A 40485-nucleotide genomic window follows, 5' to 3' on the forward strand; every position below is an offset into this window, starting at 1 on the left:
CAACGCGTGAGCGGCCGCGAGTCCCGAGATTCCGCCGCCGATCACCGCGACGTCGAGATTCTCAAAGGGAGCGCTCATGCGAGCGCTCGCTCCGCCAAATTGGCGAGACAGGTGATGTAGGCGGGATGGCACTTGACCGCGCACGCCCGCATGAATTCCTGGATGCCCGTCTCCTTCGCGACCGCCGCGTACTGTATGTCGATCTCGTTGAGCGTCTCGACGTGCTCGGTGACGAAGGCGACCGGCACGATGCAGATCGCGCGTGCTCCCTCTCCGGCGAGCCGCTCGATCAGTTTTTCCGTGGCGGGTTCGAGCCATTTCTCCGGGCCGAGCCGGCTCTGGAACGAAAGGTGCGTTGGACCCGGGTGCGCGAGCCGCGCGCACGCCGCGGCGACGGTCTTCCTCACCTGATCCAGGTACGGATCGCCGCGCTCGATGTAGCGCATCGGCAAGCCGTGCGCCGAGAAGATCAGATGGATGCGTTCGGGCGGTGCCGCGAAATCTTTGAGGCAGCGGCGCGTGACGTCGACCAGGGCGGTCAGGTAGCCGGGGTCCTCGCAATACTGGTCAACGACGCGCAAGTCTGGTTCGAATCTCATCGCGCGCATCACGCGGCGCAGCTCGTTGAGGCTGGAGCGCGTGGTCGAGTACGAATACTGCGGGTACAGCGGTACGAAGGCGAGCGTGGTGACGCCGTCTGCACGCGCGGCGCGCAGCGCGTCTTCCGAGTACGGGCGCCAGTTGCGCATGGCGAGGTAGACCGGCATCTGATGTCCGCGCCGGCGCAGCTCGTCGCGCAGCGCCTGCGCTTGCAGCTCGCTCTGCGCGCGCAGCGGCGAGCCTCCGCCGATCGAAGCGTAGAGCCGGCGTGAGTACGGAGCGCGCAGGGTCGAGATCAGCCACGCGGTCGGCTTGATGAGCGGCGGCGGCACGGGGATGTTGTCGGGGATGAGATCGATAAAGAAATTGTAGAGGAAGGGGCGCACGTCGTCGAGCGTCTCGGGGCCGCCGAGCTGGGCGAGCACGACGCCTGATACGTCAGGCATTCGCTTTGGGAGCGTCGACGAACGCCGCGGCACATTCGAGCGGCGTCTGCGGCAAGATCCCGTGACCCAGATTGAGGATATGGCCGATCGGGCCCGCAGCCTCCATCGTCGCAAAGGCGGCCTCCGCGGTCCGCACCGGGTTGCTCAACAGCACGGTCGGGTCGACATTGCCTTGCAACGTGACGCCGCTGCCGACTCTTGCGCGCGCGTCGCCGAGAGCGAGACGCCAGTCGATGCTGAGCACGTCCGCTCTCGTGCGTGCCATCGATTCGAGCACGCCAGCGCATCCGTTGACGTAGAGGATGGCCGGCACGCCGCACGCCCGGATGCGCTCGATGACACGGGCTTGGTACGGCTGTGCGAACTCGTCGAAGGCGCACGGCTCGAGCTCACCGGCCCACGTGTCGAAGACCTGCACGGCCTGAGCGCCGGCGGCCACCTGAGCCGCCGCGTATTCGGCGACCGTAGCGGCGAGTTTGTCGAGCAGCGCGTGGAAGGTGGCTGGTTGCGAGTACATCAGCGCTTTGGTCGCGGCGAAGTTCTTCGAACCTCCGCCTTCTATTATATACGAGGCCAACGTGAACGGCGCGCCGGTGAATCCGACGAGGGCGGCGCGGTCGAGAAGGGCGCGCTTGCACAGCCGCAGCGTCTCCATCACGAACGGCGTGGCCACGAGCGGATCGGGTACCCGCAACGCGTCCACGTCGGCGCGCGTGCGCACGCGCCGCTCGAGCTGCGGTCCGCCATCGCCGAACGTCACCGGCACGCCCATCGCCTCGACGGGGATGAGGATGTCGCAGAACACGATGCACGCGTCCATGCCGAAACGGTCGATCGGCTGCAGCGACACCTGCGCGGCGAGCTCGGGGGTCTTGCACAGCGTGAGGAAGTCCAGTTTTTCGCGCACGGCACGATATTCAGGCAGATAGCGGCCCGCCTGGCGCATCATCCACACGGGGGTGCGATCGACGGGCTTGCTCGCGCAAGCCGCGAGGAAACGTTCAGGTGCGTTCATCTGGCGGGGCCTTCGACGGTGGCGAGGGGAACGCCCGCGCTCGAGAGCGCGGGACTACATCTTGTGTGCGCGTTCAAAGAACGCTGTTACATGCGCGTTCGAAGAACGCGCTACTACACTACTTGTTCGACCTTGATGCCAGCGGCTTCACGCAGCGTGGCCGCGAGGTCGACGCGCTCCCATGGCAGATCGAGCTCCGGGCGACCGAAGTGGCCGTAGCACGACACCTGACTGTAGATCGGCCGGCGCAAGTCGAAGCGTTCGATGATGGCGCCAGGACGCAGGTCGATGTGCTCTTGCACCAGTTCGCCCAGGCGCCACTCGTCGATGACGCACGTGCCGAACGTGTCGACGTAGACCGAAACGGGCTTGGCCACGCCGATCGCGTACGCGACTTGGATCTCGCAACGATCCGCCAGGCCTGAGGCGACCACGTTCTTGGCGGCCCAGCGCGCGGCGTAGGCCGCCGAACGGTCGACCTTGGTCGGATCCTTGCCGGAAAACGCGCCGCCGCCGTGCCGCGCCATGCCGCCATACGTGTCGGCGATGATCTTGCGGCCTGTCAACCCTGCATCGCTGAGCGGCCCGCCGATGACGAAGCGGCCCGTGGGATTCACCAGAATCTTCGTGTTCGCGTCGAGCAGCCGGCCGTCGATAGCCGGATTGATGACCTGGCTGATGATGTTCTCCCGGATGGTCTCCAGCGGGTAGCCCTCCGCGTGCTGCGCCGAGACGACGATCGTGTCGATCCGAACGGGTTTGAAGCCGTCGTACTCAACGGTGACCTGCGTCTTGCCGTCCGGCCCGAGAAAATCCACGACGCCCTGTTTGCGGACCGCCGCCAGCCGCTGGGTCAGCCGATGCGCGAGCACGATCGGCATCGGCATCAGCTCTTCGGTCTCGGTGCACGCGAAGCCGAACATCATGCCTTGGTCGCCGGCGCCGATGGACTCGGCGGCCGATCTGCCCGATGCCGCTCCGCCTTTGACTTCAAGCGCCTGGTCCACGCCCAGTGCGATATCTGCAGACTGCTCGTCGATCGAGATCGATAAGCCGCACGTGTCGCCATCGAAGCCAAACCGCGGGCCGGCGTAGCCGATGTCGCGGATGGTCTTGCGCGCGATGCGCGGGATGTCGATGTAGCACGATGTGGTGATCTCGCCCGCCACGTGCACTTGGCCCGTGAGCACGAGCGTCTCGCACGCGACGCGCCCGTATGGGTCTTGCGCGAGGATCGCATCGAGCACCGCGTCCGAAATCGAATCCGCGACTTTGTCGGGATGGCCCTCGGTGACGCTTTCGGAGGTGAACAGTCTCGTATGATGTGCGGCCATATGAAGCGTTACGTTCCTTCGTTCCAAGAAGCGAGATAGCGCTGCTGCTGCGCGGTGAGCGTATCGATGCCCACGCCGAGCGCGGCGAGCTTGAGGCGCGCGACTTCTGCATCGATCTCTTGCGGGACCGAGATGACCGTTGGCGGCAGCGTGCCGCGCCGGCGCACGAGATACTCAGCCGAAAGCGCCTGATTGGCGAATGACATGTCCATGACCGCGGCCGGATGACCCTCCGCCGCCGCCAGGTTGATGAGCCGGCCTTCGCCCAGCAGGCAGATCGTGCGGCCGTCGCCGATATGGTACTCGTCCACGAACTCGCGCGGCTTGGTCTTCTCGCCTTCCGCGAGCCGTTCGAGCGCCTCGATGTCGATCTCGACGTTGAAGTGGCCGCTGTTGGCGACCAACGCGCCGTTCTTCATCGCCCGAAAATGCTCTTCGCGTAATACGCCCGTATTGCCGGTGACGGTGATGAAGATGTCGCCGCGCGACGCCGCCTCGCCCATCGGCATGACCGCGTAGCCTTCCATCGCCGCCTCAAGCGCTTTGGTCGGATCGATCTCGGTGACGACGACCTGCGCGCCCATGCCGCGAGCGCGCGCCGCGATGCCGCGTCCGCACCAGCCGAAGCCGGCGATGACGATCACTTTGCCGGCGAGCAAGGTATTCGTGGCGCGCACGATGCCGTCGAGGGTGGACTGACCCGTGCCGTAGCGGTTATCGAAAAGATGTTTGGTGAGCGCGTCGTTGACCGCGATGATCGGGAACTTGAGGACGCCGTCTTTCTCCATGCTATGAAGACGGATGACGCCGGTGGTCGTCTCTTCGGTGCCGCCGATCACGCCCGCCAACTTGCCCGGATGTTTGGTCACGAGCGTGGTGACGAGATCGCAGCCATCGTCCATGGTGAACTGCGGATCGGTGGCGATGGCCGCCTCGATGTGGCTGTAATAGCGGGCGTTGTCCTCGCCTTTGACCGCGAACACACGCATCCCATGATCGACCGCGAGCGTGGCCGCGACGTCGTCTTGGGTCGACAGCGGATTGCTCGCGCACAGCGCGATCTCGGCGCCGCCGGCTTGGAGCGCCAACATGAGGTTGGCGGTCTCAGTGGTGACGTGCAGACACGCGCCGAAGCGCACGCCTTTGAACGGCTTCTCTTCGGCAAAACGCTTGCCGATGGCCGCGAGCACGGGCATGCTCTCCGCCGACCATGCGACGCGCCGCCGGCCTTCCGCGGCGAGCCCAGGGTCTTTGATGTCGCTCGCGCCAGCGGCCGTCTTGAGCTGCGTCGTAGACAAGCTTGATGGACCTCCAGAGAGGGGGGAAGATAAGGCGGCGTCATTTTGGGTTCACGGAGCGGAAATCCTCGCCCGAGGGCTCGGCCCGAGGCGGATTGAATGGGCGCTTGTGACGCTTTCGACACTTGGCATCGATGCATACGCGCGTGCCCTCGCCTCGGCTGCTCCCACTCCCGGTGGCGGTAGCGCGAGCGCCGTCATCGGCGTGCTCGCTGCGAGCCTTGCGGGCATGGTCGCGCGCTTGACCGGCGACTCGGCCAAGTATGCTGCGCTCGCTCCTCGTATGAAGGCGATCGCAGATGAAGCTGCTCGACTGTCAGATGCATATCTCACGGCGATCCATGACGACGTCAGCGCGTTTGATCGCGTCAGCGCCGCCTACAAACTCCCGAAATCCACCGATGCCGAACGTGCCGCGCGCAGCGATGAGATCCAAAACGCGCTGGTGGGCGCCACCGACGCGCCGATGCACGTCGTCGAGCTCGGCCTGCAGACGTCGCGCCTCGCGATGGAATTGGTGGATGCCGGCAACCCGAACGCGATCAGCGATGCGGGCTGCGCGGCGCTGTTCGCGCAGGCCGCCGCGCGCGGCGCCGCATTGAATATCCGCATCAACGTCAAAGGACTCAAAGACGCCGCCCTGGCGGCGTCATATCAGCGCCGGCTCGACGATCTGCTCGCCCAGATCGGCATCCTCACCGAGGTCGCGGTGGTCAAGGCCGAACGCGCCACAGAGCGAACACCGTAGCCATATGCCCGCACGAACGCTCGAAGGCCGCCCAATCGCCGAGCGCATCCGCAACGACGTCGCCAATCGAGCGGCGGCGCTGCGCGATGCCGCGATCGTACCGCATTGCAAATGCTTCGTCGGCGAAGGCGATGCCGAGGGTGCGTATTACGCGAACAGCCTGCTCAAGGTCGGCGCAAAGATCGGCGTCGAGGTCAGCATCGACACTATGACGTTGCGCGAGGGTACGCGCGGCTTTGTCGCCGCGATCGAGCGCGCCGCCGCCGATCCAAAGATACACGGCATGATCGTGCAGCGCCCGCTGCCTCCGGCGCTCGACTTGTACGAGATCAACCGCTTGATCCCCGCGGAGAAAGACGTCGACGCTGCAAATCCGCTGTCGCTCGGCCTGCTCGCGCAAGGCGTGCCGCATTTCGTGCCGGCGACGGCCGCTGCGGTGATCGAGCTGCTACGAGAGCCGGATCTGCCGGCGATCGCCGGAGCGCGCGCGGTCGTCATCGGGCGATCTGCGGTGGTAGGGCGTCCGGTGGCCTACATGCTGACCTCGGCGGACGCAACCGTCACGTTGTGCCATTCGCGCACGCGCGACCTCGAAGCCATCTGCCGCAGCGCCGAGATACTTGTGGCCGCGATCGGCAAGCCGCGTTTCGTCGGCGCGAGCATGCTCAAGCGCGGTGCGGCCGTCGTCGATGTCGGCACGAATCTCATCGAGGGCCACGTCGTGGGCGACGTCGATTTCGACGCGGTCGCCCAGATCGCTGGGGCGGTCACGCCGGTGCCGGGCGGCGTGGGCGTGGTGACGACCTCCATCCTTTTGCGCAACGTCGTGGCGGCGGCGGAGCATGGCACGATCTAGCGGTCGAATGAATTCGACCGCTCCATGGACCGAGGGGCCGGCGCGGTGAGCGCTCGCGCCGCCGGCCCAACGACGCCGCCCACGCCCGAGCAGGTCGCGTTCCTCGAGGACGCGATGGCCAAGTTCGGGCGTCAAACGTACAACTACGCCTACCGCTTGACCGGCAATGAGGCCGACGCACGCGATCTCACGCAAGAGGCGTTCATCCGGGTCTTCCGCGCCTGGCAGTCGTTTCGGCCCGGCACGTCATTTCTGGCGTGGATCTACCGGATCGTCACCAATCTCTACCGCGACGAGCTGCGCCGGCGCAAAGGCGTCTTCGCGCAACCGCTGCCCGACGACAACCAACCGCACGAACAGGTCGCGCCGCATCACGATCCCATCCAATCCATGCACGAGCGCCAGCTCTCAGCGGGTATGGAGCGCGCGCTCAAAGCGCTCACCCCGGAGCAGCGCAGCGTCATCCTGCTCGCCGACGTCGAGGAGTATTCGTACCAGGAGATCGCGGACGTGATCGGCTGCTCGATCGGCACCGTCCGCTCGCGCCTGCACCGGGCACGGGCCCAGCTGCGCCGCCTGCTCGAGCGCGAGCACGCCTCGCGAGGGCTTCAGGCATGATCCCGGTCCGTCCGGCGGTACGCGCCCGCCGTGTTTCACCTCGCGGGAACGCATCGGCCCGTACGTGCGTTCCTCTAACAGAGGGAGTCTGCGCCGACGCGCGACGCCCGCTATTGCCACGCACCAGCCACGACGTGAGGACCTCGACCCGATGAACTGCTCCGATTGCCGACAACTGCTCACCGACTACGCGCATCACGAGCTCGATGACGCGCAGGATGCGCTCGTCTACGAGCACCTGCAGTCGTGCGTCGAATGCCGCGCGGCGTGGCAGGCCGAGCTCGACCTGACCGATTCGATCCGCTACGCGTATTCGGAAGAGCACGAACTGCCCATGTCGGTCGTGGCTGCCGTGCGCCAGTCGGTGCGCGGGCGTTCGGCGCCGACGTTCCTTGACCGCGTGCGCGCGGCGCTTCGGCCCGCCGTCTTGGCTCCCGCCGCAGCCGTCGTGCTCATCGCGGCCGGCGTGCTGCGCTACGGCCCGCTGCTGCACCCGGCGTCATCCGGGCTGTCTTCTTCCTATTTCGTGCGTCAGCACGTCGCGCAGACGCTGGATTCGCCGTCAAGCGACCGCAGCTGGTCCGCATACGTGCTGACCTCTGAGAACGCCAAGAGCTCGCAGGCCGGTGCGCCCTAGTCTCGCGCTGCTCGCGCTTTGGGCAGCCGCTGTCATATTCGCCGGCGGCGCTTCGCAAGCGCGAGCCGCTGCAGCCGACGGGTACACGCTGCTGCAGAACGCCGTCACGGCCGACGATCACGTATCGTTCTCCGGCACCGTGACGACGGTCGTCTACGGCGGCAATTCCACCAGCGCCACCGTCGTGCGCATCGAGCACAAGGCGCCTAACGACTGGCGACTGTGGTACGTCGCGCCCGCGGATGCCTATGGCCGGCTCATCATCAGCAACGAGTCGGTCGCCTACGAATACGAGCCGACCACCGGCAAGGTGTTCTCAAACGACTGGGCGTCGCTGGCGCCGTTCGCGACCTCCTTGGACATCGGGCGCATCAAGCGCAACTATACGGTCCAGGCGGGCGATCACGCGAACATCGCCGGGCGCACGGCGAGCACGCTCTCGCTGATCTCCAGTCACTCGCACACGCTCGCATTGCGCGTATGGATCGACAGCGCCACCGGGATCATCTTGCGGCGCGAGAGCTATCACGGGGACGGCACGATCGCGGCCAAGACCGAGTTCGACGCCATCCGCTTCGTCAAAGATCTGCCCGACGATCTGTTCAAGATGACGGTGCCGGCCGGCATGACGCTCACGCCCGGCGCCGACTACGGAGCCTCGACCTCGGCGATGGACTCGCTGACGAGCGGCCTGTCGTTCAAGCCTGTCGGGCCCCGCGAGCTGCCGGATGGGTTCACATTCGAAAAGGGCTCGACGACCACGCGCGGCGGCGTGCAGACGGTGCAGTTCGTCTATTCAGACGGACTACGGAGCCTCTCGCTGTTCGAGAATCCGACGGGCCGGTATCCGTCGTTCGACGATCCGACCCCCAAGTCGGTGACGGTCGGCAAACAGGACGGCAAGTACACGTCGCTTAGCGGTCAGACGTTGCTGAGCTGGAACGCCGGCGGTCTGAACTTCATCATGGTCGGCGATCTGCCGGCGCGCGAACTGGCGCACATCGGCGCCTCGCTGTAGCTCAGCGCCTGACCCAACCGAGCACGTCCTCGATCATCGCCCGCAGATCTTGATCGTGCGGCATGCGGCCTTCGGGCACGTGCACGCGGTTCGCATCCGCACCGAACGAGCGCGCGAGCGTGCGGCCGCTGGCATGCAGGTTGGGCAGCGAATAGCCGCCTTCGAGCACGAACGCCAGTCCGGCGCCGTGATCGGCCGCGGTCTCGCCGAGCAGCGCGCACAGCGCTCCGACTGCCTCGATGCCCACCGGCAGCCCGGCGATCGGGTCGCCCTCGAGAAAGTCAAACCCCGTCGAGACGACGATCGTCTTGGGCCTGATCCTGGCGGCGAGCGGCGGCAGCAGCATCGACCATACGCCGATGAAATCGTGCGTCTGCGTGCTCAGATCCAGCGGGATGTCGATCACGAAACCGTTATCGGTGCGGCGCGACTCGGAGAACGCGCCCGTTCCCGGGTACGCGGGATAGGCGTGCGTCGAGATGAAGCCGAGCGGCGCGCCGCCGTCGCCGAGGGCGCGCTCCGCCCACGCCTGGGTGCCGTTGCCGTGATGATAGTCGAAGTCGACGACGAGCGTGGCGCCCGCGCGCAGCCGAGCGGCCTGCGCGGCGATCGCGACGTTGTTCAGCAGGCAAAAACCCATGCCGCGCGCCGGTTCGGCGTGGTGCCCGGGCGGGCGGACAAGGGCGAACATCGGCCGGTCCGGACGTGCGCGGCTGGCCGCATCCACCGCGGCGCCGGCGGCGAGCAGCGCGATGTGATACGAGTCGTGGCCGACCATCGCGTCGCCGGTCGGCAGCTCCGAGACGAAATAGTCCGGCGTCGCTTCGCAGACGCGTTCGACGAGCGCGACGTAGGCGGGGTCATGCACGCGCGCCAGCGCGCCGGGATCGACGATCGTCGGCAGCTGGTACGAGTCGGGCGGACAGCCGCCTTCGGTGAGGCCGTCGATGAGCGCGCGAAGGCGCGCCGGACGTTCCGGATGATCCTCGCCGGTGAGATGCTCCGCGAACTGGCTGTCGTAGATGACGTCGAGCACGGTCGAATAAATTCGACCGCTACAGCGCCGACTCCGGCGAACCGGTCGAATAAATTCGACCGCTACAGCTATTGGGAGAGCTGTTTGATGTAGGTGTGCGCCTTGGCGGCGATATCGCCCGTGGGCTGGATCGCCAGGACGTTCTTATACGCCGCGATCGCGTCCGGCTTGTCGCCGAGCATGCGGTTCGCGTCGCCGAGGAAGAACCAGACCTGCGCGTCCGGGTGCTTCGGGTCTTGGTGCGTGGCGATGGCGGCAAACGCGTCGCGCGCCGAACGGTAGTCCTTGAGCGTGTAGAGCACCACGGCCAAGTTGAACAGCGCGGTCGCCGAGTGCGTGATCTCGAACGTCTTCTGGAAATCATCGCGCGCCTGGATCCACTTGCCCATCGAGCCATACGCCTCGCCGGCGAAGAACAGCGCGTCGGGATTGTTCGGATCCTTGGCGAGGATCTTGTCGAACTGGTCGAGCGCCTTTTGCGGGTTCTTGAGATTCGAGAGCTGCAGGCGGCCGTATTCGAACAGGATGCGCGGATCATCGGGCGCGATCGCCAGCGCCTGTTCGTACTCCGCAGCGGACTGCGCGTAATGCTTCTGGGTCTGGTCGTACTCGGCTTGCAGGACGTACGGCTCGGTCGCCTTGGGGTGATCTTTCTCAGCCGTCGCGAACGATGCGCGCGCCTGGTCGAGCATGTTCTTCGAGAGATACATCTCGGCCAGATCGTCTTCGGGCTCGACCGCGGTCGGGTTCAGCTTGATGAGCTGCGTCAGGATCGCTGCCGCGCCGGCGATGTCGTTCTTCAGCCCCAAGGCCTCGGCTTTGGAATGCAACGCGTCGACGTTCTTCGGGTCGGTCTGGAGCACGATATCGAACTGCGCGATGGCAAGATCTGGATCGGGTTTCTTGTCGGCCAGATAGGATCGCCCGAGCACGAGGTGCTCGTGCGGATCTTTGGGGTCGATCGCCATGGCCTTCATGACGTTGACGCGGCCGGCGTCGTAGTCGCCCTTGTCGAGCTGCACCGTACCGAGCGCGAGATAGCCGAACGCCTCATTCGGATGCAAGGCCACGGCGCGGTTGGCGACCCTCATCGCGTCATCGATCCGGCCGACCGAGAGATACGCGTCCGTGAGACTGGAGAGAACGGCCTCGTTGCCGGGATCGGCGAGCTCCGCCTTCTCGAACGCGGTCACGGCGTCGGCCATGTCGTTGAGCTGGCGGTTCGCCACACCGATGAAGAACCAGAGCTGCGCGTCGTTGGCTCCTAAGCGCGCTGCGTCCTCAAGCTGATCGCGGCCGTCCCTCGGCTGGCCTTGGTCGATGAGCAGCACGCCCAGCTCCTCGTGGGCGTCTTTGTCGTTCGGATTGTCCTTGATCGTCTGCTGCAGCGTCTTGATGCGATCGAGCGGGTTTTCGGTCGGCGACGCCGAGGGCACCGGGCTCGAAGCCGCCGGCTTGCCCTTGGCCAGCGCGCTCGGCGCTTGCGAAAAGGCGGCGATGCTGCACGCGAGCAGGCACAGGATGATGAAGATACGGCGCAATGCGACTCCTATGGTATCAACGCTAGGCGTTGGCGCGGCGTTCCTTGACCAGCTTGGTCAGTTCAGGAACGATCTGGAACAGATCGCCGACCACCCCGAGGTCGGAAAATTCGAAGATCGGCGCGTTGGGGTCTTTGTTGATCGCGACGATGGTGCCCGCCGACCGCATGCCGACCTTGTGCTGGATCGCGCCCGAGATCCCCACCGCGATGTAGAGCTGAGGCGAGACGGTCTTGCCGGTCTGGCCGACCTGGTGCGAATGCGCGATCCACCCCGCGTCCACGGCCGCGCGCGACGCGCCGACCGCTCCGCCCAGCGCATCCGCAAGCGCTTCGATGATGTCGAAGTGTTCGGGACCGCCCAGTCCTCGGCCCCCTGAGACGACGATGCTCGCCTCTTCGACGCCGAGCTTGCCAGCCTCTTGCGAGACCTTCTCCTCGACTTTCGCCGCGTACGTCTTCCCAGCCGGGCTGGCAAACTGTTTGACCTCACCCTTGCCGGCTTCTTGCCGCGCGATGAAGCTGTTCGCACGGCAGGTGATGACGCCATACTCCGAGTTCTTGAAGCCGATCGTCGCGATGACCGACCCGCCGAACTTCGGCGACTGGACGCTCACCGCGCCGGCCTTCACCGCGATGTCGGTCGCGTCGGTGATGACCCCGGCGGACAGTCGCACGCCGATGCGCGCGGCGATGTCTTTGCCGAGATTGGTCAGCGGGAACAGCGCCAGCGTGGGGCCGAGCTCGCGCAGCAGCGCCTCGACCGCGTCCACGGCCGGATCGCTGAGGAAGCTGTCGAGCTGATTATCCTCGCCGACGTAGATCGCGTCGATGGGCGTGGATTTGAGCAGTTCCGCGGCCTTGCCGGCGCCCGCACCGAGGACGACGGCCGCCGACGGCACGCCGAGCTCTTTGGCGACGTCGGCGCCGCGCGTGCACATCTCAAGGCCGATGCGCCGGATGGCGCCATCTTCATGTTCGACGAATACGAGCACGGCTTTCATCGGCGTTCAGATGACTTTCTTCGCGATGAGGAAATCGAGGATCTGCTTGGCGCCCTCTTTTGGATCCGAGGCGGTGATGACGGCGCCCTTTTGGCGCGCTCCGACGGGCGCGAACGCTTCGACCGCCGTCTTCGAGCCGGCGTCGCCGAGCTTGCTCGTTTCGGCGCCGATGTCGGCAAGGGTCGGGGTCTTGAGCTCCTTTTTCTTGGCGCCCATGATGCCTTTGAGGGTCGGGTAGCGCGGCTCGTTGATCGATTTGGTCACCGAAACGAGCGCGGGCAGCGGCGCGCGCACGCGCAAGTAGCCGCTCTCGGTCTCGCGCTGGGCTTCGACCGAGCCGCCGGCGATGGTCAGTTTCTTCACGTAGGTGAGACACGGAACGCCGAGGTGCTCGGCCACGGCGGCGGGCACGACGCTGCAGATCGCGTCGGTGCTCTGCGTGCCCGATAGCACGAGGTCGAAGCCGATGTTCTTGATCGCGAGCGCGAGGGCGTAGGAGGTGGCCATGGTGTCGCTGCCGCCGATGACATCGTCGGAGAGCAGCACCGCGTTGTCGGCGCCCATGCCGAGCGCTTTGCGCACGACGTCGGCACCGCTGGGCGGCGCCATGGTGAGGATGGTGACGGTGGTGTCGCCGCCTTGCGCTTCCTTTATCCTCAAGGCTTCTTCGATCGCGTATTCGTCGAACGGGTTGAGCACGTTCTCGATGGAACTGCGGTTCAACCGTTTGGTGGTAGGATCGAACGTCTTCTCGGCGTTCGTATCGGGCACTTGTTTGACGGTGACGACGATCTTCAAAGTCGAGGCGGCTCCAGAACGAAGGCGACCTCGCGGCCGCCCGATGGGGAATCTCTCTGTTTTCTCGGTCCGGCTGTCCCGAACCCTGCCGGCGGACGGTGTCCGACGGCGTCATGAAGAACGCGCGCTGCATGATCACGCATACGTTTCCCAAGCCCGCCCCCAGCGTCGTCGGGCTCGCCTGGGACGGATCGTCGCTGTGGGCCGGCGACTGGGAGTCGCGCACGCTCATGCGATTGGGCGCCGATGCGGTCGCCGTCGAGACGTTTCCCGCGCCCGGCCGCATGGTCGGCTTGCTGTATCTCGATGGCTCGATCACCGCAGTGGTGAGCGATCCGGACACCGATGACCGGACGATCCGTACCTTCTCGATCGCACGGCGGAGCTGGGACGAGCGCGTGCTGCGCTGTCCGGGCGATACCGGATCTCAGCTCGCATGGGACGGGCAGCATCTGTGGCTTGGCCAGCGCTACGAGCATCGCGTCATGCAGCTGTCCGCGGACGGCCAGGCCGACCGGATCATCGAGCTGCCGTGCGAAGTGGTGGGCCTGCACTGGATGGGCCCGACCTTGTGGCTGAATCTGCGCATGCGAAAAGGCATGTCCGACATCGGACGGCTTGACGCCGGCGCCGACGACCCGGAGCTGGTCGAGCAGTACGATAAGGGCTATGTCTCGCTCGCATACGACGGCGGCGGCTTTTGGATGAGCGACCTGCGCGGCACGACCATCGCGCGGGCGGTGCCGCCTGGGATCTAACGCTGCAGGCCGCTCAGGAAATTCTTGATGGCCGCGTTGAGCGCGTCCGGCTGATCCAGCATCACGAAGTCCTTCGAGTTGGCGATCGTCTGCACGGTGACGGTCTTTGCGCCGTCGTACTGCGAGGCGTAATAGTTACGTATCGTCGCCGTGAGCTGGTCGGGCGTGAGCGCGCGGAGCTGCTCGTTCATGTATGGCGCTTGGCTTGAGACCGGCGCGATGACCATCACCGGCACGGTGATCCTGGCAAGCCCCGGACGCAGGTCCTCGAGCGACATCTCGCTGGTCGCACCGGCGAGCGTGGCGCGGTCGCTGCGCAGCGAGTGCTGGGCGATATTGTCTGCCTGGGCGGGGTCGTTGACCATCGATGCTGCGGTCGAACGCGTCTGATCGTCGTACAACCAATCGGGCGCTGATTGTATGCCTTCGGCGAGGTCCGCGATGCCCTGCGCGCGCTGTTGCGCGGTCTGCCCGGCCGCGAGCGGCGGGAAGTAGGGCGTCTCGTCCACGATGACCGCGCCCCCGAAGACATCGGAGTGCTCTTCGACCAGCCGCAGCGCGAGATGACCGCCTATGCTGTGGCCGACGAGCACCGGCGCTTTGAGATTCTCCTTGCGCACGAGCTGCACGATCGCGTTGTCCGCTTGCGGGATGTAGGGACCTGCCGCCGGCTGCGTGCCGTCAAATCCGTCGAGGGTGGCGGCGTACACGGTGTGATCGACGGCGAACGCCGAGATCGTGCTCTGCCACTCCCACGCGCCCATGGATAGACCCGGTATGAGAATCAGCGCGGGACCTGGATCGGCGGCTGGCCCGTATTTGTCGAAGCGCATGTTGCCTATGGCGAAGCTGCTGCTCGGTGAGGCGGTCGCCGGCTGCGCGGGCGCGCGATCCGCGGCTACGAGCAGCAACAACGCGCCGCAGAGCGCCGAAATGAACGGCTTCACGTGGTTGCCGGTGTGAGCGCAGGTCTCGATGGCGCCATCTCTTTGCTGACGAGTTCTATCATCTTATACCCGAAAAACGCCAGACCGGCGATGCAGGCGAGTTGCGCGAGCGTGAGCCCCGCGAGCATGACCGGTCCCTCGCGGAAGAACTCGATGCCGAAACGGGTGGTGCACAGCAGCATCCCCTGCAGATAGAACAACGCATTCTCGGGGAGCGGTTTCTCGTGCAGCTGCCAGAGCACGATGAAGACGCCGGTCGCGGCGAGCGCAAGGTACGCTTGCGTGGGGTGGCGATATGCCCCGTGCTCATAGACCGCCCACGGCAGATGCGACGCGATCTTGCCGTAACAGCATTGGCCGAAGAAGCAGCCCCAGCGGCCGATCGCTTCGCCGGCGGCCAGCGCCATCGCGAAGAGATCGCCGGTGGGGCGCACGATGCCGAGATAGCGCTTCAGGAGCACGACGGCCAGGTAGCCGCAAACGACGCCGCCGAGCAGCGTCTTGCCGGGCGATCCTGTGACGATGAGCTGCGTGAGATTGGCGCCCGCCAAGCCGCCGACCAAGCCCGCGCTCATGAGCATCCAGATGCCGGAGGTGGCGATGCCGCGGCGGCGCGCCATGTAGCCGAACGCCGCCAGGCCGGCCAGGTAGCCGAGCGCGTAGCAGGTCGCTGACAAGATCATCGCGCCGCTCCTTCCTTAGTGATAGTTATGCCATAGCCCGCTGCAGATCGCCAGGGCGCCAAGCGCCACGACGAGAGGCAGGACGACCGCGCAGCCGACGAGCCCCAGCATGATCCCCAGCCACGTGCGGTTTTTCTTGGCGATATGACCCTGTCTCTCCGGCGAGACGTTCAGCGCGCCGCAATGCTGGCACACGGGAGCGTTCGGCGGCACGCTGTGACCGCAATTGGGGCAGGGCGACCCGCTTGGCGTGACGTCAGGCACGGAAGAACAACCAGTACACTTGGAAGGCTGCGATGCCAGCCATCGCGATGACGATCCAGGGCGGCTTCACGAAGCAGCGCCATTCGCGCACGCCCGACGCCCCGGCGTACAGATAGAGGATCGTCGCGATGCCCGCGGTCGCCAGCAGCGTGTATCTGCCGAACAGCAGCGCTAAGAACGCCGCTTTGCAGAACGTGAAAGCCCAGCCCTCGACCATCTCGCCGCGTCGGACGCGTGGATCGAGTTCGGGCGCGTCAAGAGCCATGATAGTGCGCTACCTCCGCGCGCGTCGTCGCTCCTTCGAGCGCTTTCGCGCGGACCTTGGGAAAAAGGCGGGCGGCGCAGAACGGCATGCGCACCGGATCGTTGCCCGCGCTGCCGACGTGGACGCAGCATTGCTCCAGCCGTTCGGCGATGAGCGTATCCGCGTCCATGAAGTGCTTGATGGTCACTCGTTTGACGCGCGTGCCGACGAAATCATGCGACGACTCTTTGCGGAACGCCGCGGCGATGAGGCCGGCGACGCCGCCGAAATCGCACGCCGAGCACAGCGTTGACAGGTGCACGACCAGCTCGGGGCGCGACAGCGTCATGGATTCGGACATGATGCCGGCGAGGGCGTCGCGCACGACCGCCAACGTGTCCGCAAACGCGATCGTATTGCCGACCAAGCCGAGGTTCTGGCGCAGCACGTCGTGGCCGACCAGCCGTGCGAGGCTCTGATAGGCTTCGTCTTTGCCCTTGAGCAGGTAGCCGATCGAGCAGCAGTCCGGATGGCTGCACGGCAGCGCGATGAGATCGTCGGCACGCACGCGCGCGCACTGCTCGTCGATACGCCGCAAGACGCCGGTGGCGGTCACCCGGTCCATGCTGTCGAAGCGCGGCGCCCGGCCCGAACCGAACACCGGCTGGAACATCACACCGCCGACGAACGGCGTGTCGAGCACGGTGTCCATGACCTCGCCGATCAGATCCTGGTTCTGCCGGGTCACCACCATGACCAGCGTGGTGAAGACTTTTGCGGCGGAGAGGCGTTCGAGGGTGCGCCGTTTGATCTCGCGCAGATCCTGGCCGCGCAGATACAGCTGCGTGTCGGCGCGCTGGCCGTCGTACTGGAGGTAGATCTCGATCCGTCCGCGATGCTGCGCGAGAAACGACGTCAGCTCGCCGTCAGCAGCCAGGCGGATGCCGTTGGTGTTGAGCAGCACCCGGGTGACCGGCAGCGCAGCGATAGCGCGCAGGATCTCGATGATCTGCGGATGCACCGTCGGCTCGCCGCCGCTGATCATCACGACGTCAAGCCGCCCGCCTTCGCGATCGATAGCCGTCCGCACCGCGCGCATGATGCTCTCGAGAGGCATGTACTGCGTCTGTTCGGGTCCAGAGCCCGCGTAACACGCCGGGCATGAGAGATTGCACTGCGACGTGACGTCGAGCAAGAAGATGCAGGTGTGCTGCAGATGCGCGGGTCCGAGGCCGTGCTCGTAGCCGGTCGGCACCGGGAAGATCTCGCGCGTGTCGGGGTTGATGATCTTGGTGGGGACGCGCCACTGCTGCAGATACTGCCACAGCTCGAAGTCTTCTTCGTACAGCGACCAGACCTCGCCGTGACCGCGCCGGCAGTAACGGCGCAGGTAGACCTTGCCGTCGCGCGCGACCAGGTGGCCGTCTGCGATGTCGGCGGGCCATTGCGGGTCGAACGCCGGATCGTCGGCGAAACAGCGCGGACAGACCGCGCGCACGCTCTTGAGAACGGTGTGGTCGTTAACCGCCAGCGCCATGGACAACGGTTAGCGGCTGCGCGCGTCGTAGCCTGTCGAACAGGGTCGACGCGGCACGCCTTGAATGCAGGCCGCGATGAAGATCGCGGTCATCGGCGCCGGCATCAACGGATTGTCGTCCGCGTGGGCGCTCACGCGCGACGGGCACGACGTCACCGTGTACGAGCAAGGCCCGATCCCAAATCCGCTCGGATCGTCCGTGGATCAGAACCGGCTCATCCGTTTCCCATACGGCGCGAGCATGGGCTACACGCGCATGGTCTTCGCCGCATACGAAGCCTGGGAGCTTTTGTGGGCGGATCTGGGCGAGACGCTGTACGCGCGCACCGGCACTCTTGCCATCGCGCGCGACGAGTCGAGCTGGACCGATCTTTCCGCTGCCACGCTGGCGCGTATCGGCGTCGAGGCGCGTCGCCTTTCACCGGCGGATATCGAGCGCGTCTTTCCCATGCTGCGCACGGACGGCATGCGGTACGCGCTGCACTTGGAATCCGGCGGCGAGCTGTTCGCGTCGCGCATCATCGAGGCGCTGGCGCGTCATCTGCGCGCGCGCGGCGTCGAACTCGTCGAGCACACGCCGGTGGAGTCGGTCGATGTGGAGCAGCCTCACGCGGTCATGCGCGACGGGTCTGTGGTCTCGTGCGATGCGCTGGTGATCGCCGCGGGACCGTGGGTGAGCCGGCTGCTACCCTCGATGGCGTCGCGCGTCACGCCGTCGCGGCAGGTCGTCGCGTACGTCGAGCCGCCTGCGCAGTATGCCGGGCATTGGCGGCACGGACCGATGCTCATGGACCTTGACGGCGCGGGCTTCTACCTCGTGCCGCCCTACGGCGGCACCGACCTCAAGATCGGCGATCATCGCTTCAGTTTGGCCGGCCAGCCAGATGCGGACCGCGAGCCGGCGCTGCCTGAAGCGCAGGCGGTCTTCGAGCAGGCGCGCCGCGCGCTGCGAGATTTCGATCAATACCGGATCAAGGGGATGCGCACGTGCTTCTACACGGTGCAGCCGCAAGAGCGTTTCTTGGTCGAGCGGTTGGATCGGTCGTGGCTGGTCAGCGCGTGCTCGGGCCACGGCTTCAAGTTCGGAGCGCTCAACGGTCTGGCGGTCGCGGACGGCATCGCGGGCCGGCGGACCGCGGACGCGATCGCCTCGTACGCCGCCGGCGACGCGGTGGCTTCCGGGTAGCATCGGATGAGCGAATGGCAGTGGCTCGAGCTTGCGGCCGGCATTTTTGTCGTCGGCCTGATGCTGTACGACGTGTTCGCCTCGGTCGTCGTGCCTCGCATGGTCTCGCCGACGCTGCGTCTCTCGGTGGGGATGGTCAGGTTGACGTGGCGGCTCTGGAAATGGTATGCGCTGGGGATCAAAGATCCGGACAAGCGCGAAGATTCCTTGGGGCGTTATGCGCCTGCCGTCCTGGTCCTCTTGCTCATCGTCTGGCTGATCGGCCTGCTGCTCGGATACGGCCTCGTGTTCTACGCGCTGCGCGCGCACACGCAGCCCCCGATCCACTCGTATTTCGACGCCGTGTATTTCGCGGGCGCGTCGATGCTGACGATCGGCTATGGTGACATCGTCGCCACCGGCGATATGACGCGTCTATTCTCACTGGCCGCCGGCGCAACGGGTTTGGCGCTGTTCGCACTCATCATCTCCTTCATCTTCTCCATCTTCGGCGCATTCCAGCGGCGCGAGCTGTTCATCGTCATGATGGGCAGCCGTGCAGGCGCCCCGGCCTCCGGCGTCACCTTCCTCGAGAGCGCCGGGAAATACAAGCTATACGACGATCTTGTGACGAGCATGCGGGAGGCCGAAGCGTGGGCCGCCTCGGTGCTCGAGTCGCATCTCGCATATCCGACGCTCACGTACTTCCGCTCCAGCCACGACGACGAGTCGTGGGTGGGCACGCTGGGGGCGATGCTCGACGCCGCCACATTGCTCATGACGATCGCGGACAGCCCATACCTCGGCCAAGCGAAGCTGTTGCATAACATCTGCGTGCATCTGGTGCGGGACCTGAGCCGCTACTTCCGTCTTGAAGGTGACGATGTGATCGGCATCGATCGCCGCGAGTTCGACCAGGCGTGCGCTCAGCTGTCGGCTGCCGGCTGGTCCATCCACGCTGACGACGAGGCCTGGCGGCGATTTGCGGCATTGCGGATGCAATACGCGGGTCCGCTCAATGCGATGGCGGCGTTTTGGGCCATTCCGCCGGCTCGCTGGATCGGCGACCGTTCCGAGATCAGCGCGCGCAGCATGCACGCGGCTGTCACGCGATAGGGCGCCGGAGCGCCGCCCCTGAAAGAGCGTGCGGGGCAACCTTGCTGCTGTGCGGAGAAACCCGACCCGATGCGATTTCAGATCCTCGCCACCCTCGGCGCACTCGCGCTTGGCGCACTCGTCTTCACGCAACCCGCGCCGGCGCGCGCCGACATCACCTGGACCATCGATCCCGGCCACTCGCTCGCCGAATTCTCAGTCGTACACTTGGGCGTGACGCACGTGCGCGGCTCGATCCTGATCCAGCAGGGCAGCATCGTTTCCGCTTCCGGAGATGGGCAGCCCACGGCGATCAGCGCCACGCTGGACGCGTCGAGCATCGACACCCGGAATCAGGATCGCGACGCCGATCTGAAAAGTTCGAATTGGCTCGATGTGACGAAGTACCCGACGTTGAGCTTCAAGAGCACGAATATCGTGCCGGGCGCGAACGGCGCATTCGCTGCGACCGGGGATCTGACGCTTCACGGGGTGACGAGACCGGTCACGCTGCAGGGGCACGTCGACGGTACGACCACGGATGGCCGCGGACATCAGCGCGTGGCCTATTCGGCGAGCACGACGATCAAACGTCAGGACTTCGGGCTGAATTGGGCGCAGCAGACGCCCGGCGGCACGTTCGTGGCGGGTGATGACGTGGACATCTCGATCACGATCGAAGCGGTCAACCGTTGAGAGCGATGCGCATAGCTCTGGTGATCGGCGCCGCGATAGCGCTGGCGATACCCGCGCTCGCGGCGACGAATAACGGGACGATGCAGTCCCATGCCGTCGCGGCGCCGCTGCCGTCGGCTCTGCCGACCATCCCGCCGCCGATGGCCGCGAAGTACGTCGGACTGATCACGCATCTGCGCCCTTCGGCGGCGTCGTGGGCGAGCCAAGAGGCGCAACGCATCGCCGGGCAGCCGGTGAACCTCCAGCAGCTCGAGAGCGCTATAAGCGCGCATTTCGCCCCGTCGATCGGAGGCACGGGCATTCCGCCCGGTATGGACATCGAAGCGCTGGCGTTCATCGTTCTGATGCAGGCCACTCAGGATCAAGACAAAGACCTGCAGTCGATCATGGACGGCGTCCAAGAGATCAACAAACAAAAGGCGGCGCTGCGCAGTCAGATGCAAGCGCTGAATCAGCTCGAAGCCAACAACGCGAAATCCTCGCCCGGCCCGAGCCCGTCGCCGTCATCGGGCGCGCTCAAGAGCCGGCTCGACAGCCTCAACGAGCTGAGCGAAACGCAGTCGCTCCAGTTGCAGATGACTATGGACCGGCGCTCGAAGCTGATCGATACGCTGTCAAACGTCATGAAGTCGATCGCAAATACGAGCGACGCGGTCGTCCAGAATCTGAAGTGAGAGCGGGCCGTCGAGGGTTTCAAGGCCGCCGGAGCTAACGGAATGGCGACCATCGTGGGATGATGGTGGAATCGGAAGACACAACGGACTTCCAATTGGAGCCGTAGGATGGGAAACCGCCTGCGGGATGCGCTCAAAGTCGGTGGACTCTTCGCCGGAGTGAACGGCATGACGACGCCGAGCCAAGCCCCGCGTACGGGGAAGGTGTAGAGACTGGACGGGCGCGGCCTACGTCGTGAGCGTCACGATATGGTCAAGGCACAGTCCGGACCACGAACGCGATGCGGTGGCGAAAGCCATGGTGGTGCGAAAATCCGTTGCCCGAAAGGGCGTCCGGGTTCGAGTCCCGGTCATCCCATTCTGATCGTTTCGAGAAGAAAACCTACCAAGAGATCGCTCTCGCTGACCGTGAACTCTTGCACGCCGGCGCGCGAGACTATCTCGTCGATGATCGCCAAGCCCGCCGGAAAGATCTCGGCCCGCGACTCGGGCAGGCCGTGGAGACGTTTGCGCTGCTCGAGCGGCAGCGACGAGGTCAAGCGCAGCAGATCCTCGAGGTCCGCTCGACGCACCGCGCCGACGTGGACGGCCGACGTAGGGTCATACGCGTAGAGCATGCGTGCCGTCGTGTCGGCCGTGCCGCCGACGAAGACGAGGTTTCCTACGGACTGGGCCGGGGCTGCGTGGAGCTCCATGCGCACCGCCGTCCGGCAGGCGTTGAGCTCTTCGGCGCGCGGCGGATCGTGCTTGAAAAAGCGCTCGGTCATGCGCACGGCGCCCAGCGGCAAGGAGACGAGCGTGACGCGATCGGCTGGTTGCGCGCGCGATGCGAACTCCGTGCTGCGGCCGCCGATATCGATGACCGTCACGGCGCCGGCCGGCGTGCGCCCGGCGCGATCGAGCGCCCACAGCGCACCATCGAATGAAGCGCGGGCTTCTTCTTCTCCGCTGAGAACGCGCATCTCAACACCGGTTATCTGACGCACGCGCGCGATGAAGTCGCTCGCATTCTTCGCTTCACGCAGCGCAGCGGTGCCGATGGCGAGGAGCCGATCCGCCTGCTTGCCGAGCTGCGCGAACTCCTCGATGGCGGCGAGCGAGCGTTCCATCGCTGGAGGCGAAAGAACGCCCGACGCGCTGACGCCTTCGCCGAGGCGCGTGATGCGGATATCGTGATGTTCGACGTGAGGTTGGTCGGCGTCGATGCGGGCGATCAGCAACCGGCACGAGTTGCTCCCGGCCGAGATGACGGCTGCACGCATCGGGCTTAGCGCTTTTTCTTCGGGCGGGGAGGTTTCTTCGGCGACTCGCGATACTGGCGCCGTGCGCGCACCTCGAACGGCAGCAGTCGATCGGCGCGCGCCTGTTTGGCCTCGTGAGCACGGCTGGCGATGGCGCCGTTCGGATCCCAGTCTTCGGTCTGGCGAAGGTACTCGATGATCTTGTCGTCGAGGTCGCGGGCCGGACTCGAGTCGCGCTCAGGCGCTACGTCCGGGGAGGCGGGCGCCGGCGATGCATCATCCGGCATGAGGCGCAGTATCAGCCAGCCATCCTGCTCGGAGACGGCAAACTCGAATTGCGGCCGCCGGCGCTGTGCGAGGGTGCGGCGTACGTCTTTGTGGCCGGGATCCGATGAGGGCAGGCTGGCGATTCGTCCGTCTTCGAGGCGCACGGTGCAGCCATAACGGCCACACGCGACAACGGTACCTTTCACGCGCGAAGGGTCATTTGGGAGCGGGTGTCGCCACCTGTATGAAGACCTCGTGCGGCTTGGTGAGACCGAGCTGCTCATGGATCAACGGCACGAGGAACTCCGGATCGCGCGAGAGGATCACGTCCTTGCGCAGCTTGACCGATTCGGCGGTCAGCTGCCGGTTCTGGTCCTCGACCGCGTCGATCTGCTTGTGCAGCTGATAGTTCTGGGCGCCGACGCGCCAGGCCTGAACCGAGAACGAGACGGCCACCAGCAGCACCGCCGCCAGCGCGACCATCCTGCCCGCGGCCGACATGACGCGCAGCATGCCGCGCTCGCGCTGCTTGCGCGCGCCGCGGCCGAGCGGCGGTGCCGCCAACCGGCTGATCTTGTGGCCGAGGCTACCGCGCCGCACGGTCTTGCACCATCTCTTCGTGCGCGCCGATCTTGCGATACTTCTCGTAGCGCCGGTCCGCGAGCGTATCCCCGCTCAAACTCATCAGTTTGGCCAAGGCGCGTTTGTCGGCTTCCAGCACGGCATCGATCGTCTTGGCGGGGTCGCGGTGTGCGCCGCCCATCGGCTCAGGCACGATCTCGTCGATGATGCCGAATTCGAAGAGGTCCTCCGAGGTGAGGCGCAATCGCGACGCCGCCTCTTCGGCTTTGGTCGAGTCGCGCCACAAGATCGACGATGCCGCTTCAGGCGAGGCGACCGAGTAGACGGCGTGCTGCAGCATCGCGACATGGTCGCCGACGCCGATGGCCAACGCTCCGCCGCTGCCGCCCTCGCCGACGATGTTGACGACGATCGGCGTGTGCAGCCCGGCCATCAACTTGATGTTGGTGGCGATGGCTTCTGACTGCCCGCGCTCTTCAGCGCCGATGCCGGGATATGCGCCCGGCGTGTCGATGAACGTGAGCAGCGGCTTCTTGAACTTCTCCGCCAAACGCATGATCCGCGCGGCCTTGCGATAGCCTTCCGGATGCGCCATGCCGAAATTGCGATAGAGGTTCTCTTTGGTATCTCGGCCCTTCTGCTGGCCGAGGACGAACACGGGTATGCCGCCCAAGAACGCGTAGCCGGCCACGAGCGCCGGATCGTCGCGGAACATGCGGTCGCCGTGCAGTTCGACGAAGCCGTCGAGCTTGGCGATGTAGTCCAATGCGAGCGGACGGCGCGGATGGCGCGCTAGGTGCACGCGCTGCCACGGCGTGAGGTTGCCGAAGATCTCCGCCTCGAGCGTCCTGGCCTTTTCTTCAAGCGCGCGGATCTCACTGGAGAAGTCGACGCGCTGGGTCTCGTTGAGCTTCTTCAACCCTTCGATCTTGGCCTCAAGCTCGAGCAGCGGCTTTTCGAGCTCGACGATGACGTTCACGCGGGTATCGGTCGAATAAATTCGACCGCTCCATTGGGTTTGGCGGCGGGGGTCGTCAAGAAGCGCAGCGCGCTTGCGAGCGCCGCTTTCATGTCCGCGCGGCGCACGACCATGTCGACCTGCCCATGCTCGAGCAGGAACTCGGCCTCTTGGAATCCTTCGGGCAGTTTTTGACGGATGGTCTGGTCGATCACGCGCCGGCCGGCGAAGCCGATCGCCGCACCGCTCTCGGCGATGATGATGTCGCCCTGGAAGCCGAACGACGCCGACACGCCGCCGGTGGTCGGGTCGGTGAGGATCGAGATAAGGGGCAGGCCGAGCGCGCCGAACCGTTCGACGGCTGCACTCGCCTTGGCGAGCTGCATGAGGCCGATCATGCCTTCTTCCATGCGCGCGCCGCCCGATGCGGTCACGATGACGCACGGCACGCGCCGGCGCGCGCACTCTTCGATAAGGAGCGTCACCTTCTCGCCGACGACTCCGCCCATGGTGCCGCCGCGAAAATGGAAATCCATCACGCCCAGACCGATGGGGATGCGTTCGACGGTGCAAAAACCGACGAGCACCGCTTCGAGCAGGCCGGACTTCGCGCGATCGTTCTGCGTCTTCTGCGGATACGAGATGCGGTCAGACCATTGCAGCGGATCGCCGGTGACCAGGTTCTCGCCGATCTCGTCGAAATCGCCGTCGGCGAGAAGCGCGATGCGGTCGAGCGCAGACAGCCTGAAGTTATGCCCGCACTTGGGGCACACGTGCAGCCGCGCGTCGAGATCCTTGATGAAGATGCGCTCGCCGCACGACGGACAGATCTCCCAGAGCTTGTCGTCGGCGGGTTGCGGCCGCGCCGTGCGTCTGCGCAGCCAGTTGGGCGTCGGGCTCACGTGCGGCCCCCGAAATAGACTTTCGATAACTGCTTCAGGTAGTTGACGATCTCCCCACTATTGAGTTTGCTCGTCCCTGCAGTTCGATCGGTGAAAACATATGGTATTTCCTTGACGCCGGAATACTTCCCTTTGAGTATGACTTCGAGCCCGATCTTGAAGCCGATGGGATCGAGCTTCACGCCGTCGATCACCGGACGTTTGAAGAAGAAAAATCCGGAGGTGATATCTCTCACCGGCGTCAACGGACGCGCGAGCGCGATCGCGACGCGCGACGTGATCTTGCGCCGCCAAGGCCAATTCGTGATGCCGCCGCCGGCGACGTAGCGGCTGCCGATCGCCAGCTCGCACCGCCCGCTTTGGACCGCTCCGATGAGTGCGGGAACGATCGCCGGATCGTGGCTGAAGTCGGCGTCCATCACGCCGATGATGGGCGAGGTGCACGTGGCCCAGCCGTCGATCACCGCCGAAGAGAGTCCGAGCTTGCCCGCGCGATGGATGCAACGCACCGGGTACTTCGCGGCGAGCGAATCCACCAATGCTCCGGTGCCGTCCGGCGAGTTGTCGTCCACGATGACGATCTCGCCGTTGATGCCGGCGTCCGCGAATTCTTGAGTCAGCGCGACGATCAGTTTCTCGATGCCGAGCGCCTCATTATATGTGGGGATGACGACGGAGACGTCGTAGGACGCGGTCATTGCAAGCGCGTTCTGGCCGTCGAAAATAGGCACCTGGCGATCGCGCCTACCACCAGCCGGCGCCGGCGGCCAGTGCTGCGAGCATCGCGGCAGCGGCCGTCTCCGTGCGCAAGATCGTGGGGCCAAGGGATACGAGCGCGCAGCCGGCGGCGCGCGCAGCCTCGACCTCGGCCGCGGTGAGGCCGCCCTCGGGTCCGATCGCGATCGCGATGTCGCGTGCACCGGCGATGCCCCGCAGCGCCTCGGCGAACGAGCCGGCCGGCGCGTTCTCATACGCGACCAACGGCCTCGCATCGCCCCGAAAGGCCTGCAGAGCGTCGGCCCATCCCATGGGTTCCGCGATGACCGGCACGTGGAGCCGGCGCGCCTGCTGTGCTGCCGAGCGCGCGATTCGCCGCCAGCGATCGAGCCTGTGCCGGCTCGCATCCGCGTAGCTGCGTTCGCAGTGCACGGGCACGATGCGTCGCGCGCCCAACTCGACCGTCTTCTCGACCACGTCGTCGAACTTCGCACCCTTGACGAGCGCCTGCAGCACGCTGACGCCGACGGGCAGTTCGCCGAGCGATTCATCGCGGGATTTTGCGACGTGCGCTCGGACCGCACCGGCTTCGCCCTCGATCAGTGTCGCGTCCCACGCTTTGCCGCCATGCAGGACGATAAGCGCATCGCCGCCGTGCATGCGCAGCACGTGCGTGGCGTGATGCGCGTCGTCAGCATGCAGCTCGACTTCGAGGCCGGGCCTGCACGCAGTGTCGACGAAAAAGCGCGGTGCGCTCACGGCTTCACGTGCAGATAGGCGAGCCACTGCCCGCGGCGCCGTTCCGTGACGAAGTCGAGCCCCGCGTGCGCGTATGCGGCGAGTGTCGCAAGCCGGCCGCGCGCCGTGATGCCCGAGCTCACCAACGCGCCCCCGCGCGCGAGCTTCGACGCGAAGCTCCGGGCGAACGCTTGCAACGTTTCAGCCGTGATGTTGGCGACGATGATATCGGCTTTGGGGAACTCTTGGGGCACCCGATCTGCACGCGCCAGCGCGGCCGCGCGCGCGGCGTTGGCGGCGAAGTTGGCGCGCGCCGCACGCAGCGCGGTCGCGTCGTCGTCGAACGCGTACGTCTTGGCGCCGCGCTTGGCGGCGGCCAGGGCAAGGATCCCCGAACCGCAGCCCGCGTCGATCACGACGTCTCCTTCCTTTAGATACTCGAGCAGCAGGCCGGCGGCGAGCTGCGTCGTCGCGTGGCGTCCGGTGCCGAAGGCCATGCCAGGGTCGAGGCGCAGCGTGTCGGCGCCGTGCGGCGGTTCGTAGCCGCGGTGCCACGAGGGCACGACGTACATCCCAGAAGTCAGACGCAACGGTTTGAAATGCTCTTTCCAGGCGTTGGCCCAATCGCGTTCCACCACGTTCGCGTGACGCATGGCCGCCGGGCCCATCAGCCCCGCACGGCGGCGCGACGCGATCCCATCGTGCAAGCGCTTGCGCATGGCGGTCAGGTCTGTACTGCGAGGCACGTATATACTGGCCGCGACGCGGCTGCTTCCCTCGCGTTGCTCGAACGCGACGTGGGCGCCCGAAACGGCGCCGAGCAACGCACTCGCGCGTTCTGCATCGATCGCCGCAACGTCGAGGGTGAGGCGCCGCCAACCGCGCCGCTCCATCACTCGTTTCCGAGCGCTCGTCTGACCTTCTTGAAGAGATTGGGCTCGGGGATCTCCTCGCCGCCGGCTTTCGCGTAGGCCTCAAGCAATTCGCGCTGCTTGCGTGTCAGCCGCTGCGGGATGGCGACGTTGATGTCGACGATGAGGTCGCCCCGGCCGCTCCCGCGCATGCGCGGCAGGCCCCGACCCGGAATCCGAAACCGCGTGCCGCCCTGGGTTCCTGCGGGCAGGTCGAGCGCAGCGGCGCCGTCCAGACCCTCGATCTCCAGCTTCGCGCCCAACGCGGCTTGGGTGAACGAGACATCGGTCACGCAGTGGAGGTCGGCGCCGTCGCGTTCGAACGTCTCATCCGGCTCCATGGCCAGATAGACGTAGAGGTCTCCGCTGGGAGCGCCGCGCTCACCCGCTTCGCCGAGGCCGGCGAAGCGTATGCGCGTGCCCTCCTCGACGCCGGGTGGCACCTTCACGCTGAGCTTCTTCTTCACTTCGCGGCGGCCGCGGCCGTGACACGAGCGGCATGGGTCGGTGATGATACCGCCGCTGCCGTCGCAGCGCGGGCAGGGTCCGGTCGTGACGAACTGGCCCAGCATGGTATTGCGCATCGAGCGCACCTGGCCGCTGCCGCGGCACTGCGGACACGTCGCGGGGGCCGACTTGTCGGCCGAACCGCTGCCCTCACAGGCCTCGCAGCGCCCGAGGTGCGAGAACGAGATCTCGCGCGTGGTGCCGGTCAGCACGTCGGCGAGCTTCACGCTCAAGTCATAGCGCAGGTCGGCTCCGCGCTGCGGCTGCACGCGACCGCGCCCGCCGCCGGCGCCGAAGAAAGTCTCGAAGAGATCGCCGAACGGGAAGTCGCCGAAGTTGGGCGCTCCCTGAGCGCCTGCCGCGCCGGCTGCGTGCCCGAAGCGGTCGTACTGAGCGCGGCGCTGCGCGTCCGAGAGCACGGCATAGGCCTCGTTGATCTCTTTGAAGTGCGATTCGGCGGCGGCCTTGTCGGGCGTGGTGGCCACATCGGGATGGTGCCGGCGCGCCAGATTGCGATAGGCACGCTTGATCTCCGCTTCCGAGGCGGAGCGAGAGACGCCGAGCACCTCGTAATAATCGCGTTTGGGCGGCACGGTCAGGCGGGCTCTTCGTTTTGGAAGAGCGCGTTGAGGCTCTGCGCGACGTGGCCGACCAGCGCGAGCAGGCGCGCGTAATGCATGCGCCGCGGACCAAGGACGCCGAGCGCGCCGGCGTTGCGGTCGCCGACCTTATATGGGATAGTCACGACGCTGCACTCGTTCATGTCGGCGCTGCCGAGCTCGTGACCGATGCTCACCGTCGCGCCCTGATGCGCCAACGACTCTTGAAGCCAGCGATACAACGTCTGCTGCTCTTCGAGCAGCTCCAAGATGGCGCGCAGCTTGCGGAAATCCCGGAACTCCTGCTGGTCGAGCAGATTGTTCGCGCCGCCTGCGTACAGCCGGCGCTCGAGCTCGACGTCGCCGTGCACCGCGAACATGCCGGCCAGCGAACGCAGCAGATCGTGGGGCAGCAGCGTGTCGTGGGCGAGCTCGGACAGCGCCGTCGCCGTGATGTCGCTCAGGCGGCGACCGGCGAGATTGGCGTTGAAGTTGTTGCAGGCGCGCGTGAGCTGGTCGGGATCGACGTCGACCGCGACTTCAATGGTCGCCTGCGCGGCGATGCCGAGGTTGGTGACGAGCACGACGTGGACGTGGCGCGCGTTGACCCAGATGAGCTGGAGATGCCGGAACGTCTGGCTATCGAGGCGCGGCGCGATCGCGAATGCGATGCTGCGTGTCAGATTTGAGAGCACGTGCGACGCGTGGTCGACGACGCTATCGAGCTGCGTGCGCGCTCGATGGATCTCGGTGTTGATCTGCTCGCGCTCCTCGGCGCTGAGCACTTCGGGCTGGATAAGACGGTCAACGTAATAGCGGTAGCCCAAATCCGAGGGCACGCGCCCTGCCGAGGTGTGGGGCTGATCGAGATACCCTTCGCCTTCGAGCGCAGCCATCTCGGCGCGCACGGTCGCCGGACTCACGCCCAGATTGTACTTCTGCGTCAGGGTGGCCGACCCGACCGGCTCGCCGGTCGCGATATACTCATACACGACCGTGCCGAGGATCGACGTCTTGCGGCGATCCAGTTCCGGCTGGTCGGATGGGGCCTGATTCTTGTCGTCTTCTTTGGGCATCTTCATTAGCAGTCAGCACAGGAGAGTGCTAATCCGATGTACGGCGTTCGGGGAGAGCGTCCCTCTAGTGGAACGGGTCTCACGGCCGCCTCATACCCTTCTCACGCCGTTTTCCGGCGCCGCCGAGGGCGTGTGGGCGACAATACGCTCATGAAACCGGTCGCCGCAATCGCAACCTTGCTAGCGCTGGCCCTTCTCCCAGGCTTGCGCACTGCAAGCGCTGATACGGCGACCGATTCATCCGCCGCGATCCAAGTCGGCGGCGTCGAGCGCGAATACCTTATCCACATCCCCGCCTCGTATCATGGCGCGCACCCCACGTCCTTGGTCTTGGTCTTCCATGGCGGCGGCGGAGCGGCAGCTGGGATGGAGCGCATCTCAGGCATGAACGAGGTCGCCGATCGCCACGGGTTCATCGCCGCATACCCGCAGGGCATCGATCGACAGTGGAAAGATGGTCGAAACGTGCCCGCGCGCGGCTCGTCCGGCGCGATGCTCACGCAAACGGATGATGTGACCTTCATCGCCGCATTGATCTCTTCGCTTGAATCGAAGTACAGGATCGATCCGAAGCGCGTCTACGCGACCGGCATTTCGAACGGTGCAATATTTTCGCTTCGGCTGGCCTGCGATCTCGGGGCCCGGATCGCGGCGATCGCCCCGGTGGCGGGCTCCATACCACGCGGTTTCGCGGATGCGTGCGAGTCGCAACCCGTCTCGGTGATGATGATCAACGGCACTGACGACCGGCTCGTGCCGTTCGACGGCGGAAAGGTCGGGGGGCCCTTCGCAGGGCAGGGCTACGTCATTCCCGTCGCCGATGCGCTCGCGACGTGGATCAAGACCGATGGCTGTTCGTCCACGCCGCGTTCGTTTGCGCTGCCGGACGCCGACCCGAACGACGGCACCACCACCGCGGTGCAGGCATTCGACGCATGCCGCAACGGCACGGCGGTCGAGCTGTACACCGTCAACGGCGGCGGCCACACGTGGCCGGACGGGCCGCAATACCTGCCCCAGTTCATCGTCGGCAAGGTGAGCTACGACTTCAACGCGAGCGAAGCGATATGGCAGTTCTTCGCGTCGCATCCGGCGAGGTGACCGCAGGACCGCTCGCCGCCTCTTTGAAGCTCCGCTCGTGAAGCTACCTCGGATAGGACCCGGGTTCGTATCCGCTGCGTCCGATAACGATCCCACGACCGTGGCGACGCTGGCCGTTGTCGGCGCGACGACAGGCTACGCGCTGACGTGGCTCGTCGTCTTGCTGTTGCCGATGCTTGCGGTCGTCCAGATGATCGCCGGTTCGATCGGCGCGGTGACGCGGACCAGCTTACAGGGGGCGATCCGCAGCCGCTACGGATTGTTCTGGGCCTGCATCGCGCTCGTGTCCGTCGTCGCCGTCAACGTCTTCACGCTGACGGCCGACGTCGAGGCTGGCGCCGTCGCACTGACGCTGTTGACCGGCGTCGCGTATCAGTATTTCGTGCTGCCCTTCGTGGCCGTCGTCGGCTGGCTGCTCGTCTCGCAGCGCTATTCGCGCATCGAACGCCTCCTGTCGCTATTGCCGTTCATCTTCCTCGCGTACGGTGCAAGCGCGATCGCCGCCAGAGCGGATTGGGGCCTAGTCGCGCGCGCGATCGTCCTGCCGCAGTTCCATCTCAACGCCGTGTTCATCGGCGGGGCGCTCGCGCTGCTGGGCACGACGTTGACCGGCTACGTCTACATCTGGGAGTCGGTCGAAGTGGCGGAGCGCGCGCCGGCGCTCTCGCAGCTCCGCTCGGTCAGATTCGATGCCACGCTCGGCATGCTGTTCGCGACGCTGACGTTCTTGTTCATCTTGGTCGCCACCGGCGCGACGTTGGGGCGAGAGCATACGCTGGTGCAGACGGCTGCCGACGCGGCGCTTGCGCTCAAACCGCTCGCCGGTCCGTGGGCGTCCGCGCTGTTCGGTGTCGGCGTGTTGGGATCGGCGCTGCTCGCGGTGCCCGTCATCGCCGGCACGACGGGCTACGTCGTGGCGCACACGTTCGGCTGGCCGGGCACGTTGAACGCTCCGTTCCGCGAGGCGAAGGCATTCTATGGGGCGATCCTGGCGTCACTTGCGATCGCCGCCGTCTTCTCTTTCACCGGAGTCTCGCCGATCGCGCTCTTGCTCGCCGCTTCGGTCGCGGGCGGCCTCGCAACCCCTGTGACGCTTTACTTCGCCATCCGGCTCGCGCGTGACGAGACGACGATGGGCAGCCATCGCATCGCTCCACTGCTCGCCGGTGCGGGCTGGGTGGTGGCCGCGATCATGACGGCCGCGTCGATTTTGTACCTCGGTCTGGGCGTCGGCGCGTGGGGTATGACGTCACATCTTTAAGTTTTCTTAACAGTTCGTCCCGTATCGCAATACAAGCTCTTGTCCACGGATGCGAACAGGTGTACGCTGTTTGAAACTTGGCCTTTTCGTGGGACGTTTAGAGACATAGATAATGGAGGTTCTGCGGATTGAAAAAGTATCAGTGCGGGAGATGCCCCTTCGGCAGCGATGACCTCGAAGAATTCGGCGCTCATATCTGCGTGGGCGCGAATCCGATGCTTGCGGCACTCGGCGGGATGATCTCCACACCCGAATTCACTATCGATCTGACGATGGCCGTCAAAGAGAGCATCGAACGGCGCAGAGTGCAGACCGCCGTGGACGGACTCGAAGACGCGCTGAGGCGCGGAGAGCTGTAGGAGTTGCCCGCGTTCAAGAGCGCGGGACCACATTCGGGGGCGTCAGGTACAAGTTCGGGTCGACGGGCTTATACGTGAAGCCCGCATCGCGCAGTTCTTGGATGCGGACCAGCGCTTGGGGCCGTGGGTAGAAAAAGGCGTTGAAGAACGACCAGAAGCCGCCATAGCGCCGCGCCTGGGCGAGATAATCTGGGATGTCGACATAGTCCATCATGCGCCGGCCGGCCGCGTAGATGAGCAGACCGCGAAAACCGGTCGGCGCCAAGAACGCTCCGTAGCGGTCGCGCGAGAAGACGCGGATCCGGCTCAGCGGATTCGCGAGAAACTTGATGGCGTGGACGTACGTCAGCAGCATGTCGTTCCAGAGCGCGGTGTGGTGCAGCCGTAACGCACCGAGCTCGTGGCCGAGCGTGAAGGCGACGACGTCAAGCGTCTGGCGATAGTCGCTGCCGAACAGGTTTTGATGGAGTATGATATAGTCTTCGTGCCAGGCCGAGTAGGTCTGCGAGTACGGCTTGATCGTGTCGGCGGTGAGAAAAAGCTCGGGCAGTTGCGTCATCTCAAGCACGCTGCAATGCGCTTCGAGAATGGCGTAGATCTCCGGGAATTGGGTCCGCGAGAGCCGGACCGAGTTGCCGCGGATGTAGGCCTCGCGCCGGTTGCGATTCACCGTGAGCATCGGGATTCCGATGAGGGCGGTGATCGCCAGCAAGCGGGCGATGCCCAGTTCCTTGTTGAGCAACGGATGATCCTTCAGCCAGGGAAGTGGCGGGTTGTACACGATGAGCGCGATCGCCGCGGCCATAAGAACAAAGTTGAGGATCACCGACACGATGAAGAGACGCCGCTCGAGCGGATGTCGCAGGTCCTTTTCGGTCACGATTGGTTCGGGGTCTTCGGATTCTGCGGTTCCAGCTCGGCTCGTAATCCCTCGCCCAGCTTGTGGCGCTCCTTCTCGCCGGCCTTCAGAGCTGACGGCTCCCATGGCTCCCACTCTTCCCACCCGAGCGTCTGCGCCGTGAGCCGGAAACCGAAGCCGAAGACAAAGGCGATCGCGGTCGACACGACGGTCGATAATCCTATCGCCTCTTTGCAGACGAGATAAAGCGCTGCCGTCATGACGGCGGTGAGCACGAAGAATTCGCCGCGGATCAGCTGTTTGGGCACGACGCCGCAGGCGATGTCGATGATCCAGCGTCCGCCGGTCGTCGCGATGGTGCCGACGAGAACCGCGCCCACGTACCCCAAGTGCGATTCGACGGCGACTTGTGCGCCGACGATCGCGTACCACGGCAGCGAGAATGCGGTCATGAACTGGAACAGGCCGTCCTTGAAGCGCTGCTCGCTGCGATATTCGATGAGCAGGGCGAGGCTCGCGGCCGCAAAGCAGCCGATGAGGTACCATGGGTTGACCAGCGGCGATGGGACCTTGTTGCAGAGCACGTCGCGGATGATGCCGCCACCGATGCCGCCGACGTACGCCAGCAGGATCACCCCGATCAGCGTGAAGTGCTTGTAGTGGTCGGGCCGGCGCGCCAGCAGCGCGCCGTTGAACGCGTTCGTGGTCGCAGCGATCAAATCGATGATCGTCAGCGTTGTAAACGTCGCAAAACCGAACTGCGAGAGGATCAGCGGGGTCATGCGGCGCCTTTCATGCGGGAGCCGCGGGCGCGGCGGTCCGGCCGAAGTATATCCGTAAGATGATGGTCAAGATGAATTGGACGAGGAAATACGTCAGCACCGTCGGACCGACAAGAGTGTCTGCGAAGCTCGCGGTCGCAATAACCGCGCAGGTGCCGATGTTCCGCAGCGCCGTGGCGATGCTGAGCGTGCGGCGGTTCGCGTCTTGAGGCCCGCCGAAGATCCAGCCGCTGGCCACGCAGAGCAGCACGATGACGAGCATCGCCAACAAAGCATGCGTGCCGTATACAGAGGACACCGCTTTGATGAGCGCAGGGCCGATGAGCACCAGCAGCGCGGCGATGGCGACGAAGAACAGGAGCGTCAGTGGGCGCTTTAGTTTTTCCGCCAGCGCCGGAGCGCGATCCGCAATCGCCAGCCCGATGAGCAACGGCACGAGCTGGAAGAGGATGAGCGTCATGGCAAGCTGGAGGCCCGGCACATGGGCATCCGCGTCCGGCGGAAGAACGAGCGGCGCCGTCAACGGGATGGTGATGATCGACAGCGCCGGCATGATGAAGGCGAGCGCGGCTGCCAGCCCGAGACTGCCGCCGGGTTGGCGCCCCGCTGCACGGACCAGGAACGGAACGCCTGGAGCGATCGCCATGAGCAGGAACCCGACTGCGATGTCGCCTTCCAGGTGGAATAATCGCGCGAGGCCGACGCCGAAGAGCGGCACCAGGACGAAGTTCGCGAGCAGAGCGCGGCCTATCAGGCCAAAGTCCTTGAGCGCGGCGATGAGATGCTCGCGGTTAATCTCCATGCCGGCGCTGAGCATCAGCGACACCAGCATCACGATCGACGCGATCTTCTGGGGACTCATCAATACGACTCCTTAGTCAGCAGAGGACCCGGCGCGCTTTGTTCCGCTGCCCGAGCTCGGCCGGCGCCGGCGTGCGATCCCCGCTCGCCGCATCACGTCCAACAAGTCCCCGTCGCTCGTGTTCTTGAAGAACAGCCACAGCGCGCATTCGATGATCGCGCTTTCGCTCGTCCGCTTCTTGTAGGCCAGCGCGCGCACACGTCTCATAAGCGCGCTGCTCACCGAGTGCGACGAGCGCGAATACGATGGCTCGGTCGGACGCGTGTCCCTGCCCGGCGCCGAATGCATGGAGGGATATGCACCCCGTTCCGATGAGGGCCCTTTGTTCTTGCGAATTCGTTGATAGCACGTAGCAGATTGAAGGCGGGTACTGAAGGCGGTGTCAATGCGCCCGCCTTTAGATCCCCGATTCTCGTAGGACGGTGGACTACCGGCTGCGCAACGTCGCACCGTTCTGCCGCAGCACCACGCCGAGTTGCTCGTCGTCGCCCCCGACGAAGAGAGTCTTGAGCGCGACCTCGACGATCGAGCTTTCAGACAAACGGTGCTTGTACGCGAGGTTTCGCAGATGATCGGAGACGCCAGCGCTGACATTGACCGAGAGCTTGGCGCGTTTTTGTTCTCTGGGAGAGGGTTCGATGCTCATATTTTCCCTTGCTGCGGAACGGTTAGCAGGTATTACTTCGCACAGACACAGTAGCGAATTACGGCCAGGTTTACAAGCCTCCGCCAAATCAGCCCTTGGTTAGTGGGGAATCCGTTATCCATGACTAGAAGAGCAGGGCCTCGTGAATGAGGTTAAGGCAGGCGGCAGGCGAGCCGAAGCCGTGGTGAGGCGCGCCGAACTCGCTCGTTTCCTGCGAGCGCGAAGGGAACGCCTCTCGCCGGAAGATGTCGGTCTGCCGAGGCATACGCGCCGGCGGACCCCCGGCCTGCGCCGGGAAGAGGTCGCGCTTCTCGCCGGCATCGGCGCCGCCTGGTATGCGCGGCTGGAGATGGCGCACGACGTCAGGCCTTCGGTGGCGACTCTCATGGCGATCGCCCGGGCGCTGCTTCTCAATCCCGTCGAGATCGAGTATCTCTTCGTTCTGGCGGAGCTCTCGATGCCCCAGCTCCAAGGCTTCAGCCAGACGAGCATCCCTGAGGTGATCGAGCAGCTCGTGCCCGGGCTGCAGAACTTGGCGGCCTTCCTTTGGGGCCGCTATCTGATCCCGCTGCGCTGGAACGCCATCGCAGACGCTCTGTTCGGCTTCTCCAAGTATCCCGATCCATACGAGCGCAATACGATTGTCCGGCTCGTCTGTCTGGCACACAACCGGGAATTGTTCGGAGAGCATTTCGAGGAGCTCCAGCGCAGTCTGGTGGGCATGTTCCGCCTGGCCTACCTAGCCGATGAGCCGACACCCTACGGGCGCCGTATCTACGAGATCGCCAGCGAGTACCCTCGCTTCAAGGAGCTCTGGGAAGAGCATGTCATCGCAAACGACTACTTCGCCGAAGCGGGACCGCACCAGCGGTCGCATGATGCCGTCGGACCTCTGGCGATCACCACGACGAATTTCTATATCGCGCGCCATCACGGCATGGTGTTGCGCATCGTCGCTCCCGCCGACCAGGCGACGGCTGAGAAGTTCGCCCAGCTGCAGGCGTTCGGAAAGCCGTCCACGCGCGAGACGCTGCTGCCCTAACCCTTAGATGAAAACCGCGCCCAGCACGACGTGCTGGGCGCAATTTCGTACGCTTGCGGCTTATTCGCCGCCGCGCGAGGACTACGGATTCATGTAGATGTGAGTGTTCTTCGGCGGGAGCTGCGGGTTTCTCCACTTCGTGCCGTCCGCGAACTGGATGTGCAGCGGAACGCAGCGCGGCAATCCGGTGCCGATCGGGAATGTGCTCGAGGGAACGCCGTACTTGTGCTTGATCTCCGCATTAGGCGAGAATTTTCCGACATCTCTGGCCTCGGCCTTGAGGATGCCGTTGGCGATGAGGCCGAACTCGACTTCTGTCATCACCTTCGGGGAGATGTTCATCCAATCGACGGCCATCTGCGGGTTGGTGCTGGTGTAGGCCGGCTGATAATAGCTCGCTCCCCAGGCGTCTCCCCAGCGTCCTCCCCCATAGAAACCGGGAGCGTAGCCCATGTAGCCGCCGCCGCTCTGCGACACGTTGAGCGAGGCGCTGCAGGCGCTGACGTGGATGAGCGATGACGCCGGCGGCGCGGCGGGCGCAGCGGCCGGCATGGCCGCCGGGGAAGCCGTCGGCTGCGCAGCTCCGGGAACCGCTAAGCAGAGCAGTGACGCGGTCACGAGAGAGAACGCTAAGACGCGCGAGATATGCATGCAAGATCTCCTAATCGAAGTGGGAACAGAATCGCTGTGACGTTTGGTCTTGTCGCCGCTCGCGCAGAAATCCTGTGCTTCAGCGGAGAAACGCCGCAACGTCCTCGAGCGAGTGCACGCGCCGCGCCGGCGGCAACGATGATAAGATGCGCCGGCCGTACGCCATCGTCTCGAGCCTGCCGTCGAGGACGCACATCAGACCTTTGTCCGAGCGGCTGCGGATGAGCCGACCAAGCCCTTGCTTGAGGCGCGTGATCGCCGCCGGGACCATGAGCGCTTCGAATGCGCCCACGCCATGAGCTTCGAGCATCTGCGAGCGCGCCGCGATGATCGGGTCATCCGGCGGCGGGAACGGGATGCGGTCGATGATGACGCACGACAGCGCCTTGCCGATCACGTCGACGCCTTCCCAAAATGATGCGGTGGCGAATAACACCGGGTGTTGTTCCGTGCGAAACCAATCGAGGATCTGGGACTTCGGCGATTCGCCTTGCACGCGATAGGGGAAGGGCAGCGCGGGCGCCAGCGCTGCCGCCACTTCGCGCATCACCGCATACGAGGTGAAAAGCACGAACGCACGGCCTTGCGTCGCCGTCAGCACGCCGTCGATGACCTCGACCGCCCGCCGTGCGAAACGCGGATCCTTCGGATTGAGCCGCTCCGGCGGCAGATAGAGCATCGCCTGACGTTCGAAGTCGAACGGCGATTCCAGCACCAGTTCGTCCACCGGCGTGTTCTCAAGCCCGACCTGACGGCGCAGATAGTCGAACGAGCCGCCGGTGGCGATCGTGGCTGACGTCATGACGACGCAGCGCGTGTTGTCATACAGCCGCTCGCGCAGCGTGGGTGCGACGGTCACCGGCGCGCAGATCGCCGCGTACGAGTCGCGTCGCTCGCTCTCGCGCTCGACCCAACAGATGTAGCCGTCGAGATTGAGCCGCAGGCGTTCGATGGTCTGCGCCGTCGCGGCGACCGAGCTCGCGAGCAGGTCGCGCCTGCGCTCCAGCGCCGCTTCGCCGAGTTGTTGGAAGCGCGCTGCTCGCGACCAGTTGTCGGCGATCCAATTCTCCACGCGATACAGCGCCCGCTGCAGCGGATCCATCAGCTCGATCGCGCGGCCGTTCTTCTCCAGCGGATAGCGCCCAGGCGGCCCGTCGGCGAGGGCAGCTCCGAATTCATCCGCAGCATCGGATAGCTCCGCCCGCAGCGAATCCTTGAAGATATACGCGCGATCGATCTTGCCGAGCAGGCGGCCGACGATGGCGCGCGATAGCGACGATGAGAACGCTGCGGTGGCCCACTCCTCGATCTGGTGCGCTTCATCAAGGACGGCGTAGTCGTAGGGCGGGATCAGGCCGCCCCCGCTGGCAAGGTCGATGAAGAACAGGGCGTGATTGACGACGACGATGTCCGCGTGGCGGGCCGTTTCACGCGCGCGCATGTGGTGGCAGCGCTCGGGCCCGAAGAACGAGCACGCCTCCATGATGCAATCGTCCGCGTCGGTGTCGACCTCGCGCCACAGCGCATCGGGCGGTATGAAGTCAAGCTCGGCGCGGTCGCCGGTATCGGTGCGGCCGGCCCAGCGGAAGAGATTGCGCTCGTGATCGGAGTGGGCCAGCACGAGGCGCTTGCGCAGCGTCTCGAGCTTGTCGCGGCAGAGGTAGTTATGACGCCCTTTGAGCACGACGACGCGCGCCTTGCTGTCGAGCGCGTCAAGGATGAGGGGAATATCTTTGGTGAGCAACTGCTCTTGAAGGGCGAGTGTCGCCGTGCTGATCACGACGCGCTGACCCGAGAGCAGCGCGGGCACGAGATAACCCAGCGATTTACCGGTGCCCGTGCCGGCTTCGACCATCACGTGGACGTGCTCGAGCAGACCCCGGTTGACGAGTTTGGCCATCTGGATCTGCGCCGGCCGCCATTCGTAACCGGGCAACGACTTGGCGACGACGCCTTGCGGGCCGAGCACTTCTTCGATCGTCAACATGCGAACAGGCGTTCGCTTCGGGAGAAGCGGCCGCTCCCCTTGGCGGTAAGGATACGAGCCTTAGATGTTCTCCCAGTCCTTGCGCTGCGAGCGCTTGCGCTCAAGCTTTCTCTTGCGCTCCGCAAGCGTCTCGCTGATGCGCGCCTGGCTGTTGACGGGCAACGTCGGTCTTGCAGCTCGCAGGCGCTGGGTCTTGAGCTTCTCCACGATCTCTGCGACGCGCTTGCGAACGCTTTTCTTCCTGGCCGGCTTCTTGCGCTTCTTGGAGCGTGACATCGAGCCTTGCGTTATCGGCCGAAGGCGCGCACGCCTGCCCATCAGAATAGCGGCGATGATGAAGATGCGCACGGCGTCCGCTCCGGCAACGCCGCAGCAGGGCGCGCTCCCCAAGACGATGCGCGCGCTCGTCAAGGAGCGGGCCGGCCCCGGCATGTCGCTGCGCGAAGTCCCCGTGCCTTCCTATGGCCCGACCGACGTGTTGATCCGCGTGCGCAAGGCCGGCATCTGCGGCACCGACGGCCACATCTGGGAGTGGGATAAGTGGGCGCAAAGCCGCATCGTGCCGCCGCTCATCGTCGGACACGAGTTCATGGGCGTCGTCGCGGCGGTCGGGAGTGCGGTGCGCGGCGTGAGCGTCGGCGAGCGCGTGTCGGCCGAGGGTCACGTCGTGGACGGCACCTGCCTGCTGTGCCGGACCGGCCAAGCGAATCTATGCGAACGAGTGCAGGTGATCGGCGTCGATCGCGACGGCTGCTTCGCCGACTACATCGCGATGCCCGAGGGGAATGTGTGGCGTTTGGATCCGGCCGTGCCGGACGATTGGGCGGCGGTCTTTGATCCGCTGGGCAATGCGGTGCACACCGTGATGACGGCGGACGTGAGCACCAAGAGCGTCGTGATCACAGGCGTCGGCTCGATCGGGCTGATGGCGATCCCGGTCGCGCGCGCCGCCGGGGCGGCCAAGGTCATCGCGATCGATGTCAATCCGAAGAAGTTGGAGCTTGCGCGCAGTCTCGGCGCTGATGAGGTGTTCGATTCGCGCACGCCGGGCGTGCGCGAACAGGTGCTCGCGTTGACGAACGGCGATGGCGCCGACGTGCTCTTGGAGATGAGCGGCAACGGCGCGGCGCTCGACCTGGGCCTGAGCACGGTGCGCAACGGCGGGCGCGCGGCGCTGCTCGGGTTGCCGTCCGATACGGTCAACATCAAGCTGGCCGAACACATCATCTTCAAGGGTCTCACGGTGTTCGGCGTCTTCGGGCGCAAGATGTTCGAGACGTGGTATCAGATGCAGGCGCTGGTCAAGAGCAAACGCATCGACTTGGCGCCGATCATCACGCACGTGCTGCCCCTCGAACGTTTCGAAGAATGCTTCGCGATGTTGAAGGCGGGCTCTGCCGTGAAGATCGTCATGGACGTGGCCGGG

The 40485-nt window shown here is 65.4% G+C and carries 46 protein-coding genes; 15 read left to right on the forward strand and 31 right to left on the reverse strand.

The features are described from left to right. Positions 1–74 precede the first annotated feature (74 nt). From hemH to ahcY, 4 genes are all read right to left on the reverse strand, one after another. The gene (hemH, locus tag VKF82_12265) at positions 75–1046 is read right to left on the reverse strand and encodes a ferrochelatase (protein ID HME82829.1); all 972 of its coding nucleotides are present in this window, start codon (positions 1044–1046) and stop codon (positions 75–77) included. After that, positions 1039–2061 carry a uroporphyrinogen decarboxylase gene (hemE, locus tag VKF82_12270; protein HME82830.1) on the reverse strand — a complete coding sequence of 341 codons (1023 nt, stop codon included), beginning with the start codon at positions 2059–2061 and terminating at the stop codon, positions 1039–1041. The genes hemH and hemE overlap by 8 nt, the downstream gene beginning before the upstream one ends. Before the next feature lie 113 nt (positions 2062–2174). Continuing rightward, complete coding sequence (metK, locus tag VKF82_12275) at positions 2175–3395, reverse strand: methionine adenosyltransferase (protein ID HME82831.1); 1221 nt, start codon at positions 3393–3395, stop codon at positions 2175–2177. An 8-nt stretch (positions 3396–3403) separates the two neighbouring features. Next, positions 3404–4693 (reverse strand): adenosylhomocysteinase, encoded by a 1290-nt coding sequence (gene ahcY, locus VKF82_12280; protein HME82832.1) that lies wholly within the window; start codon positions 4691–4693, stop codon positions 3404–3406. 109 nt (positions 4694–4802) lie between these two features. On the opposite strand from ahcY, the gene VKF82_12285 reads away from it, so the two are divergent. From VKF82_12285 to VKF82_12305, 5 genes are all read left to right on the forward strand, one after another. Next, complete coding sequence (locus VKF82_12285; protein ID HME82833.1) at positions 4803–5441, forward strand: cyclodeaminase/cyclohydrolase family protein; 639 nt, start codon at positions 4803–4805, stop codon at positions 5439–5441. Between the two features lie 4 nt (positions 5442–5445). Further along, positions 5446–6297 carry a bifunctional 5,10-methylenetetrahydrofolate dehydrogenase/5,10-methenyltetrahydrofolate cyclohydrolase gene (locus VKF82_12290; protein ID HME82834.1) on the forward strand — a complete coding sequence of 284 codons (852 nt, stop codon included), beginning with the start codon at positions 5446–5448 and terminating at the stop codon, positions 6295–6297. Between the two features lie 24 nt (positions 6298–6321). Further along, the gene (locus VKF82_12295) at positions 6322–6915 is read left to right on the forward strand and encodes a sigma-70 family RNA polymerase sigma factor (GenBank protein HME82835.1); all 594 of its coding nucleotides are present in this window, start codon (positions 6322–6324) and stop codon (positions 6913–6915) included. A 151-nt stretch (positions 6916–7066) separates the two neighbouring features. Beyond that, on the forward strand, positions 7067–7552 hold the full coding sequence (locus VKF82_12300; GenBank protein HME82836.1) for a zf-HC2 domain-containing protein: 486 nt from the start codon (positions 7067–7069) through the stop codon (positions 7550–7552). Further along, positions 7542–8570 carry a sigma-E factor regulatory protein RseB domain-containing protein gene (locus VKF82_12305; protein HME82837.1) on the forward strand — a complete coding sequence of 343 codons (1029 nt, stop codon included), beginning with the start codon at positions 7542–7544 and terminating at the stop codon, positions 8568–8570. Before VKF82_12300 ends, VKF82_12305 begins: the two co-directional genes overlap by 11 nt. Position 8571: 1 nt before the next feature. On the opposite strand, the gene VKF82_12310 is transcribed toward VKF82_12305, so the two are convergent. From VKF82_12310 to VKF82_12325, 4 genes are all read right to left on the reverse strand, one after another. Further along, the gene (locus VKF82_12310) at positions 8572–9606 is read right to left on the reverse strand and encodes a histone deacetylase (protein ID HME82838.1); all 1035 of its coding nucleotides are present in this window, start codon (positions 9604–9606) and stop codon (positions 8572–8574) included. A gap of 68 nt (positions 9607–9674) precedes the next feature. Continuing rightward, a complete protein-coding gene (locus tag VKF82_12315) occupies positions 9675–11147 on the reverse strand; it encodes a tetratricopeptide repeat protein (protein ID HME82839.1) in 1473 nt (490 codons plus the stop codon). Between the two features lie 22 nt (positions 11148–11169). Next, positions 11170–12150, reverse strand: a complete 981-nt coding sequence (locus tag VKF82_12320; GenBank protein ID HME82840.1) for an electron transfer flavoprotein subunit alpha/FixB family protein — start codon at positions 12148–12150, stop codon at positions 11170–11172. A 6-nt stretch (positions 12151–12156) separates the two neighbouring features. After that, the gene (locus tag VKF82_12325) at positions 12157–12948 is read right to left on the reverse strand and encodes an electron transfer flavoprotein subunit beta/FixA family protein (GenBank protein HME82841.1); all 792 of its coding nucleotides are present in this window, start codon (positions 12946–12948) and stop codon (positions 12157–12159) included. 98 nt (positions 12949–13046) lie between these two features. Between VKF82_12325 and VKF82_12330 the strand changes: the two genes are divergently transcribed. Beyond that, complete coding sequence (locus VKF82_12330) at positions 13047–13706, forward strand: hypothetical protein (protein ID HME82842.1); 660 nt, start codon at positions 13047–13049, stop codon at positions 13704–13706. On the opposite strand, the gene VKF82_12335 is transcribed toward VKF82_12330, so the two are convergent. The 5 genes from VKF82_12335 to VKF82_12355 are packed head-to-tail and all read right to left on the reverse strand — an operon-like array spanning position 13703 to position 17381. Further along, complete coding sequence (locus VKF82_12335; protein HME82843.1) at positions 13703–14653, reverse strand: alpha/beta hydrolase; 951 nt, start codon at positions 14651–14653, stop codon at positions 13703–13705. The two genes, VKF82_12330 and VKF82_12335, sit on opposite strands and share 4 nt — an antisense overlap. Continuing rightward, on the reverse strand, positions 14650–15336 hold the full coding sequence (locus VKF82_12340) for a prolipoprotein diacylglyceryl transferase family protein (protein ID HME82844.1): 687 nt from the start codon (positions 15334–15336) through the stop codon (positions 14650–14652). The genes VKF82_12335 and VKF82_12340 overlap by 4 nt, the downstream gene beginning before the upstream one ends. A gap of 15 nt (positions 15337–15351) precedes the next feature. Continuing rightward, a complete protein-coding gene (locus VKF82_12345) occupies positions 15352–15600 on the reverse strand; it encodes a zinc-ribbon domain-containing protein (protein ID HME82845.1) in 249 nt (82 codons plus the stop codon). Then, the gene (locus tag VKF82_12350; protein HME82846.1) at positions 15593–15865 is read right to left on the reverse strand and encodes a hypothetical protein; all 273 of its coding nucleotides are present in this window, start codon (positions 15863–15865) and stop codon (positions 15593–15595) included. Before VKF82_12350 ends, VKF82_12345 begins: the two co-directional genes overlap by 8 nt. Beyond that, positions 15855–17381 (reverse strand): radical SAM protein, encoded by a 1527-nt coding sequence (locus VKF82_12355; GenBank protein ID HME82847.1) that lies wholly within the window; start codon positions 17379–17381, stop codon positions 15855–15857. Before VKF82_12355 ends, VKF82_12350 begins: the two co-directional genes overlap by 11 nt. A 76-nt stretch (positions 17382–17457) precedes the next feature. Between VKF82_12355 and VKF82_12360 the strand changes: the two genes are divergently transcribed. From VKF82_12360 to VKF82_12375, 4 genes are all read left to right on the forward strand, one after another. Next, the gene (locus VKF82_12360; protein HME82848.1) at positions 17458–18567 is read left to right on the forward strand and encodes an FAD-dependent oxidoreductase; all 1110 of its coding nucleotides are present in this window, start codon (positions 17458–17460) and stop codon (positions 18565–18567) included. A 6-nt stretch (positions 18568–18573) separates the two neighbouring features. Further along, positions 18574–19662, forward strand: coding sequence for a potassium channel family protein (locus VKF82_12365; protein ID HME82849.1), 1089 nt, complete (start codon positions 18574–18576; stop codon positions 19660–19662). 69 nt (positions 19663–19731) lie between these two features. Then, positions 19732–20337 (forward strand): YceI family protein, encoded by a 606-nt coding sequence (locus VKF82_12370; protein ID HME82850.1) that lies wholly within the window; start codon positions 19732–19734, stop codon positions 20335–20337. Continuing rightward, entirely contained in the window at positions 20334–21011 is a 678-nt protein-coding gene (locus VKF82_12375) for a hypothetical protein (protein HME82851.1), read from the forward strand. Before VKF82_12370 ends, VKF82_12375 begins: the two co-directional genes overlap by 4 nt. Positions 21012–21361: 350 nt before the next feature. Here the strand turns inward: VKF82_12375 and VKF82_12380 are convergent, their stop codons facing one another. Genes VKF82_12380 through hrcA form a run of 10 tightly spaced genes read right to left on the reverse strand, consistent with a single transcriptional unit; the run spans position 21362 to position 29509 of the window. Further along, positions 21362–22273 carry a Ppx/GppA phosphatase family protein gene (locus VKF82_12380; GenBank protein HME82852.1) on the reverse strand — a complete coding sequence of 304 codons (912 nt, stop codon included), beginning with the start codon at positions 22271–22273 and terminating at the stop codon, positions 21362–21364. 5 nt (positions 22274–22278) lie between these two features. After that, positions 22279–22725, reverse strand: coding sequence for a hypothetical protein (locus VKF82_12385; GenBank protein ID HME82853.1), 447 nt, complete (start codon positions 22723–22725; stop codon positions 22279–22281). A 10-nt stretch (positions 22726–22735) separates the two neighbouring features. Then, entirely contained in the window at positions 22736–23119 is a 384-nt protein-coding gene (locus VKF82_12390; protein HME82854.1) for a septum formation initiator family protein, read from the reverse strand. Further along, positions 23106–24080, reverse strand: a complete 975-nt coding sequence (locus VKF82_12395; GenBank protein ID HME82855.1) for an acetyl-CoA carboxylase carboxyltransferase subunit alpha — start codon at positions 24078–24080, stop codon at positions 23106–23108. Before VKF82_12395 ends, VKF82_12390 begins: the two co-directional genes overlap by 14 nt. Then, positions 24077–24961 carry an acetyl-CoA carboxylase, carboxyltransferase subunit beta gene (accD, locus tag VKF82_12400; protein HME82856.1) on the reverse strand — a complete coding sequence of 295 codons (885 nt, stop codon included), beginning with the start codon at positions 24959–24961 and terminating at the stop codon, positions 24077–24079. The genes VKF82_12395 and accD overlap by 4 nt, the downstream gene beginning before the upstream one ends. Beyond that, positions 24958–25659, reverse strand: a complete 702-nt coding sequence (locus VKF82_12405) for a polyprenol monophosphomannose synthase (GenBank protein HME82857.1) — start codon at positions 25657–25659, stop codon at positions 24958–24960. The genes accD and VKF82_12405 overlap by 4 nt, the downstream gene beginning before the upstream one ends. A gap of 46 nt (positions 25660–25705) precedes the next feature. Beyond that, the gene (locus tag VKF82_12410; GenBank protein HME82858.1) at positions 25706–26437 is read right to left on the reverse strand and encodes a 16S rRNA (uracil(1498)-N(3))-methyltransferase; all 732 of its coding nucleotides are present in this window, start codon (positions 26435–26437) and stop codon (positions 25706–25708) included. Next, positions 26434–27309 (reverse strand): 50S ribosomal protein L11 methyltransferase, encoded by an 876-nt coding sequence (locus VKF82_12415; GenBank protein ID HME82859.1) that lies wholly within the window; start codon positions 27307–27309, stop codon positions 26434–26436. Before VKF82_12415 ends, VKF82_12410 begins: the two co-directional genes overlap by 4 nt. Continuing rightward, a complete protein-coding gene (gene dnaJ, locus VKF82_12420; GenBank protein ID HME82860.1) occupies positions 27309–28427 on the reverse strand; it encodes a molecular chaperone DnaJ in 1119 nt (372 codons plus the stop codon). The genes VKF82_12415 and dnaJ overlap by 1 nt, the downstream gene beginning before the upstream one ends. A 2-nt stretch (positions 28428–28429) precedes the next feature. Then, complete coding sequence (hrcA, locus tag VKF82_12425) at positions 28430–29509, reverse strand: heat-inducible transcriptional repressor HrcA (GenBank protein HME82861.1); 1080 nt, start codon at positions 29507–29509, stop codon at positions 28430–28432. Between the two features lie 150 nt (positions 29510–29659). Here hrcA and VKF82_12430 point away from each other — a divergent pair, with 150 nt between their 5' ends. From VKF82_12430 to VKF82_12440, 3 genes are all read left to right on the forward strand, one after another. After that, positions 29660–30610, forward strand: coding sequence for a PHB depolymerase family esterase (locus tag VKF82_12430; GenBank protein ID HME82862.1), 951 nt, complete (start codon positions 29660–29662; stop codon positions 30608–30610). A 37-nt stretch (positions 30611–30647) separates the two neighbouring features. Further along, positions 30648–31871, forward strand: a complete 1224-nt coding sequence (locus tag VKF82_12435; protein HME82863.1) for a divalent metal cation transporter — start codon at positions 30648–30650, stop codon at positions 31869–31871. Between the two features lie 128 nt (positions 31872–31999). After that, a complete protein-coding gene (locus VKF82_12440) occupies positions 32000–32230 on the forward strand; it encodes a hypothetical protein (GenBank protein HME82864.1) in 231 nt (76 codons plus the stop codon). Positions 32231–32243: 13 nt separating this feature from the next. Here the strand turns inward: VKF82_12440 and VKF82_12445 are convergent, their stop codons facing one another. The 5 genes from VKF82_12445 to VKF82_12465 all read right to left on the reverse strand — a co-directional run bounded on the left by VKF82_12445 (position 32244) and on the right by VKF82_12465 (position 35379). Next, a complete protein-coding gene (locus VKF82_12445; GenBank protein ID HME82865.1) occupies positions 32244–33110 on the reverse strand; it encodes a hypothetical protein in 867 nt (288 codons plus the stop codon). Beyond that, the gene (locus tag VKF82_12450; protein HME82866.1) at positions 33107–33871 is read right to left on the reverse strand and encodes a TRIC cation channel family protein; all 765 of its coding nucleotides are present in this window, start codon (positions 33869–33871) and stop codon (positions 33107–33109) included. Before VKF82_12450 ends, VKF82_12445 begins: the two co-directional genes overlap by 4 nt. Positions 33872–33881: 10 nt before the next feature. Continuing rightward, entirely contained in the window at positions 33882–34733 is an 852-nt protein-coding gene (locus VKF82_12455; GenBank protein HME82867.1) for a bile acid:sodium symporter, read from the reverse strand. Between the two features lie 12 nt (positions 34734–34745). Continuing rightward, positions 34746–34940 (reverse strand): hypothetical protein, encoded by a 195-nt coding sequence (locus VKF82_12460; protein HME82868.1) that lies wholly within the window; start codon positions 34938–34940, stop codon positions 34746–34748. A 220-nt stretch (positions 34941–35160) separates the two neighbouring features. Beyond that, positions 35161–35379, reverse strand: a complete 219-nt coding sequence (locus VKF82_12465) for a hypothetical protein (protein HME82869.1) — start codon at positions 35377–35379, stop codon at positions 35161–35163. Between the two features lie 142 nt (positions 35380–35521). Between VKF82_12465 and VKF82_12470 the strand changes: the two genes are divergently transcribed. Further along, positions 35522–36421 carry a helix-turn-helix domain-containing protein gene (locus VKF82_12470; protein ID HME82870.1) on the forward strand — a complete coding sequence of 300 codons (900 nt, stop codon included), beginning with the start codon at positions 35522–35524 and terminating at the stop codon, positions 36419–36421. Positions 36422–36502: 81 nt separating this feature from the next. On the opposite strand, the gene VKF82_12475 is transcribed toward VKF82_12470, so the two are convergent. From VKF82_12475 to VKF82_12485, 3 genes are all read right to left on the reverse strand, one after another. Continuing rightward, a complete protein-coding gene (locus VKF82_12475) occupies positions 36503–37072 on the reverse strand; it encodes a hypothetical protein (protein ID HME82871.1) in 570 nt (189 codons plus the stop codon). Positions 37073–37151: 79 nt separating this feature from the next. After that, positions 37152–39059 carry a helicase C-terminal domain-containing protein gene (locus tag VKF82_12480; protein HME82872.1) on the reverse strand — a complete coding sequence of 636 codons (1908 nt, stop codon included), beginning with the start codon at positions 39057–39059 and terminating at the stop codon, positions 37152–37154. A 60-nt stretch (positions 39060–39119) separates the two neighbouring features. Beyond that, complete coding sequence (locus VKF82_12485) at positions 39120–39335, reverse strand: hypothetical protein (protein ID HME82873.1); 216 nt, start codon at positions 39333–39335, stop codon at positions 39120–39122. Between the two features lie 55 nt (positions 39336–39390). On the opposite strand from VKF82_12485, the gene tdh reads away from it, so the two are divergent. Then, on the forward strand, positions 39391–40485 hold a 1095-nt coding region (gene tdh, locus VKF82_12490), incomplete at its 3' end, for an L-threonine 3-dehydrogenase (GenBank protein ID HME82874.1).

The organism is Candidatus Eremiobacteraceae bacterium (assembly GCA_035314825.1).
Lineage (GTDB): Bacteria > Vulcanimicrobiota > Vulcanimicrobiia > Eremiobacterales > Eremiobacteraceae > JAFAHD01.

Bases quoted from the DNA above. Each gene is read 5' to 3' on its own strand.
- hemH (HME82829.1), bottom strand. From the start codon at position 1,046: ATGCCTGACGTATCAGGCGTCGTGCTCGCCCAGCTCGGCGGCCCCGAG.
- hemE (HME82830.1), bottom strand. From the start codon at position 2,061: ATGAACGCACCTGAACGTTTCCTCGCGGCTTGCGCGAGCAAGCCCGTC.
- metK (HME82831.1), bottom strand. From the start codon at position 3,395: ATGGCCGCACATCATACGAGACTGTTCACCTCCGAAAGCGTCACCGAG.
- VKF82_12290 (HME82834.1), top strand. From the start codon at position 5,446: ATGCCCGCACGAACGCTCGAAGGCCGCCCAATCGCCGAGCGCATCCGC.
- VKF82_12295 (HME82835.1), top strand. From the start codon at position 6,322: ATGGACCGAGGGGCCGGCGCGGTGAGCGCTCGCGCCGCCGGCCCAACG.
- VKF82_12300 (HME82836.1), top strand. From the start codon at position 7,067: ATGAACTGCTCCGATTGCCGACAACTGCTCACCGACTACGCGCATCAC.
- VKF82_12320 (HME82840.1), bottom strand. From the start codon at position 12,150: ATGAAAGCCGTGCTCGTATTCGTCGAACATGAAGATGGCGCCATCCGG.
- VKF82_12340 (HME82844.1), bottom strand. From the start codon at position 15,336: ATGATCTTGTCAGCGACCTGCTACGCGCTCGGCTACCTGGCCGGCCTG.
- VKF82_12350 (HME82846.1), bottom strand. From the start codon at position 15,865: ATGGCTCTTGACGCGCCCGAACTCGATCCACGCGTCCGACGCGGCGAG.
- VKF82_12355 (HME82847.1), bottom strand. From the start codon at position 17,381: ATGGCGCTGGCGGTTAACGACCACACCGTTCTCAAGAGCGTGCGCGCG.
- VKF82_12360 (HME82848.1), top strand. From the start codon at position 17,458: ATGAAGATCGCGGTCATCGGCGCCGGCATCAACGGATTGTCGTCCGCG.
- VKF82_12365 (HME82849.1), top strand. From the start codon at position 18,574: ATGAGCGAATGGCAGTGGCTCGAGCTTGCGGCCGGCATTTTTGTCGTC.
- VKF82_12370 (HME82850.1), top strand. From the start codon at position 19,732: ATGCGATTTCAGATCCTCGCCACCCTCGGCGCACTCGCGCTTGGCGCA.
- VKF82_12380 (HME82852.1), bottom strand. From the start codon at position 22,273: ATGCGTGCAGCCGTCATCTCGGCCGGGAGCAACTCGTGCCGGTTGCTG.
- VKF82_12405 (HME82857.1), bottom strand. From the start codon at position 25,659: ATGACCGCGTCCTACGACGTCTCCGTCGTCATCCCCACATATAATGAG.
- VKF82_12415 (HME82859.1), bottom strand. From the start codon at position 27,309: ATGGAGCGGCGCGGTTGGCGGCGCCTCACCCTCGACGTTGCGGCGATC.
- hrcA (HME82861.1), bottom strand. From the start codon at position 29,509: ATGCCCAAAGAAGACGACAAGAATCAGGCCCCATCCGACCAGCCGGAA.
- VKF82_12430 (HME82862.1), top strand. From the start codon at position 29,660: ATGAAACCGGTCGCCGCAATCGCAACCTTGCTAGCGCTGGCCCTTCTC.
- VKF82_12450 (HME82866.1), bottom strand. From the start codon at position 33,871: ATGACCCCGCTGATCCTCTCGCAGTTCGGTTTTGCGACGTTTACAACG.
- VKF82_12455 (HME82867.1), bottom strand. From the start codon at position 34,733: ATGAGTCCCCAGAAGATCGCGTCGATCGTGATGCTGGTGTCGCTGATG.
- VKF82_12460 (HME82868.1), bottom strand. From the start codon at position 34,940: ATGAGACGTGTGCGCGCGCTGGCCTACAAGAAGCGGACGAGCGAAAGC.
- VKF82_12465 (HME82869.1), bottom strand. From the start codon at position 35,379: ATGAGCATCGAACCCTCTCCCAGAGAACAAAAACGCGCCAAGCTCTCG.
- VKF82_12475 (HME82871.1), bottom strand. From the start codon at position 37,072: ATGCATATCTCGCGCGTCTTAGCGTTCTCTCTCGTGACCGCGTCACTG.
- VKF82_12480 (HME82872.1), bottom strand. From the start codon at position 39,059: ATGTTGACGATCGAAGAAGTGCTCGGCCCGCAAGGCGTCGTCGCCAAG.
- VKF82_12485 (HME82873.1), bottom strand. From the start codon at position 39,335: ATGTCACGCTCCAAGAAGCGCAAGAAGCCGGCCAGGAAGAAAAGCGTT.